The sequence below is a fragment of the Streptomyces geranii genome (assembly GCF_002954775.1).
Lineage (GTDB): Bacteria > Actinomycetota > Actinomycetes > Streptomycetales > Streptomycetaceae > Streptomyces > Streptomyces geranii.
This window is the reverse complement of sequence record NZ_PJME01000066.1, coordinates 1-45697: the sequence shown is the minus strand read 5'-3', so window position 1 is coordinate 45697 and position 45697 is coordinate 1. Positions and strand designations below refer to the sequence as shown.

Here is a 45697-nt window from a genome sequence, read left to right as displayed (position 1 = left end):
CCCCCCAGGATGGGTACGGGTAGGGGCGGCGGGGGCGAAGGAAGCTACGACGCGAACAGTCGTACCGCCCACCCCCCGTGCCCCTCCGCCCCCACCTCCAGCATCGGCGCCGAAGCCGCAGGCAGCCTCTCCACCTCACCCCACCCCGCGACCTCCACCGCCCGGTCCACCACCCGGTCCAACTCCGGCGCCAACCGAGCCAACACCCCCGTCGCATCGAACGGATCAAGGCTCAGCAACCGCACAGCCGCCGACGCGGGCCCGCTCACGCACTCGTACACGGAGCAGTACGCCGCCTCCTCCGCCCCCAGCCCCGCCGCCCGGGCCGTCAGCCCCAGCACCACCGGCTGGTGTGCCCCCTTGGGGAACTCCCTTGCCAGCGCGTCCAGTTCCGGCGACGGCCACGTCGCCCGGGCCGCCCGCATCAACTGCCGCCCCAGCTTTCGCGCGGCGACCCGCAGCACCGGTGACGGCGTGCGAGCGTCCGCCGCGCCGTCCAGGGCGACCGGGTCGACGCCCGCTGCCGCAGCCGCAGCCAGCGCCGCCGACACCAGCCCGGCCGTGTGCAGCCGACCCCGGCAGAACTCCTCCAGGCTCGCCGCACCCGTAATGCGCCCGGCCTTGACCGCGGCCTCCGCACCACCGGAGTGCGCGTGACCCCCGGCGGGGAAGCGGCCGTCCGCCAGTACCAGCAACGCCGCCCTGCTCATCGCGACCGCCTCCCCATCAGAAGAGGAAGTAACGCTGGGCCATGGGCAGTTCGGCGGCCGGAGTCGCCTCGACCAGCTCCCCGTCGATGTGCACGGCGAAGCTGTCGGGGTCGATCCGGACCTCCGGACGCGCGTCGTTCTCCCGCATGTCCGCCTTGGTCACCGCCCGCGTCGACTCGATCGCCACGAACCGCTTCCCGAGCTGCAACCGCTCCGGCAGCCCGTCCTCGATCGCCAACTGGGCCACGAAGTTGAAGGAGTTCGAAGCCGGTGCGCGGCCGATCGCGCCGAACATCGGCCTCGGCAGGATCGGCTGCGGGGTCGGGATCGAGGCGTTCGCGTCGCCCATCTGCGCGTACGCGATCTGGCCGCCCTTCATGACCAGGTGCGGCTTCACGCCGAAGAACGCCGGTGCCCACAGCACCAGGTCGGCGAGCTTGCCCGTCTCCACGGAGCCCACCTCCCCCGCGAGACCCTGCGCGAGCGCCGGGTTGATCGTGTACTTGGCGACATAGCGGCGTACCCGGTGGTTGTCCGCGCTGCCGTCGCCCGGCAGGGCTCCCCGGCGGCGCTTCATCACATGGGCCGTCTGCCACGTGCGCATGATGACCTCGCCGACCCGGCCCATCGCCTGCGCGTCCGACGAGATGATCGAGATCGCGCCCAGGTCGTGGAGGATGTCCTCCGCCCCGATCGTCGACGGCCGGATACGGGACTCGGCGAACGCCAGGTCCTCCGGTACCGCCGGGTTCAGGTGGTGGCAGACCATCAGCATGTCGAGGTGTTCCTCGGCCGTGTTGACGGTGTAGGGGCGTGTCGGGTTCGTCGAACTCGGGAGGACGTGCGGCTCGGAGACCACGGACATGATGTCCGGCGCGTGCCCGCCGCCCGCACCCTCGGTGTGGTAGGCGTGGATGCCCCGGCCCGCGATCGCGGCGAGCGTGTCGGCCACGAAACCGGCCTCGTTGAGGGTGTCCGTGTGGATCGCGACCTGGATGCCCGTGCGGTCGGCAACCGTCAGGGCCGCGTCGATCGCGGCCGGGGTCGAGCCCCAGTCCTCGTGGATCTTCAGGCCGAGGGCGCCGCCGCGGATCTGGGAGAGCATCGCGTCGTGCGAGACGGTGTTGCCCTTGCCGAGCAGGCCGAAGTTGAGTGGGTACTGCTCCATCGCCTCCAGCATCCGGGCCAGGTGCCAGGGACCCGGGGTGACCGTCGTCGCCTTCGAGCCCTCCGCCGGGCCCGTGCCGCCGCCGATGAGGGTCGTGACGCCCGACGCCAGCGCCTCGTCGGCGATCTGCGGGCAGATCAGGTGGACGTGCGCGTCGATGGCGCCCGCCGTCACGATCCGGCCGTTGCCCGCGATGATCTCGGTCTCCGGGCCGATGACCAGGTCGGGGTGGATGCCGTCCATCGTGTCGGGGTTGCCGGCCTTGCCGATGCCGGTGATCCGGCCGTCGCGGATGCCGATGTCGGCCTTGATGATCCCCCAGTGGTCGATGATCACCGCACCCGTGATGACCGTGTCCGGGGTGCCGTCTGCGCGCGTAGCGCGTGCCTGGCCCATGGACTCACGGATGACCTTGCCACCGCCGAACACCGCCTCGTCACCGGCGAGTCCGGGGCCGCCGCTGCGGTCCTCCTCGATCTCGACGAGGAGGTCGGTGTCGGCGAGCCGGATGCGGTCGCCGGTGGTGGGGCCGAACAGGTCGGCGTACGCGGCACGCGAGATCTCAGGCATCGAGGGCACCTCCGGTCTCCCCGCGCAGTCCGGGCACGATGCGCGCGCCGGCGAGCGGGACGAGTTCGACGTCGACGGGGATCCCGGGTTCGAAGCGCACGGCGGCGCCCGCGGCGATGTTGAGCCGCTTGCCGCGCGCTGCCGCGCGGTCGAACTCCAGGCCGGGGTTGGCCTCGGCGAAGTGGTAGTGGGAGCCGACCTGGACGGGCCGGTCGGCGGCGTTCAGCACGGTCATCGACGTCACCTCGCGGCCCTCGTTGTACACAACGGGTCCGTCGGCGAACAGGATCTCTCCGGGAATCACGGCGGGCCCCCTCAGACGATCGGGTCGTGGACGGTGACGAGCTTGGTGCCGTCCGGGAAGGTCGCCTCGACCTGGACGTCGTGGATCATCTCGGGGATGCCCTCCATGACGTCCGCCCTGGTCAGCAACTTGCGCCCGGAGGACATCAGTTCGGCGACCGTGCGGCCGTCACGGGCGCCTTCGAGGATGTGCGAGGTGATCAGCGCGACCGCCTCGGGATGGTTCAGCCTGAGCCCTCGGGCCCGGCGCTTCTCGGCCACGTCCGCCGCCACATGGATCAGCAGCCTCTCCTGCTCGTGCGGAGTCAGTTGCACGGCGTCACACCTCACATCCTCGCTCCGGACCGTGCGGGGTCCGGTTGCCGATGCCACCAAAACCGCAGGTGGCGCGAATGGGCACGCTAGTTGGCCGGAGTTTCAAGGACGTTAACCGCCCAGTGATCCATCCGGACCGACGACGTCGGGCCCGTCCCAGCTCATCAGACCGCGCAGACCTTCCTGAAGCACCTCCACCGGCGCGCTGCCGAAGAGGGCCATCTGCGCGATGAATCCCTGGGCCGCGGCGATCATGGTCCGGGCGACACTCGCTGCCGGTACGTCGGCCCGCATCATCCCGTTCTCCTGGTACCGCTCGACCAGCCCCACCCACACCGTGCTGACCTTGGCGAGCCCCTCGTTCAGCACCTTCGACAGCTCGTCGTCGCGCAGGGTCTCGGCCCAGACCTGGACGATCAACCGGGGGAAGACGGCCCTGCCCTCGTCTACCAGCCCCGGGCGCAGGCTCAGCATCCTGCCCATCACCTCGCCGACCATCACCTCCGGCGGCGGAGGTGGGCTCTGCCTGCCCGCGGCCTCGAAGGTGTCGCGGACCTCCGTCAGCACCTCGGTGACGATGGCGGAAATCAGCTCCTCCTTGCCGCTGAAGTAGCGGTAGACGGCCCCTGCGGAGAGGTCGACCTCCTTGAGCACGTCCTGCATGGACGTGGCATGGAAGCCGTTGCGGGCGAAGCAGCGGGCCGCGCCGTCGAGGATCTGACGGCGGCGGGCGTCGAGGTGTTCCTGGGATACGCGAGCCATGCCGTCAAAAGTAAAACGAACATTCCTTCTTGACAAGGGACGCCGATCGCAGGACTGTGGTGACGCACCTAAAACGAACGATCCTTCTTTTTAGATCCACCAGGGTCTAACCGATTCGAGGGGAAACCATGCCCACCACGTCCGCCGCGGCCACGCAGGAGCACCGCCGCCACATGATCGCCGTAATCGTCCTGGTGCCCGTCCTGGTCGCGCTGGCGCTCTGGGCCTTCGCCTGGCCCGCCGCCCGCACCGCACCCCGTGACCTGCCGCTCGGCGTGGCGGGCCCGGCGAGCGCGGTCACCCAGGTCGAGCAGCAGCTGTCGGCCCACGAGGGCGCCTTCGAGCTGCACCGGTACACAGACGAGGCCGCCGCCCGGGACGCCATCGAGGACCGGACCGTATACGGCGCGGTCGTCGTCACCGCCCAGGGCCCGAAGCTGCTCACCGCGTCCGCCGCGAGCCCCGTCGTCGCCCAGCTCCTTCAGCAGGCGGTGACCACGGAGGCGGCGCAATCCGGCGCCCAGGTCACCACCGTGGACGTCGTCCCAGCCGCCACGAACGACCCGCGCGGCGCCGCCTTCGGCGCGAGCGTGCTGCCGCTGGCCCTGGCCGGTGTGGCCGCAGGCGCGGTGGTCACCCTGCTCGGGCTGCGCGGGGTACGCGCGGTGGGCGCCCTGGTCGGCAGCGCCGCGCTGGTCGGTGTCGTCGCCGCCTCGATCGCGCACAGCTGGCTCGGCGTGCTCACCGGCGACTGGTGGGCCGAGGCCGGTGCGCTCGGGCTGACGGCGCTCGCGGTGAGCGGCGCGGTCGCCGGACTGGCGGCACTGCTCGGCAACGCCGGGATCGGCCTCGGCGGCCTGACCGTCGTCCTGATCGGCAACCCGTTCTCCGGAGCCGCCGGCGCCCCGCAGCTGCTGCCCGAGCCGGTGGGCGCGATCGGCCAGTGGCTGCCGCCGGGTGCGGGCGCCTCGCTGCTCCGCTCGGTGACGTTCTTCGACGGCGCGGCGGCGCTGGGTCCGGCCCTGACCCTGGCCTGGTGGGCGGCGCTGGGCCTCGGCGCGATCCTGCTGGGCGAGACGCTCAAGCGCCGTACGCGGGACGGGAACAGCGAGCCGGCACCGGCCGCCGAGCGGGAGCCCGCCCTGGCGAGCTGACCGCCCACCCAGAGAACCGACCGGGTGCCCCCGCCGTAGCGGACGGGGGCACCCGGTCCCGTTCGTTCACCGGGTCATCCCCGGCCGCCCGGACAGCCCACGGGCGTGATCAGTGGGCCCCCGGCCGCCGGTGCTCCGCCGCGATCCCGAACCGCTGCCGCTCGACGGGCGCCGCGGCGACCTCCCGGACGCTGGAGACGGCACTGACGACCTGCTCGTCCGCCGCGTCCAGCTCGTCGAGCCGTTCCAGATCGGCCGCGGAGACCAGGGCGACGAGGGGCTTGCCGTGCCGCGTCACGACGACGCGCTCACCGCCGTACACCACCTTGTTGATCAGCTCGGCGAGTTCAGCCCTGGCTTGCGTCACCGGAATCTCGTAGGCCATGTCTTCCAGCTTAGACCCGCCCTCCTTCCACCAGACTCTGTACGTCCTGTACATTTCTTACGGAAGCCATCGAGGAGGCGCACGCCATGAACGACATCGACGATCCGTCGGCCCGCCATGTCCTGCCCGAGTTCACCGAGCGCACGAGCAACGGGACCCGGACGATGGATCCGTACTCCCGGCTCCTGGAGGACCGGATCGTCTTTCTCGGGACGCCGGTCGACGACGTCTCGGCGAACGACGTGATGGCGCAGTTCATGCATCTCGAATACCTGGCGCCCGACCGGGACATCTCGCTGTACATCAACTCCCCCGGCGGCTCGTTCAGCGCGATGACGGCGATCTACGACACGATGCAGTACGTCACCTGCGACATCGAGACCGTCTGTCTGGGCCAGGCGGCCTCCGCTGCGGCCGTGCTGCTCGCCGCCGGTACGCCGGGCAAGCGCAGCGCGCTGCCGGGGGCCCGGATGCTGATCCACCAGCCCTCGCTGTCCGGCCCCGTCCAGGGGCAGGTGAGCGATCTCGCCATTCAGGCGCGGGAGTTGGGCCGGGTCCGTAGGCTGCTGGAGGAACTGCTCGTACGGCACACCGGACAGAGCCCGGAGCAGGTCACCGCGGACATCGAGCGGGACAAGATCCTCGACGCCCGGGCCGCCCTGGAGTACGGGCTGGTGGACCGGATCGTGCCCAGCCGCAAGTCGTCCTCGCACCCCTCCCCCGGCACGAGGTGAGCCGCCGATGCTTCCGCCCGAACTGCCTCCGCTGCCCGCACTGACCCGCGCAGAGGGCGAGTTGATCGACCGTTACCTCGAAGTGGCCGATCTGCTCGGCCGTATCAACCCCGCCTACCACGGCGACACCTACCGCGGACTGCGGGCCGCGCAGGCGCTCGTCGCCAAGGCGGTCGCGCTGCGGGACGCGCTCGAATTGATGCATCAGCGTGGCGAGGCGGAGGTGCATGCCCATACGCTGGCGCGTGCGCTGCGCGTTCTCGACGGGGAGCGCCGCACGGCGCGTGTCACGGTTCCGCGCGAGCCCGCCGGTTGACCCACCCGGTCGGCGGACCCGCATCGGCCGGGCCCGTCCGTCCCGGCGACGGCCTGTCCGGAACGAGCCGGGAAGTGACCGGACGAGATCCCCCGTTCGGCGTAGTCCCCGGTCCCCCGACCGGCCCGCCCGACTTGCGCGACGCGCGTGGTACACGGTCGCAATCGCGAGGTCTCCGCGCTGGTCCGGGGGTGCGCGACCGCCGTCAAATCGGCCCGGGGGTACGGGTGTCCACCCGAATGGGTCACGGGTGAGTAACGCCACAAAGCCCTGATTCCATTGGGATTTTCCTACTTCCATGAGCCAAGATCCCTTCCTGACGACAAGCCCCCGCCACAACGGTGGGGCGATCCGGGCGGACGCCGAGTCCTGCCGCCGCCCGGATGATTGGTCGACAGATGTGCATCGGCAGGAGTGGAGGACCCAAGCACGACGGGTCGCCGGAACGGTCACGCCATGACCGCGCCGAGCAGCCCTTGGGGTGAAGCCGCGTCAGCGGCCGGGCAACTTCGCCAGCCCGAATCCGACAGGTCATCCTTCACAGGCGGCTGACGAAGGGTTGCGCATGTCTGCGCTCAATCGTGTTCCGTCGATGATGACCCGGGCCGGTACGGCCTCGGCCCTCACGCTCGCCGCAGTGGGCGGCACCCTGGTGATCCCGGGAGTCGCGACCGAAGCCGCGGCGATCGCACCGTCGACGAAGGCACTTCAGATCGCGGCCTCCAAGAAGGGCTCCCCGTACAAGTACGGCGCCGCGGGACCGAACAGGTTCGACTGCTCCGGGCTCACGCTCTACTCGTACAAGAAGGCGGGCAAGTCCCTGCCTCGTACGGCGGCGGCCCAGTACAACAAGACCAAGCACATCTCCGCCAAGAACCGCCGCGGCGGGGACCTGGTCTTCTTCCACTCGGGCTCGAACGTCTACCACGTGGGCATCTACGCCGGGAAGGGCAAGATCTGGCACTCCCCCAAGACCGGGGATGTGGTGCGGCTCCAGAAGATCTGGACGAAGAGCGTCTGGTACGGCCGGGTCAGCTGACCCGCCCGGAGCGGTACGGCGGTTTCCGGAGCCGCCGTACCGCCCCGGGGCCCGCCGGCCCCTCACAGGCCCGGCAGCGGCTCCAGCAGGAGCAGCACCCCGAGGACCGTGAGCGCGGTGCCGGTGACCGTCTCGACGGCCCGGGCGGCCCGCGGCCGGCGCAGCCACCGGCCGAGCCGGTCCACCAGAAGCGCCACCGCCGGGAACCACACCAGGGCCAGCGCCACGATGATCAGCGCGAGCAGCAGCGTCCGGGGCAGGGCGGGAGCGCCCGCCGGCACGAACTGCGGCAGCAGGCTCAGGAACGTGATGGGTGCCTTGGGATTGAGCGCGTTGGTGACGAAGCCCTGACGCAGCGGACGTACGGCGACAGGCGCACCGCCCTCCACGACCTTCCGGGGCCCGCGCAGCGACCACAGCGTCCGCGCCCCCAGATACAGCACATAGGCCCCGCCCAGCAGTTGCAGCGCGCGGAAGAGCGCGGGCACCGCCGTGAGCACGGCGGCGACCCCGGCGACGGCCAGCGCGGTGTGCAGCAGCAGCCCGCCGGCGACGCCGAGCGCGCACGCGACCCCGGCCCGGCGGGAGACCAGGGAGTTGCGCACGACGACGGTGAAGTCGGCCCCCGGCATGGCGACCATGCCCGCGGCGACCCCGGTGAAGGCGATGAGCTGTGCGTCCATGACGTCCAGCGTGCATCGGCCGGGCCTTAAACAGGTATGTCGAATATCCTGGGTCTGCCTTAAGCAATCATTAAGCCTGGAGCGCCCGGATGTACGACCCCACCCGCCTCGCCGCTCTCGTGGCGGTCGCCGAGGCCGGGTCCATCACCCGGGCCGCCGAGCGCCTCGGCTACACCCCGCCCGCGCTCTCGCAGCAACTCGCCAAGCTGGAGCGGGAGACGGGCACGGCACTTCTCGTACGGCATCACCGGGGCGCCCGGCTCACACCCGCGGGCGAACTGCTGGTGGCGCGGGCCCGCCGGGTGCTGGACGAGCTGGAGCGGGCCCGGCACGAACTGGCCGGGCTCACCGGGCTGTCGGGCGGCAGGCTCCGGCTCGGCACCTTCCAGTCGGCCGGGATCCAGCTGCTGCCGCCGGTGCTGAGCGCGTTCCGCCGGGCGCATCCGGACGTGGAGCTGTCGGTCGCGGACTGCGAACCGCCGGCCGGGGTGGCCGCCGTAGCCGCCGGGGAGGTCGATCTCGCGCTCACGCACACCTATGAACCGGCGCCACCCGCGCCACTGCCCGCGTCGGTGACCGCCGAGCCGGTCCTCGTGGAGGAGCTGGTCCTGGTGACCGCGCCGGGCCATGTGCTGGCCGGGGAGGCGTCGAGGCTGCCGCTGGCCGAACTGGCGGGCCAGCCGCTGGTCAGCATGGCGCCGGACCATCCGCCCCGCCGGGGCGTGGAGGCGGCCCTGGCCCGGGCGGGCGCGACCCCGTCGGTGCTGGTGGCGACCCCTGGGTACGCCCTGGTGTGCGCGCTGGTCAGCGCGGGCCTCGGGGTGGCGGTCGTACCGGAGATGGTCGCGCGGACGGCGGTCACCCCGGTCGGCACGCGCCTGCTGGAACCGGGCGATCTGCGCCGCACGATCTCGGTCGTGCGCCGCACGGGCGAGACGGCACCGGCGGCGGACGCCTTCCGGGCCCTGCTGCGGGGCGCTTTCGGGCGGGCGCACGGCGGTGCTTCGCAGCCTTCGTAGGCCGAACCGCTACGGCTCCTGCTGGCCCGCCACCGGTACCGGGGGCCTGGCCGGGGCTGTCCACGGGAGTTCGATGGAGACCGTCTTGCCGCCCTCGCGCGTGGGGTGGACGCGCAGTCTGCCGCCCGACTCGGCGGTCAGACAGCGGATGATGACCATCCCCCGGCCGTTGTCCTGCTGCACGGCGGCGGGCAGGCGTTTCGGGAAGCGGGGGTGACTGTCCGTCACCCCGATGCGGAGCTGTTCGTCACGGTCGAGGGCGATGTCCACCGTGAAGGTGGGTGACAACCCGAAGGTGTGCTGTACGGCGTTGGTGGCGAGTTCCGAGACGATCAGACGGATGCTGTCGGCGGCTTCGCTGTCACTCGGCAGACCCCATTCCGCCAGTACGTCGGCCACATAGGCGCGGGCGGCGGAGACCGAGGCGGGATCGCTCGGCAGAGTGACGGATGCTTCCAGGTGGTCTGCCATGGCGAGGTCGTCCCTTTCCCACGGAACCGGATCCCGACACGGAGCGGCTGGTTCGAGTACGGTCCCGGACTGGTGCTTCGCGCCAGACTGCCATTCCCGCGCCGGTCACGGGGTGCGATCCACCAAGATATGCATATATCTGTCGCTCGAAGCGGTGAACTCTGCGACCCCAGAGCGTATTTGGGCGGCTCAATAGGAGTAAGGAGTGGCCCATGCAGTACGGACCCGCCGTGCGCCGTCGAAAGCTGGGTGCCGAACTGCGCGCGCTGCGTGCCAGGGCCGGCCTCACGAGCGGCCAGGCGGCCCGTCTGGTGGGCTGGCACCAGTCGAAGGTGAGCCGGATCGAGACCGGCGCCAGCGGGGTGAAGCCCGCGGACGTCCGGTTACTTCTGGACGCCTACCGGGTTCCGGACGACGAGTCGCGCGAGCTGCTGCTCGTCCTCGCGGGCGGTGACGAGGGCGGCCGGCACCACTGGTGGCACGCCTACCGCGGCGTACTGCCGCCCACCTACCGGGACTTCATCAGCCTGGAGTCGCAGGCCAGCACGATGCGCACGCTGGAGACCTCGGTGGTCCCGGGGCTGCTGCAGACCCCGGAGTACGCCCGCGCGGTGACCCGGGCCGCCGTGGACGGCCTGGAGGAGACCCGGCTCGACGCCCTGGTCGAGGTCCGGCTGGCCCGGCAGGACGTACTGCGTTCCGATCCGCCGCTGGCCCTGAGCGCGGTCCTCGACGAAGCGGTGTTGCGCCGTGAAGTGGGCGGCCCAGAGGTGATGACGCGTCAGCTGGAACGGCTCATGGACGCGGCACTCCTGCCCCAAGTGCGGCTTCAGATCCTGCCGTTCGCCGCAGGGGCATACATCGGCATCACCGGTCCTTTCGTTATCTTCTCTTTTCCGAGCACTTCTGACCTGGATGTGGTTGTTCTAGACCAGATGATGAGTAGCCTCTACCTCGAACGGAAAGAAGACCTCCAGGCCTACAGCGAGGCCTTCAACACCCTTCAGATCCACGCCCTTTCGCCCGAGGATTCGTTGGATTTCATCGCCGGTCTGCAACACGGCGTGTGAGGAGGCACCATGACCGCACTGCCTCGGAACATAACGTCCGTCGTCGAACCGCCCGGTGTGCAATGGCTGCGCAGCAGCTACAGCACCGGCGCGAACAACTGTGTGGAGACGGCCCGCCCGGACATGGCTGTCCGGTCCGGACCGCTCGCCGTACGCGACTCCAAGAACGCGTCAGGGCCCGTCCTGCTCTTCTCCCCCGAGAGCTGGACAGGCTTCCTCACCGCGTTCAGGTGATCGCCCCAGGACGCACGGCCGTGGTCCGCCGACTCATGGTCGCGTGTCACTGATCAACAGCGTTACCGAGACACCGCGTCACAGAGACACCGCTAGAGGCACCGCATCACGAAGACAAGGGACCGCGGATCTGCGGTCGGCTCTCGCCGATCACCTGTACCGCCCGTGCGATCTGTTCCTCGGACAGGTCCGCGCGGGCGGTCAGCCGCAGCCGGGAGATCCCGTCGGGCACGGACGGCGGTCTGAAGCAGCCCACGCCCACTCCGGCGGCCCGGCAGTCGGCCGCCCAGCGCACGGCTTCCTCCGGGGACGGCGCGCGCACGGAGACGACGGCCGCGTCCGGCCTCACCGCCGACAGCCCCAGATCCGTCAGCCGGGTGTGCAGTTCGCGCGCCACGGCACGCGCGCGTGCGGCCCGTTCGGGATCGCGGCGCAGCAGTGTGAGGGCCGCGAGGGCGGCGCCCGCAGCGGCCGGGGCGAGTCCGGTGTCGAAGATGAAGGTCCGGGCCGCGTTGACGAGGTGCTCGATCACCGGAGCGGGTCCCAGCACGGCACCCCCCTGACTCCCGAGCGACTTGGACAGCGTGACGGTCACTACGACGTCCGGCGCCCCCGCGAGCCCGGCCGCGTACGCCGACCCCTGCCCGCCCTCGCCGAGCACCCCCAGCCCGTGCGCGTCGTCGACGACCACCCCCGCGCCGAACTCCCGGCAGACGGCGGCGAGTCGAGTGAGCGGAGCGGCATCCCCGTCGACCGAGAAGACGGTGTCGGACACGGCCACGGCGGGCCCGGTGTGCGTGCCGAGCGCCTTGCGGACGGCGTCCGGGTCGGCGTGCGCGACGACCTGGGTGGTGCCCCGGGCCAGGCGGCAGCCGTCGATCAGGGAGGCGTGGTTGCCCGCGTCGGAGACGACGAGGGAGCCGTGCGGCGCGAGGGCGGTGACGGCGGCGAGGTTGGCCGCGTAGCCGGAGGAGAAGACGAGGGCGGCCTCGAAGCCGCAGAAATCGGCCAGTTCGCGTTCGAGTTCCGCGTGCAGTTCCGTACTGCCGGTGACGAGCCGCGATCCGGTGGCTCCGCCGCCCCACCGCCGGGCGGCCCGGGCGGCGCCCTCGGTGACCTCGGGGTGCCGGGCCAGGCCCAGATAGTCGTTGCTCGCGAGGTCGAGAAGCGGCGAGTCGGCGGGCCGCGGTCGCAGACTCCGTACGAGCCCGGCCCGCCGCCGCGCCTCGGCCTGCTCGTCGATCCAGCCGAACGCCATGGGTCCTCCGAGCAGCGACACGTTTGTAGGCAGTGGACAGACACTAGCGGGCGGTCCCGTCACCCATGATGTGGCAATACCCACACGTCGAAGCCCCTCTCTTGTACGAACTCGCCTTTCCCTCAGCCCGTCGAATACGTCAGGATCGGCTTCCATGGACCTGCTGACGACGCTGGTGGACAAGGGACTGCGGCGCGAGTTGCCGACCCGTGAAGAGGCGCTGGCCGTGCTGGCCACCTCCGACGACGATCTGCTCGATGTGGTGGCCGCGGCCGGGAAGGTGCGCCGGCACTGGTTCGGCCGCCGCGTGAAACTCAACTACCTGGTCAACCTCAAATCGGGCCTGTGCCCGGAGGACTGCTCCTACTGCTCCCAGCGCCTCGGCTCCACCACCGGCATCCTCAAATACACCTGGCTGAAGCCGGACGAGGCCTCGAAGGCCGCGGCGGCCGGGCTGGCGGGCGGTGCCAAGCGGGTGTGCCTCGTGGCGTCCGGGCGGGGTCCGACGGACCGGGACGTGGACCGGGTGGCCGGCACGATCAAGGCGATCAAGGACCAGAACGAGGGCGTGGAGGTGTGCGCCTGTCTCGGGCTCCTCTCCGACGGCCAGGCCGAACGCCTGCGCGAGGCCGGGGCGGACGCCTACAACCACAACCTGAACACGTCCGAGGCGACCTACGGCGAGATCACCACCACCCACACCTACGAGGACCGGGTCGACACCGTCCAGAAGGCGCACGCGGCCGGCCTGTCCGCCTGCTCGGGCCTGATCGCGGGCATGGGCGAGACCGACGAGGACCTGATCGACGTCGTCTTCTCGCTCCGCGCCCTGGACCCGGACTCGGTTCCGGTCAACTTCCTCATCCCGGTCGAGGGCACCCCGCTGGCCAAGGAGTGGAACCTCACCCCACAGCGCTGTCTGCGCATCCTGGCGATGGTCCGGTTCGTCTGCCCGGACGTGGAGGTCCGGATCGCGGGCGGCCGTGAGGTCCATCTGCGCACGATGCAGCCCCTCGCCCTCAACCTCGCCAACTCGATCTTCCTCGGCGACTACCTCACCACCGAGGGCCAGGCAGGCCAGGCCGACCTCGACATGATCGCCGACGCCGGTTTCGAGATCGAGGGCACCGGCCAGGTGACACTGCCGGAGCACCGGGCGACGGTGGGCGGCGGCTGCGGCTCCCACGAATCCGCCGGGTCCACGGGCGGCGGGTGCGGCTCGCACGAGGGTGGCGGCGGTGTCTGCGGTACGGCCGCCCCGGCCACGCCGACGCTGAGCGAACCCCGTACGGACCTGGTCACCGTACGCCGCCGAGGTGCCGGAACGGACCTCGCGCCCAATGCCTGACCTTCCCCTGTCGGAGCTGCTCGACCTGGACCGGCGGCACGTCTGGCATCCGTACGGGCCGATGCCGGGCCGGGTCGAACCGCTCGTCGTGGAGTCGGCGAGCGGGGTGCGGCTCCGGCTGGCGGACGGTTCGGGCGAGCTGGTCGACGGGATGTCGTCCTGGTGGTCGGCGATCCACGGCTACAACCACCCGGTGCTCAACGAGGCGGCGCGCGAGCAGCTCGGCCGGATGAGCCACGTCATGTTCGGCGGCCTCACCCACGAGCCCGCCGTACGCCTGGCGAAACTCCTTGTCGACCTGTCACCGGACGGCCTCGAACACGTCTTCCTCGCCGACTCGGGATCGGTGTCGGTAGAGGTGGCGGTCAAGATGTGCCTGCAGTACTGGCGCTCGACCGGCCGCCCGTCGAAGCAGCGCCTGCTGACCTGGCGCGGCGGCTACCACGGCGACACCTGGCACCCGATGTCCGTGTGCGACCCCGAGGGCGGCATGCACGAACTGTGGCAGGGCGTCCTGCCCCACCAGATCTTCGCGGACGCCCCACCGACGGACTTCGACGAGTCGTACGCCGACCACCTCCGCGCGACGATCGAGCGGCACGCCGACGAACTGGCCGCCGTGATCGTCGAGCCGGTGGTGCAGGGCGCGGGCGGCATGCGCTTCCACTCCCCCACCTATCTACGGGTGCTGCGCGAGGCCTGCGACGAGTACGGCGTGCTGCTCGTGTTCGACGAGATCGCGACCGGGTTCGGGCGCACGGGCGCGCTGTTCGCGGCGGAGCACGCGGCGGTGACCCCGGACGTGATGTGCGTGGGCAAGGCGCTGACCGGCGGCTATATGACGATGGCGGCGACCCTGTGCACACCCCGGGTGGCCGAGGGCATCTCGCGCGGCGAGGTCCCGGTGCTCGCCCACGGCCCGACGTTCATGGCCAACCCCCTGGCGGCTGCCGTCGCGTGCGCCTCGATCGGCCTGCTGCTCGACCAGGACTGGCGGGCGGAGATCAAACGGATCGAGGCAGGCCTGAGGGAGGGCCTGGCGGAGGCGGCGGACCTTCCCGGCGTCCGGGACGTACGCGTGCTGGGCGCGATCGGAGTGGTCCAGCTCGACCACGAGGTGGACATGGCGGCGGCCACGGCGGCGGCGGCGCGCGAGGGCGTGTGGCTGCGCCCGTTCCGCGACCTCGTCTACACGATGCCGCCGTATGTCACCGGCGACGAGGACCTGACCCGGATCACGCGCGCGGTGTGCGCGGCAGCGCAGGAGGGATGACCATGCCGATCCTGGTGATCACGGGCACGGGCACAGAGGTCGGCAAGACGATCACGACAGCCGCCGTGGCCGCGACAGCCCTCGCGGCGGGCCGAACGGTGGCCGTGCTCAAGCCGGCCCAGACAGGCCTACGCCCGGACGAGCGAGGCGACGCCGACGAGGTGGCCCGCCTGGCAGGCCAGGTACACACCCTCGAACTCGCCCGCTATCCCGACCCGTTGGCCCCCGCGACGGCGGCCCGCCGAGCCTCGATGCCCCCGGTACGCCCGGCGGAGGTGGCGGAGGCGGCGGCGAAACTGGCCGCCGAGTACGACCTGGTCCTGGTGGAGGGCGCGGGCGGCCTGCTGGTCCGCTTCGACGAGGAGGGCACGACCTTGGCGGACGCCGCCCAACTCATGAGCGCTCCGGTACTGGTTGTCGCCTCGGCGGGCCTGGGCACTCTCAACACAACAGAGCTGACGGCATGTGAACTCGCCCGCAGAGACATCCACTTGACGGGCGTGGTCATCGGCAGCTGGCCCAACTCCCCGGACCTGGCATCCCGTTGCAACCTGGCGGACCTGCCGGTGGTGGCGGGAGCACCCTTGCTAGGTGCGGTACCAGCGGGGTCCGGGACACTACCCCCGACCGACTTCCGCACACTGGCGCCAAGTTGGCTGGCCCCGACGCTGGGCGGAACATGGGGTGCCCTGGATTTCACGGCGCGGGAAGGCTGCTTTTAGGGGCGCGAGGAACTGCGCGCCCAGCCCCCACCGGCGGAAAGCCGACTCACAACCCCTCCTCCCCAAGCAACCGCACCAACTCGATCCGAGACCGAATCCCCAACCGCGAGAACACCCCCCGCAGATGGTGATCAATAGTCCGCGGACTCAACGCCAGCCGCACAGCGATCTCCCGATTCGTCGCCCCGTCCGCAGCCATCCGCGCCACCATCAACTGCTGCGCCGTAAGCCGCGCAGCGAAATCCACCACCCCCGCCACAACAGTCACCGGCGCCCCGAGCGCCCGCAACTCCGCCCGCGCCTGCGTCGCGCAGTGCGGCGCCCCGAACGTCTCGAACGCCTCCAGCGCGCTGTGCAGCCGGTCACGCGCCTCCGTCCGCTGCCGCAGCCGCCGCAACGCACTCCCGAACAGCAACTCCGTACGGGCCCGTTCGAAGTCACGCGTGCCGTGGGCGTGCAGGTCGAGAGCCGTGCGGTAGTGGTCGACCGCCTCCGCGCCAGGCGCGAGCAACGCACGGCAGCGGGCGCTCAGCGCCAGGTCGTCCGCGCTGCGCACGGCGACGGCCCAGCGGTCGTAGTCGGCGTGGGCGGCCCGCGCGACGCGGGTGTCGCCGGTGCGGACGGCGGCCTCGACGTAGTGCGGGGTGGCCAGGTGCCGGATGGCGCGGTGGCCGTGCCCGGGGCCGAAGCCGGCGAGGGCGCGCAGCCGGGCGGCGGCGCTCTCGAAGCGGCCGGTGGAGAGGTCCAGGAAGGCGAGCGCCCAGAGGGCGAGGGCGGCGGGCAGGCCCAGGCCGTGGGCGCGGGCGTAGGTGCGGGCCGCCGTGGCGCGTTCCCGGCAGACCTCGCCGTCGCCGGTCACCGCGGCGAACATGGCGAGGGCGGCCTGGAGATGGCAGGCGCCGTTGTCCTGGCCGGTGGCGTAGGCCTGCCAGAGGGCGTCGGCGGCTGCGGCCTCGGCGGCGTGCGAGCGTCCGGTCCAGAAGTCGGCGTAGGCCCGGAACTCCATGGCCTGCGGGACGGTGACCGTCTCGCCCCGGGCGCGGGCGGAGGCGGCGGCCCGGACGGTGGCGCGTTCGGCGCCGGAGTGGTCGCCGAGGAGCAGGGAGGCGATGCCGGAGTGGATGAGCAGGGTGGGGTCGCCACCGGGACCGCAGCGCCCGGCGGCGGCCTTGAGGAGGTTGCGGGCGTCCTCGTACCGGCCCTCGACGGCGGCGGCGAGTCCGGCGAGGGTGCCGGGCGGGATGATGCCGAGCCGGGCGGCGACGGTGGCCGCCTCGCGGCAGCGGCGGAGGTCGCCGGTGTAGACGGCGGCCTCGGTGGCACGTGCCAGTAGGTGCACGGCGACGTCCAGGGCGGGGTTCGGGACACCGCGCGGGGACTGTGAGTCCGAGGGCGAGTACCGGGAGGGGTACGGGTAGGGGTACGGGTCGTCCGGCGTGCCGAATCGTTCCGTCCGGCCATCGCCAGGCCCTTGATCCTCAGCGGAACGATTCGGCACGCGCCCGCTTCCGCGCCCGCCTCCGCTCCCCTGCTCCAACGCGGCCCGCGCATGCCGTACGGCGGCCGACAGCAGGGCGTCGAACGCCTCGGTCGCGTTGCCCGCGCGCAGGGCGAGCATGCCGTTCAGCGCGCTCTCGTCGGAGGCGGTCAGCAGGCCTCGGGCCCGGTCGCCTGCGCCCCGGTGCCAGGCGTCGGCGGCGGCCCGGGACAGGAGGCGGGAACGTTCGCGCGGGTCGAGTGCGAGGGCGGCGGCGCGTTCGCCGAGGGCGCCGGCCAGGGCGTGGTCGCCGAGCGCGCGGGCCTCGTTCGCGGCGGTGCCGAGTTCGGCGGCGAGGCGTGCGCTGGGGCCGAGGGCGCCGGCGCCCCGGTGCCAGGAGCGGCGGGGCATCTCGCCCTCGCCGTGCAGGACCCGGGCCAGCAGCCGGTGCGCGTCCCGTCGGTCCGCCGAGGACCCGGACTCGTACGCCGCGATGCGGGTCCACGCGTCGCGGAAGACGACACCGCTGACCCCCGCGTGCGCGATCCCGGCGGTCTCGGCGGCGTCCAGGGCACGGGTGTCGAGGCAGGCGGCGGTGACGGCGCGCAGGAAGGCGTGGGTCTGTACGGGGTGCTGGTCGGCGGCGGCGAGCAGGAGCAGCGCGCGGGTGTCGTCGGGAAGGGCGCGGATCTCCCGGCGGTGTGCGCGCAGGAGTTCGGGGGCGAGGGCGGCGGGTTCGGCGGGGAGCGGGTCGAGTCCGGCCGCCTGCCGTTCGGTGAGCAGCGGGACCAGTTCGGCGGCGGCGCGCGGATCGCCGTACGCGGCACAGAGGACGCGCACGCGGACGCCTTCGGGGAGCGGGGGGCCGAGCTGCTGCCACGCGTCCGTGAGCTGCGGTGGCGAAGTGTGCGGCAGAGGCGGGGGGTTCACCGAGGTCACCACACAACTCACGTTACTGGCGAGTTACAAGGTGCGTAAAGACCGGCGATTTCACCGATGCGGCGCGCGTAGACCCGGCCTGACACTCCAGCCAACCCCGCCCATACCAGGAGGCACCATGCAGCGCCGCATGCGACGCGTCACGGCAGCCGTCTCGGCTGTCGTGTCCTCGATGGTCCTGTCCCTCTCGCTCACCGCGACGCCCGCCCAGGCCGCAACCCACAATCCGGTCGTCTTCGTGCACGGTCTCAGCAGTTCGTCGAGCAGTTGGAACGACTGGGTCGCCGACTTCAAGGCCGACGGCTACACGGCCGCCGAGCTGGACGCCTGGTCGTACTCGTGGTCCCAGTCGAACGTCACGACGGCCCAGCAACTGGCCACGGAGGTCAAGAGAGTTCTGGCCGCGACGGGTGCCTCGAAGGTCGACCTCGTCGTCCACTCGATGGGCGCGCTCAGCGCTCGCTACTACCTCAAGAACCTCGGCGGGACGGCGTACGTCGACGACTTCGTCTCCACCGCGGGCACCAACCACGGGACGACGGTGGCCGGTTGGTGTTCCTGGCTGTACACCTCGTGTGCGGAAATGTACACGGGAAGTTCATTCCTGACCGCGCTGAACTCGGGCGACGAGACGCCGGGCAGTGTGTCGTACGCGAGTTACTGGTCGAACTGCGACGAGGCCCTCACCCCGGACACCACCGCGATCCTGAGCGGCGCCACGAACGTCGAGGTCGGCTGCATCTCGCACGACGAGATGAACAACGACCACGGCGTCTACGAGCAGGTCCGCGACTTCGTCGCCTGATCGCGGGCGCCGCAGGACGACAGCGGACGGTGCGCGGTCGCGCAGGGCGACACCGCGCACCGTCCGAGGCGGCTCACAGGCTCCACTGGCGCAGTTCGCGCGCGATGTCGTGCACCGAGGCGTCGCCGCTCTTCACCAGGCGGGCCAGGTCGCGCACCTGCTCGGGCGAGGTGACGACCTTGACCCCGCTGGCGATCAGGTAGGCGTAGGCGACCGCGGAGGCGAAGAGCGCGTTGGAGCGCTCCAACGCCGGTACGTGCAGCAGGAGTTGGAGGAGGGCGGCGGCCCGGGCGTGTGGGTTGTCGTAGACGGGGATGTCGAATATCTCGGCCTCGTGGCGGGCGACGGCGGCGACGAGAGCGCCCCAGTCGGATACCTGGGGGTCTCCGGGCGTCTTCCGCTCGGCGATCATCAGGAGCCAGGCGAGGTCGATCCGGAACTGGTCGTTGTTGTCCAAGGGGTCAGTGACGACCTTCGCGCTTGCCCTCACGGTTCGCGCCGAACTCCTCGGCGAAGACGTTCTCGTACTGCTTCATGAAGTCGGCGGCGGCCTCCACGAAGGTGTGGCCCGCCTCGCCGGTGTCCTGTTTGACCAGCTCTTCGATGTAGCGGTTGACACTCATCCCGCGGGCCAGCGCCTGTTCGCGCGCCGCCCTGGCGGTGCCCTCTTCGACCCGGACGTTCAGCTGAGTCTTCGCCATACCTAGACGCTAGCGCGCGAGTGCTAGCACCGGCAAGGGTACCCAAGACGGAAAAGGGATACCTGGTGTGCGCCTCGTCACACTACGCTCGGCCGGGACAAGGAACACGGGAGAGCCACCGAAGGAGGCAGCCTTGTCCACTTCCGCTGTGGAGCACGCCCCGGGTCACGCGCAGGCGGGCGGCACCGCGGCCCGCGCCCGTGCGCTGACCAAGGCCTACGGCTCGGGAGAGACGGCCGTGCTCGCCCTCGACTCGGTCGACGTGGACATCGCGCGCGGGCGTTTCACCGCCGTCATGGGGCCCTCCGGCTCGGGTAAGTCCACGTTGATGCACTGTCTGGCGGGGCTCGACACCGTGTCGGCGGGGCAGGTGTGGCTCGGCGACACGGAGATCACGGGACTCAAGGAGCGCGAGCTGACCCGGCTCAGGCGGGACCGGATCGGGTTCATGTTCCAGTCGTTCAATCTGATCCCGACACTGAACGCCGTCGAGAACATCACCCTGCCGATGGACATCGCGGGCCAGAAGCCCGACCAGAAGTGGCTGGACCAGGTCATCGACACCCTGGGCCTGCGGGACCGGCTGAAGCACCGGCCCGCCCAACTGTCCGGCGGTCAGCAGCAGCGCGTGGCCTGCGCCCGGGCGCTCGCCTCCCGGCCCGAGCTGATCTTCGCGGACGAGCCGACCGGCAACCTCGACTCGCGCGCCGGGCTCGAAGTCCTCGGCTTCCTGCGCGAGGCCGTCGACGACCTCGGGCAGACCGTCGTCATGGTGACCCACGACCCAGGCGCCGCCGCCCACTCCGACCTGGTGCTCTTCCTCGCCGACGGCCGGATCGTGGACGAGATGCCCGAGCCCACGGCGGAGGCGGTCCTGGAGCGCATGCGCCTGTTCTCCGGCGGACAGTCCCAGCCGCAGACCCCCGCGCCCGACGGGACGCCCGTCACCGAAGCCACCGACGAGCCCACCGACGAGGACTGACCGCCCGTGCTGAAGGCAACACTCAGAAGTTTCCTCGCGCACAAGGGCCGGCTGCTGCTCTCCGCGCTCGCCATCGTGCTGTCCGTGGCGTTCGTCGCGGGCAGCCTGATCTTCTCCGACACCGTCAGCCGGACCTTCGACCGGCTCTTCGCCTCCACCTCCGCCGATGTCACGGTGGGCCCGCGCGAGGACTTCACCTCGCAGGTGCCCTCCGGCGAGGCCCTGACCGTGCCCGCCTCGCTGGCCCAGGAGGTCGCGGGGGTCGACGGCGTCGAGGAGGCGCACGCGGACGCCTCCGTCCAGAACATCACCGTCGTCGACGACCGCAACGAGTCGGTCTCCCCGACCTCGGGCGCCCCCACCATCGCCACCGACTGGTACCTCACCGACCGCAGCCCGGTCGAACTCACCTCCGGGCACGCCCCCGAGGGCGACGGCGAGGCCCTGCTGGACGCGGACACCGCCGACAGCAAGGACGTCGGCATCGGCGACACGCTCACCGTCCAGGCGCAGCCCGGGTCCTTCGAGGTGAAGATCGTCGGCATCGCCACCTTCACCACCACCAACCCGGGCGCGGCCCTGGTCTTCCTGGACCCGAAGACCGCGCCCACCATGCTCCTCGGCGCACCGGACCGGGCCACGAGCATCTCGGTGACCGCCGCGAGCGGGGTGACCGACGAGCAGCTGAAGGCCCGTATCGCAAGCCGGATCGGCACCACCGACTACGAGTTGGAGACGGCCGCCGAGCAGGCCGAGTCCGCCGCCGAGCAACTCGGCGGCTTCCTCGACGTGATCAAGTACGTGATGCTGGGCTTCGCCGGGATCGCGGTGCTCGTCGGGGTCTTCCTGATCGTCAACACCTTCTCGATGCTGATCGCCCAACGCACCCGCGAACTGGGCCTGTTGCGGGCGCTCGGCGCCGACCGGAGGCAGGTGCGCCGGTCCGTGCTGACCGAGGCGGTGCTGCTCGGGCTGGTCGGCTCGACGCTCGGCCTGGCCGTCGGGATCGGGCTCGCGGCCGGGCTGATCCGGCTGATGAGCGCCTTCGGCATGAACCTCAAGTCGGCCGACATGGTGGTGAGTTGGCCAACTCCCGTGTCGGCGTACGCGGTCGGGCTCGGGGTCACCTTCGTGGCCGCCTATCTACCCGCCCGGCGGGCCGCCTCGGTATCCCCCATGGCCGCCCTCTCGGACGCCGAGATCGCGGGCGTGGGACGGCCGTTGCGGGTACGGGCGGTGGTCGGCACGATCGTCGGAGCCCTCGGCGTCGCCGCCCTCGCGGGCTGTGTCACGGCCACCGAGACATCGACCTCGGCTTCCCTCCTGGGACTCGGCGTCGTCCTCACCCTCGTCGCCACGGTCATCGCGGGCCCGCTGCTGGTCCGGCCGGTCATCCGGGTCCTCGGCGGCGCCTTCCCGGCGATCTACGGCCCGGTCGGCCTGCTGAGCCAGCGCAACGCCCTGCGCAATCCCCGCCGTACGGGGGCCACGGCCGCCGCGCTGATGGTGGGCCTCGCCCTGGTCGGCGGGATGTCGGTGGCCAGCGCCTCGATGACCGCGTCCTTCGACCAGCAGATCGACAAGACGCTCGGCGCGGACTTCGTCGTGCAGAACGACAGCTTCCTGCCGTTCCCGCTGGAGGTCGCCGAGAAGGTGCGGGCCACGGACGGGGTCGGGCTCGTCGTACGCCAGCGGTTCGTGCCGGTCGCGGTGCGGACACCGGACGGCAAGCGGCTGCAGACGACGGCCGCCGGGTACGACCCGCGGCTGGACGACGTCGCCAAGGTCGCGTACGAACAGGGCGACACGGCCGCCGCGCTCGCCGACGGCCACCTGGCGATGTCCGCCGACTACGCCGAGGACCACGGCGTCCGCGTCGGCACCGTCCTGCCGGTGGAGTTCCCGGACGGTGAACGGACCGAGCTGACGGTCGGCGCCCTCACCGACCAGGAGAACGCCGAGGGGTTCGGCACCCAGGGCGGGATCTACTTCGGGATCGCCGTCGCCGAGAAGTACGTGCCAGGCGGGCAGGATTCCGCGCTGTACATCAACGCGGCGGACGGCACGAGCGCGGACCGGCTGCGTCCCGCGCTGGAGCGGACCCTCGAACCGTATCCGCAGGTCAAGGTGCGTGACCAGGCCGACTACAAGGAACTGATCCGCAACCAGATCGCGGTCCTGCTCTACCTCGTGTACGCCCTGCTCGGGCTCGCGATCGTCATCGCGGTGCTCGGCGTGGTCAACACGCTCGCCCTGTCGGTCGTGGAGCGCACCCGTGAGATCGGACTGCTGCGGGCCATCGGACTGTCCCGGCGGCAGCTGCGCCGGATGATCCGGCTGGAGTCGGTGGTCATCGCCGTGTTCGGCGCGGTGCTGGGGCTCGGGCTCGGGCTGGTGTGGGGCGTGTGCATCCAGCGGGTGCTGGCGCTGCAGGGGATGGAGGTGCTGGCGATTCCCCTCAACACGATCGTCGCGGTGGTGGTGGGTTCGGCGTTCGTCGGTATCGCGGCGGCGTTGTTGCCCGCACTTCGCGCTTCGCGGATGAACGTGTTGGCGGCCATCTCCCACGAGTGAGCAGGCGTGCGGCGGTACCCGGAGGGGGCGGCTCGGGTTGTGTTGCCCGTGCGGGTTCGTCGTGGCTGGGCGCGCAGTTCCCCGCGCCCCTGGGGTGGGAGGGCGCCTGCGGCCCCTCCCACCCCAGGGGCGCATTCGTGGCGCCGCCGATCGGGTTGTGCGTACGGGGGCTGGCCCGGGCGGGAAGTGACTGCTGATCAGACGATCAAATGCCTGGTCAGCGGTGTGTCATCCGCTCCGCTGGCGGGGTCTGACGGTGGGTCGGGTGCCGCCGTGCGGGTCAGTCGGGTGGGTGGCTCGAGTGGTGCGTCGGGCGGGACTGGCTGACGGTGGATCACGTCGGGGTCGGGTTCCATCGGCTGACATCACGTCAGCGTCCTGGCCGCGGCGGAAGGACTAGACCATGCGCTCTGCCCGCTTGCTCCTCGCTACCGCGACGGCCACGGCCGCTCTCGCGATCGCAGCCCCCGGCGCCTTCGCCGCCGACGGCGGCGACTGGGACCACGGTGACTCTTCCTACAGCAAGGAGCACGACAAGGACGGCAAGCACGACAAGCCGAACGGTGGAATGCACACCGGCGGCGGCGCGCTCACCTCGGTGAACGCGGACGACTGGAGCAAGGGCGACACCGCCGCGGCGGACGACACCAAGAAGGACTGGGAGGCCGGCAAGGAGGACTCGGCCGCCAAGGGCTCCGGCGACTGGGACTCCAGCGCGAAGGAAGAGGGCAGCGGCAAGGGCGACTGGGGCTCCAAGCACGAGAAGCCCAGCGGTGGCATGCACACCGGTGGCGGCGCCCTCGCGAACCCGGGTGTCACGGCCGGCGGGCTGGCGGCCCTGGCGGTCGTCGGCGCGGGTGCCTTCGCGATGCGCCGCAGGAACGCGGCCGACGGGGTGTCGTAACCGATGCCTGTCATAGCAGCCGGGGCCGTCGCGTGCGCACATCCGCCTGTGCGCACTGCGGCGGCCCGGCCGGTTCGGCCCTCCCCCGCACAGCCCGTGTTCCAGTTAGGTGGTTCCCGATGGCAACCCGGTTGCCCTCCTCCGTCGAGTCCCCGTCGGTGCCGTCGAAGCGGCGCCTTCTCGTACGTCTGACCGCGTGGTCGGTCGTTCTGCTGATCCCGGCGGTCATCGCCTTCTCCGGCGACGACGAGCCGTCCGACGACGCCCGCGCACCCCGCGCCGCCGCGCACGCACCCACCGCGTCCGCCTCTGCCGCACCGAAGGCCTCGGCCGCGCCACGGCCCGTCGGGAAGCATCTGCCGCGCGCCAGGCCGCTGCGGCTGTTCATCCCGGCCATCGGCGTGAACGCCCCCTTCGTCGGCCTGGCCATCAACGGCAAGGGACAGCTCGAACCCCCGCCCGCCGACGACATCAACCTGGTGGGCTGGCAGGCCGACGGGGTGTCCCCCGGTGAGACGGGCACCGCGATCATCGCCGGGCATGTCGACACGGCGACCTCTCCTGCGGTGTTCGCCGAGCTGAGCGAGTTGGAGAGGGGCGACCGGTTCGCCGTCGAGCGGTCCGACGGGAGCAGGGCCGTCTTCCTCGTCGACAGCGCCGAGACGTTCGAGAAGGACGACTTCCCGGACCGGCGGGTCTACGCCGACACCCCGCGGGCCCAGGTCCGGCTGATCACCTGCGCCGGCGACTACGACCACAAGGCCAGGGACTACACCGAGAACCTGGTCGTCTTCGCCCATCTCGTCTGACCCCCCGGGGCCGGGCGGGGGCCCACCTGGGTGATCAGCGGTGGCGGGCCGGAACACCCGCTCCTAGCTTCGGCATATGACCAGACGACAGATCACCCACCTCGTGTGCGTCGCGGCAGTCGTGGTTTCGGGGCTGGGCGCCGCGGCGCCGGCGGATTCCCGTACGGCGCCGAAGGCACTCCGAATACACCGGGTACAGCCCGGCGAGTCGATCCAGAAGGCGGTGGACGCCGCCCGGCCGGGGGACACGGTCGTCCTCTCCCCCGGCACCTACCGGGAGAGCGTCCGCATCACCGTGTCGAACCTGACCCTGCGGGGCTCAGTCGCCGGACCCGCCGTCCTGGTGCCCGGCCCGGCCGCCGCCGACAACGCCTGTGCCACAGCCGGAAACGGCATCTGTGTCATCGGCACCAAGGACAGCCCCGTCAAGCGGATCACCCTGCGCTCGCTGACGATCCGGGGCTTCGCCAAGAACGGTCTGTGGGCGACCTGGACCGACCAGCTGAAGGTGCAGAACGTGACCGCCGAGCAGAACGGCCAGTGGGGCCTCGCCCAGGAGAGGTCCGTACGCGGTGTGTTCAGCCGTAACGTCGCCAGGGACAACGGCGACGCCGGGCTCTTCGTCGCCAACACCATCGACCGCGAGGACGGCGCCCAGGACTCCAAGGGCACCGTCGTCAGCAACAACCGGCTGACCGGCAACCGGATCGGCGTCACGGTGCGGCGGCTGCGGAACCTGACCGTCGAGCGGAACGAGGCGACCGGGAACTGCGCGGCCGTGTTCGTCGTCGGCGACGAGGGCACCCCGCGCGCCGGGGCGATGACCGTGCGCCGCAACCACATCCACGCCAACAACAAGCTGTGTCCGAAGACCCCCCGGCTGCCCTTCCTCCAGGGCTCGGGCATCGTCCTCACCGGCACCGAGAAGACGCTGGTGACGAAGAACCGGGTCGAGGACAACGTGGGCGACTCCCCGCTGTCGGGCGGCATCGTGCTGTTCAAGAGCTTCGTGGGCGCCTCGAACGAGAACAACGAGATCCGCGACAACGTTGTCCTGCGCAACGGCGCGGCGGATCTCGCCGACCATGACCCCGGCCGGAACAACACCTTCCGCGACAACACCTGCGGCGTCTCCGCACCCGCCGGACTGTGCTGACCGGTCCGCCCGCTCCCCCGAACCCCTGCACGGCACAACGACGAAGGCGAGGCAACACATGACAACCGTCGATCCGGCTCCCCCGGCTCCGCTGGCTTCCCCTGCTCCCCCGCCGCCCATGCGGCTGCGTGAACTCGTGTTCGGCGCGGCCTGCGCCGCCGCCGTCCGCGCCGCCGCCCGGCTGGGCCTCGCGGACGCCCTCGGCGACACGCCCGCCACCGTCGAGGACCTCGCGGCGGCGGTGAAGACCCAGCCGAAGACCCTGCGCCGGCTGCTGCGCGCGCTGTCCTGCCAGGGCGTCTTCGAGGAGCGCCCCGACGGCACCTTCGTCCACACCGAGATGTCCCGCCTGCTGCGCGAGGACGACCCGCACAGCCTGCGCTACATCGCCCTGTGGTGCACCGAGCCGTGGACGTGGAACGTCTGGCCGCAGCTCGACGAGGCCGTGCGCACCGGCCGGAACGTCTTCGAGGACATGTACGACCGGGAGTTCTTCTCGTACCTCAACGAGGAGGCCCCCGAGTCGGCGTACGTGTTCAACCGGGCGATGACGACGTCCAGCGAGCAGTCCGCACGGGACGTCGCCAACCTGCTCGACCTGACCGGGGTGTCCTCGGTCGCCGACATCGGCGGCGGTCAGGGCCAGGTCGTGGCCAGCCTGCTGGAGAAGCACCCCGGGATGCACGGCACGCTGCTCGACCTGCCCGGGGTCGTCGGCAACGCCGATCCTCGGCTGCGCGAGGGCGGTTCGCTCGCCGCTCGCGTGAGCATCGTGCCCGGGGACTGCCGGGAGGACATCCCCGTACAGGCGGACGTCTACATCATCAAGAACATCCTGGAGTGGGACGACGACAGCACCCGCAGGGCGCTCGCCAACGTCCGCAGGGCGGCGCGGCCCGGTGCGCGGGTCGTCGTGATCGAGAACCTCGTGGACGACACCCCGTCGATGAAGTTCACGACGGCCATGGACCTGCTGCTGCTCCTCAACGTCGGCGGTGCCAAGCACACCCGGCAGAGCATGGTCGACCGGCTGACGGACGCGGGCCTCGTCATCGGTGAGATCCGCCCGGTCAACGCGTATCTGCACGCCTTCGAGTGCACGATCCCCGGCTGATCAGCCCCCCTCCGGTACAAACCCCGAGGCCGGTACCGCGAATGTCGCGGTACCGGCCTCGGGGTTTGTGTCGCTCAGGAGCGGGCGTCGCGCTCCCACTGGTAGAAGCAGTGCGCCATGGCGTCCTTGGGGCCGCGCCAGGTCTGCGGGTCGTACGCGGAGACGTACGCCGACAGCTTGTCGCTGATGCCCCGGAACTCGGGGTGCCCGGCCACCTTCGCGATGGCCGGCGCCGGGTCCTGGTCGGCCTCGATGAAGTGCAGGTACACGTCGCCGTACTGGAAGAGGCTGCGGCGGGTGACCCCGACCAGGTGCGGGAGTTCACCGCTGTCGGAGCCGGCGAACAGGTCGGCGATGGCCGGCGCGGAGCCGGGTGCCATGCGGGCGACGATCAGGGCGTGGTGCATCGGGTGTCGTCCTTTCTGGCCGAGGGGGTCAGCGGGGCAGGGGCGCGTTCTGGCGGTCGCGGGCGGCCCGCTCGATCTTGTCCCGGATGAGCGCCAGCTGCGTACGGGAGTTGCGGTTGATGTTGTCCGTCATCCAGTCGTCGTCGACCGGGGCCTCGGGCTTCATCGCGAAGTCCTGTGTCCAGCGCATCTGGACGCCGCCGGGCAGCTCCGTGTACTCCCACCGGATGTTCATGTGGGCGAAGGGGCCGGTCTCGACGCGGCGGGCCCGGACGGTGCGGGCGGCGCGGTCCACGGTGCGTTCCGAGACCCAGCTCCAGACCTTGCCGTTGTCGTCCGGGAACATGGTCAGCCGGAAGGTCGTCGTGTCGCCCTCCCGGGAGAGCACTTCGAGGGAGGCGTACTCGGTGAAGAGGTTCGGCCAGTTCTCGATGTCGTTGGTCATGTCCCAGACCAGGTCGAGCGGGGCGTCGACGGTGATGCTGTTCTCGGTGTGTCCGGACACGGTCAGGCTCCAGCCTTCAGGGTGCTGTTGACGAGGTCGAGGAACTCCTGGGGCGTCCTGCACCGCTCGGTGTCGGGGGGCAGGGAGGTCCCGTACTGGTTCTCCAGCTCACCGACGATGCCGAGCATGCCCAGCGAGTCGAGGCCGAGGATGCCGAAGGGGGTGTCCGAGGCGCGCTCCAGTTCGCGGGGGTCGACGCTGACTCCGGCGCCCCTCTTGATGAGGTCGGCCAGCTCGTCGTAGGTCACTGCGGTGGTGATCATGCGGGTGTCTCCTTCGTCCCGTCCGGTGCTACCGGGCGGAGTCGTCTTCGCGGCGCACTACCAGCGCCGCGTTGGAACCCATCAGTCCCCGGCTGAGGACCAGGGCCGTGCGCGGCTCGGCGGGGCGAGCGCGGGACATCACCAGGTCGAGGTCGTGGCAGATGTCGTACACGTTGGGAGTGGGCGGGATCAGCCGGTGCTCCATGGCGAACACCGCCGCCGCGATGTCCAGCACGGGCGCCCCGCAGTAGGCCCGCCCGATGCCGGTCTTGGGCGCCGTGACGGGGACCCGGGAGCCGTGCGCCCCGAGGGCGTCGGCGATGGCCCCGGCCTCGGCGCGGTCGGCCTCCGGTACGCCCATCGCGTCGGCGAACACGACGTCGATCTCCTCGGGGGCGCATCCGGCCTCGTCGAGAGCGCCCCTGATGGCCTGCGCGAGCCCCTCCCGGGACCGGTCCCAGCGGGAGGCGCCGGTGAAGGTGGCGGCGTGTCCGGCGACGACGGCCCGGACGGGCGCCCCCCGGTCACGGGCGCGGTGCTCGTCCTCGACGACGAGCATGGCGCCGCCCTCGGCGGGTACGAAGCCGCAGGCGGCCTCGGTGAAGGGGCGGTAGGCGCGGGACGGGTCCTCGACGGTGCTGAGTTCGGCGTAGCCGAGCTGGCAGACCATCGAGTACGGGGCGAGCGGTGCCTCCGCTCCCCCGACGAGCACCGCGCCGGTGCCCCGCCGGACGGCCCGGGCGGCGTGCGCGACGGCGTCCAGACCGCCCGCCTCGTCGCTCGCGACCACCCCGCAGGGGCCCTTGAAGCCGCCCCGGATGGAGATCTGGCCGGTGCTGGCCGCGTAGAACCAGGCGATGGACTGGTACGGGCCCACGTACCGCGGTCCCTGGCCCCACAGCTTCTGCAGCTCGCGCTGCCCGAACTCACCGCCACCCGACCCGGCGGCGGTGACGACGCCGATGTCGAACGGCTCCTCCGGCGCGCCCCGGCCGATGCCGGCGTCGTCGAGGGCGAGGGCGGCGGCGGCCATGGCGAAGTGGCTGAACCGGTCGGTCTGGACGAGGAACCGCTCCTCGATGAGACCGGCCGCGTCGAAGCCCCGTACCTCGCCCGCGACCCGCAGCGGAAGATGGTCGCAGCCCTCGCGGGAGATCGTGTCCAGGACGACGAGGCCCTCGCCGACGGACTTCCAGTAGGAGTCGGCCCGCAGACCGTTGGGGGCGATCACCCCGATCCCGGTGATGGCCGCGCGTGAGCCGCGGGTCCTCCCCCTGCTGTTCACGCCCTTGCTGCTCATGCCCTTGGTGCTCATCGCTTCCTCCCGCCCACCCCGGTCAGCAGTACGGCCGACTGGAAACCGCCGAAGCCGCTGCCGACGGAGAGCACGTTCCTGAGCCTGCGTTCACGCGCGGTGCGCGGCACGTAGTCCAGGTCGCACTCGGGGTCCGGTGTCTCGTAGTTCGCCGTCGGCGGCACGACCTGGTGCTTGACGGCGAGGACGCAGGCGACGACCTCGATCGCGCCGATCGCGCCGAGGGAGTGCCCCACCATGGATTTGATGGAGCTCATGGGGGTGTCGTAGGCGTGCGCGCCCAGGGACCGCTTCACGGCGGCGGTCTCGTGCCGGTCGTTCTGCTTGGTGCCGGAGCCGTGCGCGTTGACGTAGTCGATCAGCGTGGGGTCGAGGCGGGCCTGGTCGAGCGTGGAGTCGATCGCCCGGGCCATCTCCAGTCCCTCGCAGGTCAGACCGGTCATGTGGTAGGCGTTGCCGAAGGTGGCGTAGCCGCCGATCTCGCAGTAGATGTGCGCGCCCCGGGCCCGGGCGTGTTCGTAGTCCTCCAGGACGAGGACCGCCGCGCCCTCGCCCATGACGAAGCCGTTGCGGCGGGCGTCGAAGGGCTTGGAGGCGTGCTCGGGGTCGTCGTTGTTGTCCGAGGTCGCCTTGATGGCGTCGAAGCACGCCATCGTGATCGGTGAGATCGGCGAGTCGGAGGCCCCGGCGATGCAGATGTCGGCGCGGCCCTCCTCGATGGTGTGGAAGGCGTAGCCGACCGCGTCGATCCCGGAGGTGCAGCCGGTGGAGACGGTCTGCACCGGGCCCTGGGCGCCGAACTGCTCGGCGACGGTGGCGGCGAGGGTGCTCGGGCAGAACGCCCGGTGCAGTTCCGGGTCGGCGGCGCGGTGGTCGACGTCCCACCGCTGTCCGCCCGAGCTGACCTGGACGTAGTCGTGTTCCAGGCGGGTGGTGCCGCCGACGGCGCTGCCCAGGGAGACCGCGACCCGCCAGGGGTCCTGGGCGCCGGTGGCGAACCCGGAGTCGCGGACCGCCTCGTCGGCGGCGACCATCGCGAACTGGATGTAGCGGTCCGCGTGCTGGCTGAGCGTCGGGTCGAGTCCGTGGGCGAGGGGGTCGAAGTCGCACTCGGCGGCGATGCGTGAGCGCAGGCCCGCCGGGTCGAACAGCGTGATGCCTCGGGTCGCGGTACGGCCACTGGAGAGGAGGTTCCAGAACGCCGTCGTCCCGGTACCGCCGGGAGCGACCACACCGATGCCGGTGACAGCCACCCGGCGGGTCACCGTATGGCCCCGCTTCGCTCGGACAGCTGTCCGTGGTCCGGCCCGCCGACGGCGAACTCCGTGCCGGGCGAGGCTGTCTCGGTCACCTCGGTGTCGACGTGCCCGAGGCTGGGGCGCGGGGCGAGCGGGCCGAGGTGGAAGACCATCCGGGCCTCGACGTCACCGACGTTGCGGAAGCGGTGGCGTACGTCGATGGGGATCAGGAGTCCCTGGTCGGGCCGCAGGGCGTGGGTCTCGCCGTCCAGGTCGACTTCGAGGGCCCCCGCGACGACGTACACGAACTCCTCGGAGTACGGGTGGTAGTGCTCGCCGATGCGCTCACCGGGCTGGACGATGGCCAGGCCCATGAAGCCGCTGGTGGAACCCACCGTGGCGGGCGTGAGCATGGCCCGCAGGTCGCCGCCGCGTCTGCGGTTCGGTTCGGTCTCGCTCAGGTCCACGATGCATGGGTGCTGCTTGTTCATGGTTGACACCTCCGGGGGTGGCAGGGACGTCGTCCGGGCGGGGAGGGCAGCGGTCCGTCAGGAACGGGCGGAGCTGCGGTCGGTGACGGGCATCATGTCGGCGTGCGACAGGAGGCGGTTGATGTTGCGGTCCGTCTCCAAGGAGCCCTCGACACCGATCGCGGGACCGTCGAGGAGCCGCTCAAGCTCGGCCGCCTTCCCGGGGCCCTTGAGGCCGAGGGAGGAGACGGGGTCGGCGTCGAGTTCGCCGGTGAGGTCGACGAGTCGGACAACGATGTCATCCCGCTGGAAGACGGTGCTTCCGTACACCGGGGAGGTGGGGTCGTCGGCGGCTTCCTCGTCCTGGTGGGCGAGCAGTTTGGCCAGGTCCATGCCCCGGCCTTCCTTCGCCGGGTAGTACAGCGCGTGCCGGCGCAGTCCGGCGGGGGGCTCGGCTCCGGAGACCACGTGGTGGACGGCGGGGAGCGCGGCCCGGGTGAAGAAGACCCGCGCGGAGTCGGGGTCGGACAGGTCCCGGTCCTGCTCCAGGTACGGGTTGATGGCCTCCTCGACCGCCCGCACCTCGGGCTGCCGGGCGACGTGGCGCAGGGCGGCGAGCAGATCGCCCTCGACCTCGACGGCCCGGACGACCCGGTTGCCGTGCATGAAGAGGGAGGTGCGGCGCAGCCGGGTCGTGTCGTCGACCTGGGCCTCGGGCGAGGTGTAGCCGGCAAGGATCTCGGCGACCTTGGACTCGGAGCCCGGCTTGACGGTGAAGGTGAGGGCGTGGCGGGCGACTCCGTCGCCGACGCGGGCCGTGACCTGCATGGCCGCGGAGGCCTGTTCCGGGGTGAGCGGGGCGTTGGGCGTGGTCTCGCGGAGGATGCTGTAGCGCATCGACCGGGTGTCCCGGACGCAGCTGTGCATCGGCCGTACGGTCTCGACGTGCTCCTCGCTGTTCACCCAGGCGAGGAAGGGCGGGGCGCTCTCCCACTCGCTGGTGATGAGCCACTGCGAGGGGTTCTCGATGGACTGGCAGAGCTGGTCACTGAGGTGACCGGGGACGGACGCGACCTGGTTGCGCATGAGTTCGTACGCGTCCAGGAACTGCTGCTGGGCTCCTTCGTACAGGTCGAGCAGCAGGATCACCCGCAGCCTGGAGCCGTCGAACGCTGACTGCGATATGCGTCCCGTGTTGGTCATCCGGCGCACCTCTCCTCTTCGTCGTGGAAGGCCATTCGTGGTGGAAGGCGGTCGTGCTCCGAGGGCGGTCGTGCTGCCTTCGTGGCCGTCGGGGACCGGCCGCCATGAGCCGATAGTTGACGGGAGTTGCGCTGTGCGCGACTTCCACGGGGTCGGGCGAGTGAACCGTGCGCCATCTGGGTGCCCCTGACGGGCGAAACGGTTTCCCGGCCCGCACTGTGCAGGTGCGTCCCCTCGCCGACCCACGTCCCGGCAGACACCGGCAGAAACTGGAGGCAGTCAATGAACCGCACGGAAACGGAAGAGGCCGACGGCGCAGTCGGCCACCGCACACCCGTCCTGATCGTCGGCGGCTCCCTGGTGGGCCTGTCCACCTCCCTGTTCCTCGGGCGTCTCGGCGTCCCGCACACCCTCGTCGAGCGCCACTCGGGCACCTCGATCCACCCCCGTGGGCGCGGCAACAACGTGCGCACCATGGAGCTGTTCCGGGTGGCCGGGGTGGAGCGGCGCATCGAGGAGGCCGCGTCGGTCCTGGCGGACAACCACGGCATCCTGCAGACGCCGGGCCTGGCGGGCGACGTCGGCGAGTGGCTGTTCAAGGAGATCGACCCGGGTGGCGGCCTTGCCCGGTTCAGCCCGAGCGGCTGGTGCCTGTGCAGCCAGAACGACCTGGAGCCGGTGCTGCTGGAGAGCGCGCGGGCGCTGGGCGGGGATCTGCGGTTCTCCACCGAGCTGATGTCGTTCGAGCAGGGCCCGGAGGGAGTGACGGCTCAGGTCAAGAGCCGGGAGACCGGTGAGCACACGACGATCCGGGCGGACTACCTGGTCGCGGCGGACGGTCCGCGCAGCCCCGTCCGCGAGCAGCTCGGCATCGGGCAGAGCGGTCCGGGCGACCTGTTCCACAACGTGAGCATCACCTTCACCTCGCGTCGGCTGGCCAACGTGGTCGGCGACCGGCGGTTCATCGTCTGCTACCTGACCAGCCCCGACGCCGACGGCGCGCTGCTGCCGGTCGACAACCGGGAGCGCTGGGTGTTCCACGCGCCCTGGCACCCCGAACACGGCGAAACCCTGGAGGAGTTCACCGACGAGCGGTGCCGCGAACACATCCGGCGGGCCGTCGGCGTACCGGACCTGGACGTCGAGATCACCGGCCGCGCGCCCTGGCACGCCGCCGAGCGGGTCGCCGAACGGTACGCGGACGGCAGGGTGTTCCTCGCGGGCGACTCGGCCCACGAGATGTCCCCGACCGGCGCGTTCGGCTCCAACACCGGTATCCAGGACGCCCACAACCTCGCCTGGAAGCTGGCCGCCGTGCTGGGCGGCTGGGCGGGTCCCGGGCTGCTGAGGTCGTACGACCTGGAGCGCCGCCCGGTCGCGGAGGCGACGAGCGCCCGGGCCTCGGCACGGTCGGTCGAGCACAGCCACCCCGGGTACACACCGGCGCCCGAAGCGACGGGCCGGCCGGGTGGACCCGGTGGACCCGGTGGAGCTGGCGGTCCCGGTGGACCCGGCGGTCGTCCAGGCGGTCCTGGCGGCAAGCGGGGCGGTGTCCTCAACGTGGCGCTGGGCTACCGCTATCCGGCGGGCGCGGTGGTGGGCGCGGACCCGGCGGTGCCGGTCGTGCCCGAGGGCGTACGGCTGACGGGTGAGCCGGGGAGCCGGGCGCCGCACATGTGGCTGAACCGCGCGGGCACCCGGATCTCGACGCTCGACCTGTACGAGGGCTCGCTGGTCCTGCTCAGCTCGGCGGGCGCCGGCGGCGACTGGCACGGCGCGGCGACGGACGTCGCGCGGGAGCTGGCGGTGCCGCTGGCCTCGTACCGGATCGGCAGTGGTTCCGACGCCGAGCTGTCCTCGGCGAGCGATCTGGAGTGGGCGGAGGTGCACGGCGTCGGCCTGGACGGGGCGGTGCTGGTGCGGCCCGACGGGTTCGTGGCCTGGCGTTCGGAGGGGGCGGCGGCGAATCCGGGGGCGGTGCTGCGGGAGGCCCTCTCGACACTCCTCGACCGAGGCTGACCGTTCGGTTCGTTTCCGTGCGCGAACCCTTCGCGTTCGTGCACGGAAACGGTCACCCGCCTGTGCGGGAGGGCTCTTGACCGTGCCGCCCGTCGTGTGGCGCGTTGCCGTCCATGGGCGGGAGGAAGGCGCACAACCCGGGCGTGCGGTTGCCTTACACTCCGGGAGCCATCCGCTCGGGTGGCCCGGAAACCGGCCGTCGAAGTCGGCTCCGGACGCGCGTTCCCCGAGGAGCAGTCCGGTGGAAGAGCGATTACGGTTCTCGTTGCTGGGGCCGGTGAGAGCGTGGCGCGGCGAGGACGAGATCGAACTCGGTCCGCCCCAGCAACGGGCGCTGCTGGCGGTGCTGCTGCTCGCGGAGGGGGCGCAGGTCCCGGCGGGCGGACTGGTCGACGCGGTGTGGGGGACGCGGGTGCCGGCCTCCGCGCTCGGCATCCTGCGGACGTACGTCCACCGGCTGCGGCAGGCGCTGGAACCCGCCGGGGACACCGCGTCGTCCATGATCCGCTCCACCGGGGACGGCTATCAGCTCCGTACGTCGGCGGCCGAACTGGACCTCCGTACCTTCCGTGAACTGCTCGGCCGGGGTGAGCGGGCGCGACGCGACCGGGACCTCAAGGGCTCGGCGGCCCGGCTGCGGGACGCGCTCGCTCTGTGGCAGGGGACGGCGCTGGCCGGGGTGCGGGGTGAGTACGCGCAGACCCAGCGGCAGCGGCTCGACGAGCTGCGGCTGTCCGCGGAGGCGGCCCGGCTCACCGCCGAACTCGGCCTCGGCGCCCACACGGAGACGGCCGCGGAGCTGACCGGGCTGGTCGCCGAACACCCGCTGGACGAACGGTTCCGGGAGCTGCTGATGCTCGCCCTCTACCGTTCGGGACGGCAGGCGGCGGCCCTCGACACCTACCGTGAGGCGCAGTCGCTGCTCGCGGACGAGCTGGGGGTCGATCCCGGCCCGGCGCTGCAGTCCTTGTACCAGCGCGTGCTGCGAGCCGACACCGGGCTCCTGTCCCCGTCCCCTGACCTCGCCCCGCCCGAGCACGCCCTTCGCGCCGCCCCCGTGCCCGTCCCCGCCCAACTGCCCGCCGATCTGCCGGTGTTCGTGGGCCGGGAAGCCGAGCTTGCCGAAGTGGCCCGACTGCCCTTCGGCGGTGCCGTGGTGATCAGCGCCATCGCGGGCACGGCGGGCGTCGGCAAGACGACCTTCGCGGTGCACTGGGCACGCGGGGCCGCCGACGGCTTCCCGGACGGCCAGCTCTACCTGAACCTGCGCGGCTTCGACCCGGTCGGCCAGCCGGTCCCGCCGGAGCACGCCCTGCGCACCCTGCTGGAGTCCCTGGGCGCCGACCCGCGCGGACTGCCGCAGGGCGTCGACGCGCTCGCGGCCCGCTACCGCACGCTGCTCACGGGCAAGCGCGTACTGGTGCTGCTGGACAACGCCCGCGACGCCGCGCAGGTACGGCCCCTGCTGCCCGGGGAACCCGGCTGCCTGGTCGTCGTCACCAGCCGCAACCGGCTCGCCGGACTGGTCGCCGTGGACGGCGCGCACCCCCTGCACCTCGACGTGCTCTCGGTCGCGGAGTCCCGCGCGCTGCTCGCCCGGCGCCTCGGGCCCGCCCGGATCGCCGCCGAACCCGACGCCGTGGACGAGATCATCGCCCGGTGCGCCCGGCTGCCGCTGGCCCTCGCGGTCACCGCGGCCCGCGTGGCGACCCGGTCCGTCATCCCCCTGGCGGTGATCGCGGCCGAGCTGCGCGAGAACGCCGGCGGCCTCGACGCGTTCCACGACAGCGACACCGCTGCCGATGTGCCCGCCGTCTTCTCCTGGTCCTACCACGCGCTCACCCCCGATGCCGCCCGCCTGTTCCGGCTGCTCGCCCTGCACCCCGGCCCCGACACCTCGCTGCCCGCTGCGGCGAGCCTGGCCGGTCTCCCCCGCCCGCACACCCGGCGGCTGCTGTCCGAACTCGTCCAGGCCCACCTCGTGGACGAGACCACCCCCGGCCGCTACGCCTCCCACGACCTGCTGCGCGCCTACGCCACCGAGCTGAGCGAGAGCGAAGATCCGCCCGAGCAGGTGCGGGCGGCCCGGCAGCGGATACTCGACCACTACCTCCACACCGCCCATGCGGCGGTCGCGCTGACCGACCGTGCGCGCGCGTTGATCTCCCTGCCCCGTCCGGCCGAGGGGGTGCGTGCCGAGGAGTTCGGCGAGGACGCAGGGCAGGCGGCGGCCTGGTTCACCGCGGAGCAGGCGGTGCTGCTCGCGACCGTCGAACAGGCAGCGGGCCGACGGTACGACGTCCACACCTGGCAGTTGGCCTGGGCCTTGGCCAAGCAGCTGCACCTCCAGGGCATGTGGCGGGAGGAAGAGGCCGTGCACCGCACCGCCATGGACGCGGCGCTCCGGCTGGACGACCGGACCGCCCTGGCATACGCCCACCTCGGTCTCGGCACCGCCACGACGGGGCTGGGCCGCTTCGACGAAGCCCGGGTCCATGTCGAGCGGGCCGTCGAGCTGCACGCCGGATCGGGGGACACGAGAGCCTGCGCCGAGAGCTGCCGCGTCCTGACCTGGGTGGCGGAGCAGCAGGGCGATCCGCACGCCGCGCTCGGCGCCGCCCAGCGGTCCCTCGCACTCCTGCGGGCCCATGACGGCCCCGGTGCCGACGACCGCCGCCTGCGGACGGCTACGGCATCCGCGCTCAACTCGGTCGGCTGGTGCCACGTACTGCTCGGACAGCACCGGGAGGGTCTCGACCACTGCGAACAGGCGCTTGCCCTGCACGAGCAACTCGGGGACGACATCCACGCGGCACACACCTGGGACAGCATCGGTCATGCCCACCATCACCTCGGACAGTACGACGAGGCAGTCACCGGCTTCGGCAACGCCCTTGCCCGCTACCGCAGACACGACGGCATGCACTGGTTCGTCTCCGGCACCCTCATGCGCCTCGGGGACACCCATCTGAGCGCCGGCCGCCCGGACGCGGCCCGCGCCGCGTGGGCCGAGGGGCTGGACATCCTGGAGCGGCTCGCCCATGTCGACGCCGAGCAGCTCCGCACCAGACTGCGCCGGCTCGACGATCCGACGTGAACCGACCGGAATCGACCTGAACCGACGGGCGAAACGGATGTCAATCGTCCGTGGAGCGGCCGTCAACAGGCCGTGGACGCCCGGGCGGTTGCGTTGGTGGGGCGGGAGCCGCCACGCGCTCTCCGCTTCACCGACCTCGCAGGAAGGCACACATGAGTGAGTCGACCGCGCCGCCCATCGGCGGGCTGCACCATTTCGCGTTCACCGTCCGGGACCTCGAAGCCAGTGTCGCCTGGTACCGGAAGGTCTTCCAGGCAACGCTCGTGGAAGGCGTCCTGCCGCACTACGGCCGGGAGTGGACCGGGTTCGCCCGACTGGTCATCGAGCCGCGCACCGGCCTTGCCATCGGCCTGCACCACAACGACGGCAACCGGGGCGAGGAGTTCGACGAGGTACGCACCGGCCTCGACCACGTCTCCCTGCGGGTCGAGGGGCGTGAAGGTCTGGAGGCGTGGGCGGACTGGCTGGACAGCATCGGGGTCGCGCACTCCGGCATCCAGAGCAACAAGGAGCCGTTCGTCTTCTCGACGGTCGTCTTCCGGGACATCGACAACATCCAGCTGGAAGTCATGGCCGTCGATGTCTGACGGATGCACGGCCGACGGGACGGAGGGAGCGGGCAGATGAGGATCCTGATCGTACTGACCTCGCACGACCGGCTCGGCGACACCGGACGCAGGACCGGGTTCTGGCTGGAGGAACTGGCCGCGCCCTACTACCACTTCGAGGACGCGGGGTGGGAGATCACCCTGGCGTCCCCGAAGGGCGGACGCCCGCCGCTGGACCCCAAGAGCAACGAGCCGCGCTTCCAGACCGACCAGACCCGCCGGTTCGGGGCCGACGCCCGGGCCGAGGCGCGGCTGGACACGACCGTACGGCTCGACTCGGTGTCCGCCGACGACTTCGGCACCGTCTTCTACCCGGGCGGACACGGCCCGTTGTGGGACCTCGCCGAGGACCCGACGTCGATCGGGCTGATCGAGCGGATCGTCGGGGCGGGCAAACCCCTGGCCCTGGTGTGCCACGCGCCGGGCGCGATGCGTCACTGCGTGAAACCGGACGGCTCTCCGCTGGTGGCGGGCCGACGGCTCACCGGTTTCACCGACGGTGAGGAGGAGGCGATGGGTCTGACGAAGGTCGTGCCCTTCCTCGTGGAGGACGAACTCATCGACAGGGGCGCCGACTTCACCAAGATCGGCGACTTCGAGCCGTACGTCGTGACCGACGGTCTCCTCGCCACCGGCCAGAACCCGGCGTCCTCCGGACCGGCCGCGCTCGAACTGATCCAACTGGCGGACAGGGCAGGCAAGTAGCCCGCCGGCCCACGCCCGCCCAACGACACCACTGCAGCACGACCCCAACACGTCCTCAACAAGGAGTAGTTCGCCATGCCCTTTTCCGCTCTCAGACAACTGCCCGCGAGGCACGGCCTGTTCGGCAGGTCCGCGGTGTTCACCGTGCTCGCCGCGCTGGTCATCGCCCTGTTCGTGACCGCTCCGACCGCCTCGGCGGCCGAGGGGCGGATCACCGGGCTGGCCGGCAAGTGCGTCGACATCGCCGGGGCGAGCAGCGCCAACGGAACCGCCGTACAGCTCTACGACTGCAACGGGACCAACGCCCAGCTCTGGTCGAACCCGGGCGACGGCACCCTCCGCGCGCTCGGCAAGTGCCTCGACGTCGTCGAACACGGCACGGCCGACGGCTCGTCCGTCCAGCTGTGGGACTGCACGGGCGGCGCCAACCAGCAGTGGGTGGTCACCGCGGCGCGCGACATCGTCAACCCCGCGGCCGACAAGTGCCTGGACGTGCGCGGGAACGACTCCACCAACGCCACCCGGCTGCAGATCTGGACCTGCTCCGGCAACCCCAACCAGAAGTGGACGGCGCCCGCGAGCGGCGGTACGACCCCTGCCGGATTCGTGGTCAGCGAGGCCCAGTTCAACCAGATGTTCCCGAACCGGAACAGCTTCTACACCTACAGCGGGCTGGTGCAGGCGCTGAGTTCCTACCCGGGGTTCGCGAAGACCGGCAGTGACACGGTCAGGAAGCAGGAGGCCGCGGCCTTCCTCGCCAACGTCGACCACGAGACCGGTCACCTGGTCTACGTGGTGGAGCAGAACACCGCCAACTACCCGCACTACTGCGACGCAAGCCAGTCGTACGGCTGCCCGGCCGGTCAGGCCGCCTACTACGGGCGCGGTCCCATCCAGCTCAGCTGGAACTTCAACTACAAGGCGGCGGGCGACGCGCTCGGCATCGACCTGCTGGGCAACCCCTGGCTGGTGCAGAACAACGCCGCCGTGGCCTGGCGTACCGGCCTGTGGTTCTGGAACACCTCGACCGGCGCCGGGACGATGACCCCGCACAACGCGATGGTGAACCAGGCGGGCTTCGGCCAGACCATCCGCGCCATCAACGGCGCTCTTGAGTGCGACGGCAGGAACCCCGCGCAGGTGCAGGCCCGGGTGAGCGCGTACCAGAAGTTCACCGGAATCCTCGGGGTCGCCCCGGGCGCCAACCTCTACTGCTGAGGCCCGACTTCCTCGCGCTTGCGCTCACCGTCCTTCGCTTCCTCTCGCCTACTCTCGCCCTCGACAGACGGGAACTCCCCCACATGAGCACGATGCTGAGACGCTGTGCCTTGGCGACGGTCTTGGGACTGCTGTCTCTCTCAGCCACTTCGACGACCACGACCACGGCCTCGGCGGCAGCGCCGAGTGCGCCGACGCCCGTGGCCGAACAGCGGTTCGCTCCGCAGACCTTCGCGCATCCCGGGGTCAACATCACTTCGACGCAACTGGAGTTCGTGCGGACCAAGGTCCAACAGGGCGCCGCTCCCTGGAAGGCCGCCTACGACGACATGGTCGGCGATCCGCTGGCCTCGCTCTCGCGGGTGCCCGCGCCCCGGCCGGTCGTCGACTGCGGAATGGGCAGCGATCCGAACAACGGCTGCACCGACGAACGGCAGGACGCCATCGCCGCGTACACCGACGCGCTGGCCTGGGCCATCAGCGGTGACGAGCGGTACGCCCGGAAGGCGATCCAGATCATGGACGCCTGGTCGGCCACGATCACCAACCACACGGGCCTCAACACCGGAATCCAGACGGCGTGGTCGGCCGCTTCGTGGGTCAAGGCCGCCGAACTCATCAGGTACCAGTACCAGAACTGGCCGAACGCCGGCCGCTTCGCGAACATGCTGCGTTCGGTCTACCTGCCCGTCGTGGTGAACGGCGACGACCGGACCAGCAACTGGGACCTCGTCGAGGCCGAGGCCTCGATCGGGATCGCCGTCTTCACCAATGACGGGGTCACCTTCGACAAGGCCGTCAGCCAGTATCTGGCGCGTGTTCCGGCCTTCGTCTACCTCGCGTCCGACGGGCCGACACCGCACCGGAGCCCGGACGGCGGCTTCAACTGGGAGTCCGCGACGCGGTACATCACCGGGATGGCGCAGGAGACCTGCCGGGACTTCGTGCACACCGGCTACAGCATCGCCTCGATGTCGCACATCGCCGAGACCGCGCTCATGCAGGGCACGGATCTCTATCCGCAGGTCGGTGAGCGGCTCCGGCAGGTTCTCGGGTGGCACGCCACCCAGGAGATCCGCGCGGCTCCGGAACCGGCGAACCTGTGCGGCGACGGACCGCTGGCGCGCGGGCTCGGCCCGGTCACCGAGACTGGGTTCAACGCCCTGCACACACGGCAGGGCATCGCCATGGCCAACACCCAGGCGCTGACCGAGCGCAGCCGCCCGGCCGGCACGAACTACCTGTTCGTGGCCTGGGAGACACTGACCAACGCGAACAACCCCATCGAGCCCGGCACCCAGTTGCCCACCGGGCCGATCACCGGCCTCGGGGGCAAGTGCGTGGACATCGACAGTGCCAACAGCGCGGACAACACCCCGGTTCAGATGTACGACTGCAACGGCACCAACGCCCAGCAGTGGACCGTGGGCGGCGACGGCACACTCCGCGCGCTCGGCAAGTGCCTCGACGTCGCCTCCGCGGGCACGGCGGACGGGACGAAGGTCCAGCTGTTCCAGTGCAACGGCACCGCCGCCCAGGTGTGGCGGCCCGGTAGCGGCGGCACCCTGGTGAACCCGGTGTCGGGCAAGTGCCTGGACGTCACCGACATGTCCACCGCGAACAACGCCCGTCTGCAGATCTGGTCCTGCACCGGCACCACCAACCAGCGGTTCCAGCTGCCGGCCTGACGGAAACGGTTCGCCAGACGGGCGAGCGCTCTGCTTGGCTCGTCGCATGAGCGATCTCCACATCCGCCACGCCACCCCCGCCGACATCGACACCGTGCTCCGGTTCTGGCGCGAGGCCGCCGAGGGAACCAGCATCAGCGACGACCGTGACGGCGTGGCCCGACTGGTCGACCGGGACCCCGAAGCGCTCCTCCTCGCGGAGCGCGACGGGGTCCTTTCGGGTACCGTGATCGCCGGTTTCGACGGCTGGCGCTGCCACCTCTACCGGCTCGCGGTGCATCCGGACCGGCGACGCCAGGGAATCGGCACGGCGCTGCTGGCCGCCGCGGAGGAACGCTTCGTACGACTGGGCGGGCGGCGCGCGGACGCGATGGTGCTGGAGCGCAACGAGAGCGGCCGGCAGGCGTGGCGGGCGGCGGGGTACGGGCGGGAGGAGCAGTGGCGGCGCTGGGTGAAGCCGCTGAGCAGCTGAGCTTCCGAGCCACTTTGCGCATCCTTTACTATTGTCGGAATCATTGCTTCCCCAGGTCCTCCGAAAGTCCTCCGAACTCTTCCAGGAAAGGTGTGAGCGTCCGCCCATGGGCGAGCCTCCCAGTAGCACCAGCAACCCTCGATATCGAGCGATCCTCCCGACCCTGCCCGACCATGGGACGGAGGTGACCCGATGACGGAAGTGCTGCTCCTCCTGGTGGCGGTCCTGCTCTCCCTGGCCTGTGGCGCCTTCGTCGCGGCGGAGTTCTCGCTGACCACGGTCGAGCGCAGCGAGCTGGAACGGGCGGTGGAGCGCGGCGAGCGGGGTGCCGCGAGCGCCCTGAAGGCCGTACGCAACCTCACCTTCCAGCTCTCCGGCGCCCAGCTCGGCATCACGGTCACCAACCTGGTGGTCGGCATGCTCTCCGAGCCGTCGATCGCCGTGCTGATCTCGGGCCCGCTGGAGTCGCTCGGCGTCTCCGCCTCGGCGTCCTCGTCGCTCGCACTGGTGATCGGTACGGCGCTGTCGACCGTGTTCCTGATGGTCGTGGGCGAGTTGGTGCCCAAGAACTGGGCGATCTCCTCACCGCTGGCCGTGGCCAAGCGGGTGGCGACACCGCAGCGCTGGTTCAGCGCGCTGTTCCGGCCGTTCATCACGCACCTGAACAACACGGCCAACCGCATGCTGCGCATGTTCGGCCTGGAGCCCGCCGAGGAGCTGGCCTCCGCGCGCGGTCCCCAGGAACTGGCGGCGCTGGCCCGCCACTCCGCCAAGGAGGGCGCTCTGGAGCCCGACACCGCGGAACTGTTCGTACGGACCCTGAACCTCGCCGACCTGACCGCGGAGAACGTGATGACGCCGCGCGTCCAGGTGGTCGCCCTGGACGCCCAGGCGACCTGCGAGGACGTGGCGAACGCGACCCGGGCGACCGGGCTGTCCCGGTTCCCCGTGTACCGCGGCAACCTCGACTCGGTCGTCGGCGTCGCGCACATCAAGGACTGTCTGGCGGTGCCCGCGGAGCGACGCACCCGGGTACCCGTCTCCGAGCTGATGCGCGAGCCGCTGCTGGTCCCCGAGTCGCTCACGGTCGACCGGCTCCTGGACCGGCTCTCCGGCAAGCGCACGATGGCCGTCGTCATCGACGAGTACGGCGGTACGGCGGGCGTGGCCACGCTGGAGGACATCGTCGAGGAGGTCGTGGGCGAGGTACGGGACGAGCACGACCCGCACGAGACGTCCGACCTGGACCCGGCGGGCGTGGACGACGACGGCCGCGCCCTCTACTCCGCGGACGGCGCCGCCCGCACCGACCAGCTCGCGCGCGTGGGCCTACGACTGCCGGAGGGCCCGTACGAGACGCTGGCGGGCCTCGTGGCGACCGAGCTGGGCCGGATTCCGCAGGCCGGTGACACGGTCGAGGTCGCCGACTGGCGCCTGGACGTGGTGGACGCGTCGGGCCGCAGGGCGGCACGCGTCCTGCTGCACGCACCGCTCCCGCAGAGCGACGAAGAGAACGAGGAGGCGAAGTGACGACCGTCCAGCTGCTGATCGGTCTGGCGACACTGGTCGTCAACGCCTTCTTCGTGGGCGCCGAGTTCGCGCTCATCTCCGTACGCCGCAGCCAGATCGAGCAATACGTAGAAGAAGGTGCTGAAGGCGCCGACGGGGACCGCGCGGACGGCGACCGGCGCGCGAAGAGCGTCCTGTGGGGCCTGGAACACGTGTCCGCGCTGATGGCGGCGGCCCAGCTCGGCATCACGCTGTGCACGCTGATCCTCGGTGTGGTCGCGGAACCGGCCATCGCGCACCTGCTGGAACCGGTGTTCCACGCGGTGGGCGTCCCCGAGAGCGCGGGCCACGCGGTGTCCTTCGTGATCGCCCTCGCCCTGGCCACCTATCTGCACATGCTGCTCGGCGAGATGGTGCCGAAGAACATCGCGCTCGCGGAGCCGGTGCGCAGCGCACTGCTGCTCGGCCCGCCCCTGGTGGCCCTGGCCCGGGCGCTGAAGCCGGTGATCTTCACGATCAACGCGTTCGCGAACACACTCCTGAAGCTGCTGCGCGTCGAGGTGAAGGACGAGGTCACGGCGACCTTCTCCGACGCCGAACTGGCCCGTCTGGTCCGCGACTCCGGCGAGGCGGGCCTGATCGACGCCCGCGCGCGGGAACGCCTCAACGACGCCCTGGAACTGGGCCGCAGGCCGGTACGTGACGTCGTGCTCCCGCTGGAAAGCGTCGTCTACGCGCGCGTGGGCGTCACTCCGGAGGAGCTGGAGCAGTTGTCGGCCGAGTCGGGCTTCTCGCGCTTCCCGGTGGTGGACGAGGAGCGCAGGATCGCCGGCTACCTGCACGTCAAGGACGCCCTGGACGCGACACCCCGGGACCTCGCCTTCCAGGTCCGGGACATGCGGACCATCGCGAGCGTACGGGCGGACACTCCCCTGGACGACGTCCTCACGGCGATGCGGCGCAGCCGTACGCACCTGGCGGCGGTGCAGGGCGAGGACGGGCTGCTCGCGGGGATGGTGACGATGGAGGACGTGCTGCGGGAGCTGTTCGGTCAGCGGGCGTAGCAGCCGGGGAAGGCTTGGGAGAGGCCCACAGGAGACCCTGAAGAGGCCGACCGACCGCCGGGTATGTGTACGGGCTACTATTTCTGTCGCCATGCAGAAGAACCCCTCATACACCAGCCTCGTCGCGGTCGGCGACTCCTTCACCGAGGGCATGTCGGACCGGCTGCCGGACGGTACGTACCGCGGCTGGGCCGACCTCCTCGCGGCCCGGATGGCCGCCCGTACGCCCGGTTTCCGGTACGCGAACCTCGCCGTGCGCGGCAAGCTGATCGGGCAGATCGCCGCCGAGCAGGTGCCGGTGGCGGCGGCCATGCAGCCGGACGTGATCACGCTGGTGGGCGGCCTGAACGACACGCTGCGCCCGAAGTGCGACATGGGAAGGGTGCGTGCCCTCCTGGAGGAGTCGGTGGAGCGCTTGGCCCCCGCCTGCAAGCAACTGGTGCTGATGCGCAGCCCCGGCCGCCAGGGCCCGGTCCTGAAGCGTTTCCAGCCCCGCATGGAGGAACTGTTCGCCTGCGTGGACGACCTCGCGGCCCGGCACGGTGCCGTGGTGGTCGACCTGTACGGTGCTCCGTCGCTCGGCGATCCCCGCATGTGGGACGTGGACCGGCTCCACCTGACCGGCGAGGGCCACCGGAGGGTCGCGGAAGCGGTCTGGCAGACCCTCGGCCACGAGCCCGAGGACCCGGAGTGGCGCACCCCGGCCCCGCCGACGGCGCCGCCCGGCTGGGGCGCGCGCCGGGTGGCGGACGCGAGGTTCGCCCGCCAGTACCTGCTGCCGTGGATCGGGCGGCGGCTGACGGGGCGGTCGTCGGGGGACGGGATGCCACCGAAGCGGGCGGAACTGTCGCGGTACGTCGACTGACGCTTGCTGAACGCGCTCGTCCTCAAACGCCGGACGGGCTGACTACCCAGCCCGTC

At 71.3% G+C, this 45697-nt stretch carries 46 protein-coding genes, 1 pseudogene and 1 riboswitch; of the genes and pseudogenes, 28 read left to right on the top strand and 19 right to left on the bottom strand.

What is annotated here, in order from left to right:
• Positions 1–44: 44 nt before the first annotated feature.
• The 5 genes from CW359_RS40960 to CW359_RS40940 all read right to left on the bottom strand — a co-directional run bounded on the left by CW359_RS40960 (position 45) and on the right by CW359_RS40940 (position 3828).
• The gene (locus tag CW359_RS40960; protein ID WP_105975336.1) at positions 45–710 is read right to left on the bottom strand and encodes an urease accessory protein UreF; all 666 of its coding nucleotides are present in this window, start codon (positions 708–710) and stop codon (positions 45–47) included.
• Between the two features lie 16 nt (positions 711–726).
• Positions 727–2448, bottom strand: coding sequence for an urease subunit alpha (locus CW359_RS40955; RefSeq protein ID WP_105975335.1), 1722 nt, complete (start codon positions 2446–2448; stop codon positions 727–729).
• Positions 2441–2752 (bottom strand): urease subunit beta, encoded by a 312-nt coding sequence (locus tag CW359_RS40950; RefSeq protein WP_105975334.1) that lies wholly within the window; start codon positions 2750–2752, stop codon positions 2441–2443. The genes CW359_RS40955 and CW359_RS40950 overlap by 8 nt, the downstream gene beginning before the upstream one ends.
• An 11-nt stretch (positions 2753–2763) precedes the next feature.
• On the bottom strand, positions 2764–3066 hold the full coding sequence (locus CW359_RS40945) for an urease subunit gamma (RefSeq protein WP_105975333.1): 303 nt from the start codon (positions 3064–3066) through the stop codon (positions 2764–2766).
• 111 nt (positions 3067–3177) lie between these two features.
• The gene (locus CW359_RS40940; RefSeq protein ID WP_105975332.1) at positions 3178–3828 is read right to left on the bottom strand and encodes a TetR/AcrR family transcriptional regulator; all 651 of its coding nucleotides are present in this window, start codon (positions 3826–3828) and stop codon (positions 3178–3180) included.
• 128 nt (positions 3829–3956) lie between these two features.
• On the opposite strand from CW359_RS40940, the gene CW359_RS40935 reads away from it, so the two are divergent.
• Positions 3957–4982 carry an ABC transporter permease gene (locus CW359_RS40935; RefSeq protein ID WP_105975331.1) on the top strand — a complete coding sequence of 342 codons (1026 nt, stop codon included), beginning with the start codon at positions 3957–3959 and terminating at the stop codon, positions 4980–4982.
• Positions 4983–5091: 109 nt separating this feature from the next.
• Here the strand turns inward: CW359_RS40935 and CW359_RS40930 are convergent, their stop codons facing one another.
• A complete protein-coding gene (locus tag CW359_RS40930; RefSeq protein WP_105975330.1) occupies positions 5092–5367 on the bottom strand; it encodes a type II toxin-antitoxin system Phd/YefM family antitoxin in 276 nt (91 codons plus the stop codon).
• A gap of 86 nt (positions 5368–5453) precedes the next feature.
• On the opposite strand from CW359_RS40930, the gene CW359_RS40925 reads away from it, so the two are divergent.
• From CW359_RS40925 to CW359_RS40915, 3 genes are all read left to right on the top strand, one after another.
• Positions 5454–6101, top strand: a complete 648-nt coding sequence (locus CW359_RS40925) for an ATP-dependent Clp protease proteolytic subunit (RefSeq protein WP_198655568.1) — start codon at positions 5454–5456, stop codon at positions 6099–6101.
• A 7-nt stretch (positions 6102–6108) separates the two neighbouring features.
• Positions 6109–6417: a hypothetical protein gene (locus CW359_RS40920; protein ID WP_105975329.1), complete on the top strand. Its 309-nt coding sequence runs from the start codon at positions 6109–6111 to the stop codon at positions 6415–6417.
• Between the two features lie 382 nt (positions 6418–6799).
• A riboswitch (cyclic di-AMP (ydaO/yuaA leader) is annotated at positions 6800–6979 on the top strand.
• 3 nt (positions 6980–6982) lie between these two features.
• Positions 6983–7456 (top strand): C40 family peptidase, encoded by a 474-nt coding sequence (locus CW359_RS40915; protein WP_105975328.1) that lies wholly within the window; start codon positions 6983–6985, stop codon positions 7454–7456.
• A 62-nt stretch (positions 7457–7518) separates the two neighbouring features.
• Here CW359_RS40915 and CW359_RS40910 read toward each other — a convergent pair whose 3' ends face one another.
• The gene (locus CW359_RS40910; protein ID WP_105975327.1) at positions 7519–8139 is read right to left on the bottom strand and encodes a LysE family translocator; all 621 of its coding nucleotides are present in this window, start codon (positions 8137–8139) and stop codon (positions 7519–7521) included.
• Positions 8140–8228: 89 nt separating this feature from the next.
• Here CW359_RS40910 and CW359_RS40905 point away from each other — a divergent pair, with 89 nt between their 5' ends.
• Complete coding sequence (locus tag CW359_RS40905) at positions 8229–9158, top strand: LysR family transcriptional regulator (protein WP_105975326.1); 930 nt, start codon at positions 8229–8231, stop codon at positions 9156–9158.
• A 9-nt stretch (positions 9159–9167) separates the two neighbouring features.
• Here the strand turns inward: CW359_RS40905 and CW359_RS40900 are convergent, their stop codons facing one another.
• Positions 9168–9629 carry an ATP-binding protein gene (locus CW359_RS40900; RefSeq protein ID WP_105975325.1) on the bottom strand — a complete coding sequence of 154 codons (462 nt, stop codon included), beginning with the start codon at positions 9627–9629 and terminating at the stop codon, positions 9168–9170.
• A 212-nt stretch (positions 9630–9841) separates the two neighbouring features.
• Between CW359_RS40900 and CW359_RS40895 the strand changes: the two genes are divergently transcribed.
• Together CW359_RS40895 and CW359_RS40890 are read left to right on the top strand one after the other, a co-directional pair.
• Positions 9842–10699 carry a helix-turn-helix domain-containing protein gene (locus CW359_RS40895; protein WP_105975324.1) on the top strand — a complete coding sequence of 286 codons (858 nt, stop codon included), beginning with the start codon at positions 9842–9844 and terminating at the stop codon, positions 10697–10699.
• Positions 10700–10708: 9 nt separating this feature from the next.
• A complete protein-coding gene (locus CW359_RS40890) occupies positions 10709–10933 on the top strand; it encodes a DUF397 domain-containing protein (RefSeq protein WP_105975323.1) in 225 nt (74 codons plus the stop codon).
• Between the two features lie 106 nt (positions 10934–11039).
• Here CW359_RS40890 and CW359_RS40885 read toward each other — a convergent pair whose 3' ends face one another.
• Positions 11040–12191 (bottom strand): 8-amino-7-oxononanoate synthase, encoded by a 1152-nt coding sequence (locus CW359_RS40885; RefSeq protein ID WP_105975322.1) that lies wholly within the window; start codon positions 12189–12191, stop codon positions 11040–11042.
• A gap of 154 nt (positions 12192–12345) precedes the next feature.
• On the opposite strand from CW359_RS40885, the gene bioB reads away from it, so the two are divergent.
• The 3 genes from bioB to bioD are packed head-to-tail and all read left to right on the top strand — an operon-like array spanning position 12346 to position 15534.
• Complete coding sequence (gene bioB, locus CW359_RS40880) at positions 12346–13539, top strand: biotin synthase BioB (RefSeq protein ID WP_105975321.1); 1194 nt, start codon at positions 12346–12348, stop codon at positions 13537–13539.
• Positions 13532–14812, top strand: a complete 1281-nt coding sequence (locus CW359_RS40875; RefSeq protein ID WP_105975320.1) for an adenosylmethionine--8-amino-7-oxononanoate transaminase — start codon at positions 13532–13534, stop codon at positions 14810–14812. Before bioB ends, CW359_RS40875 begins: the two co-directional genes overlap by 8 nt.
• Before the next feature lie 2 nt (positions 14813–14814).
• Entirely contained in the window at positions 14815–15534 is a 720-nt protein-coding gene (gene bioD, locus CW359_RS40870; RefSeq protein ID WP_105975319.1) for a dethiobiotin synthase, read from the top strand.
• Positions 15535–15580: 46 nt separating this feature from the next.
• On the opposite strand, the gene CW359_RS40865 is transcribed toward bioD, so the two are convergent.
• Positions 15581–17950 (bottom strand): helix-turn-helix transcriptional regulator, encoded by a 2370-nt coding sequence (locus CW359_RS40865; RefSeq protein ID WP_408647579.1) that lies wholly within the window; start codon positions 17948–17950, stop codon positions 15581–15583.
• Between the two features lie 118 nt (positions 17951–18068).
• On the opposite strand from CW359_RS40865, the gene CW359_RS40860 reads away from it, so the two are divergent.
• The gene (locus CW359_RS40860; protein WP_105975317.1) at positions 18069–18755 is read left to right on the top strand and encodes an esterase/lipase family protein; all 687 of its coding nucleotides are present in this window, start codon (positions 18069–18071) and stop codon (positions 18753–18755) included.
• Between the two features lie 73 nt (positions 18756–18828).
• Here CW359_RS40860 and CW359_RS40855 read toward each other — a convergent pair whose 3' ends face one another.
• Positions 18829–19167 carry a fic family toxin-antitoxin system, toxin component gene (locus CW359_RS40855; protein ID WP_105975338.1) on the bottom strand — a complete coding sequence of 113 codons (339 nt, stop codon included), beginning with the start codon at positions 19165–19167 and terminating at the stop codon, positions 18829–18831.
• Between the two features lie 49 nt (positions 19168–19216).
• The gene (locus CW359_RS40850) at positions 19217–19456 is read right to left on the bottom strand and encodes a toxin-antitoxin system HicB family antitoxin (RefSeq protein WP_105975316.1); all 240 of its coding nucleotides are present in this window, start codon (positions 19454–19456) and stop codon (positions 19217–19219) included.
• A gap of 133 nt (positions 19457–19589) precedes the next feature.
• Here CW359_RS40850 and CW359_RS40845 point away from each other — a divergent pair, with 133 nt between their 5' ends.
• From CW359_RS40845 to CW359_RS40820, 6 genes are all read left to right on the top strand, one after another.
• On the top strand, positions 19590–20438 hold the full coding sequence (locus CW359_RS40845) for an ABC transporter ATP-binding protein (protein WP_105975315.1): 849 nt from the start codon (positions 19590–19592) through the stop codon (positions 20436–20438).
• A 6-nt stretch (positions 20439–20444) separates the two neighbouring features.
• On the top strand, positions 20445–23012 hold the full coding sequence (locus CW359_RS40840; RefSeq protein WP_105975314.1) for an ABC transporter permease: 2568 nt from the start codon (positions 20445–20447) through the stop codon (positions 23010–23012).
• A 403-nt stretch (positions 23013–23415) separates the two neighbouring features.
• Positions 23416–23916 carry a hypothetical protein gene (locus CW359_RS40835; RefSeq protein WP_105975313.1) on the top strand — a complete coding sequence of 167 codons (501 nt, stop codon included), beginning with the start codon at positions 23416–23418 and terminating at the stop codon, positions 23914–23916.
• A gap of 119 nt (positions 23917–24035) precedes the next feature.
• Positions 24036–24725, top strand: coding sequence for a class F sortase (locus tag CW359_RS40830; RefSeq protein ID WP_105975312.1), 690 nt, complete (start codon positions 24036–24038; stop codon positions 24723–24725).
• Between the two features lie 76 nt (positions 24726–24801).
• Positions 24802–25881, top strand: coding sequence for a right-handed parallel beta-helix repeat-containing protein (locus tag CW359_RS40825; protein WP_105975311.1), 1080 nt, complete (start codon positions 24802–24804; stop codon positions 25879–25881).
• Between the two features lie 58 nt (positions 25882–25939).
• Positions 25940–26995, top strand: a complete 1056-nt coding sequence (locus CW359_RS40820; protein WP_105975310.1) for a methyltransferase — start codon at positions 25940–25942, stop codon at positions 26993–26995.
• A 74-nt stretch (positions 26996–27069) separates the two neighbouring features.
• Here CW359_RS40820 and CW359_RS40815 read toward each other — a convergent pair whose 3' ends face one another.
• The 7 genes from CW359_RS40815 to CW359_RS40785 are packed head-to-tail and all read right to left on the bottom strand — an operon-like array spanning position 27070 to position 32396.
• On the bottom strand, positions 27070–27402 hold the full coding sequence (locus CW359_RS40815; RefSeq protein ID WP_105975309.1) for a TcmI family type II polyketide cyclase: 333 nt from the start codon (positions 27400–27402) through the stop codon (positions 27070–27072).
• 28 nt (positions 27403–27430) lie between these two features.
• Complete coding sequence (locus CW359_RS40810) at positions 27431–27907, bottom strand: SRPBCC family protein (RefSeq protein WP_105975308.1); 477 nt, start codon at positions 27905–27907, stop codon at positions 27431–27433.
• A 2-nt stretch (positions 27908–27909) separates the two neighbouring features.
• Positions 27910–28170 (bottom strand): acyl carrier protein, encoded by a 261-nt coding sequence (locus tag CW359_RS40805; protein ID WP_105975307.1) that lies wholly within the window; start codon positions 28168–28170, stop codon positions 27910–27912.
• A gap of 28 nt (positions 28171–28198) precedes the next feature.
• Positions 28199–29485 (bottom strand): beta-ketoacyl synthase N-terminal-like domain-containing protein, encoded by a 1287-nt coding sequence (locus tag CW359_RS40800; protein WP_408647578.1) that lies wholly within the window; start codon positions 29483–29485, stop codon positions 28199–28201.
• Positions 29482–30750, bottom strand: coding sequence for a beta-ketoacyl-[acyl-carrier-protein] synthase family protein (locus tag CW359_RS40795; protein ID WP_105975306.1), 1269 nt, complete (start codon positions 30748–30750; stop codon positions 29482–29484). The genes CW359_RS40800 and CW359_RS40795 overlap by 4 nt, the downstream gene beginning before the upstream one ends.
• Complete coding sequence (locus CW359_RS40790) at positions 30747–31214, bottom strand: cupin domain-containing protein (RefSeq protein ID WP_105975305.1); 468 nt, start codon at positions 31212–31214, stop codon at positions 30747–30749. The genes CW359_RS40795 and CW359_RS40790 overlap by 4 nt, the downstream gene beginning before the upstream one ends.
• 57 nt (positions 31215–31271) lie before the next feature.
• A complete protein-coding gene (locus CW359_RS40785; RefSeq protein ID WP_105975304.1) occupies positions 31272–32396 on the bottom strand; it encodes a SchA/CurD-like domain-containing protein in 1125 nt (374 codons plus the stop codon).
• A 282-nt stretch (positions 32397–32678) separates the two neighbouring features.
• Here CW359_RS40785 and CW359_RS40780 point away from each other — a divergent pair, with 282 nt between their 5' ends.
• The 11 genes and pseudogenes from CW359_RS40780 to CW359_RS40735 all read left to right on the top strand — a co-directional run bounded on the left by CW359_RS40780 (position 32679) and on the right by CW359_RS40735 (position 45641).
• Complete coding sequence (locus CW359_RS40780) at positions 32679–34415, top strand: FAD-dependent oxidoreductase (RefSeq protein WP_105975303.1); 1737 nt, start codon at positions 32679–32681, stop codon at positions 34413–34415.
• 241 nt (positions 34416–34656) lie between these two features.
• Positions 34657–37512, top strand: coding sequence for an AfsR/SARP family transcriptional regulator (locus CW359_RS40775; RefSeq protein ID WP_232838820.1), 2856 nt, complete (start codon positions 34657–34659; stop codon positions 37510–37512).
• 152 nt (positions 37513–37664) lie between these two features.
• Positions 37665–38099: a VOC family protein gene (locus CW359_RS40770; RefSeq protein ID WP_105975301.1), complete on the top strand. Its 435-nt coding sequence runs from the start codon at positions 37665–37667 to the stop codon at positions 38097–38099.
• Positions 38100–38135: 36 nt separating this feature from the next.
• On the top strand, positions 38136–38825 hold the full coding sequence (locus CW359_RS40765) for a type 1 glutamine amidotransferase domain-containing protein (protein WP_105975300.1): 690 nt from the start codon (positions 38136–38138) through the stop codon (positions 38823–38825).
• Positions 38826–38900: 75 nt separating this feature from the next.
• Complete coding sequence (locus CW359_RS40760; protein WP_105975299.1) at positions 38901–40043, top strand: chitinase; 1143 nt, start codon at positions 38901–38903, stop codon at positions 40041–40043.
• Between the two features lie 95 nt (positions 40044–40138).
• Positions 40139–41326, top strand: a pseudogene (locus CW359_RS40755) (alginate lyase family protein); the annotation flags it as partial.
• Positions 41327–41344: 18 nt separating this feature from the next.
• A complete protein-coding gene (locus CW359_RS47740) occupies positions 41345–41731 on the top strand; it encodes a ricin-type beta-trefoil lectin domain protein (RefSeq protein WP_269805624.1) in 387 nt (128 codons plus the stop codon).
• Positions 41732–41777: 46 nt separating this feature from the next.
• Complete coding sequence (locus CW359_RS40750; protein WP_105975297.1) at positions 41778–42203, top strand: GNAT family N-acetyltransferase; 426 nt, start codon at positions 41778–41780, stop codon at positions 42201–42203.
• Between the two features lie 192 nt (positions 42204–42395).
• Positions 42396–43733, top strand: a complete 1338-nt coding sequence (locus CW359_RS40745; RefSeq protein WP_105975296.1) for a hemolysin family protein — start codon at positions 42396–42398, stop codon at positions 43731–43733.
• Positions 43730–44776 carry a hemolysin family protein gene (locus CW359_RS40740; RefSeq protein WP_105975295.1) on the top strand — a complete coding sequence of 349 codons (1047 nt, stop codon included), beginning with the start codon at positions 43730–43732 and terminating at the stop codon, positions 44774–44776. Before CW359_RS40745 ends, CW359_RS40740 begins: the two co-directional genes overlap by 4 nt.
• A 91-nt stretch (positions 44777–44867) precedes the next feature.
• Positions 44868–45641, top strand: a complete 774-nt coding sequence (locus CW359_RS40735; protein ID WP_105975294.1) for an SGNH/GDSL hydrolase family protein — start codon at positions 44868–44870, stop codon at positions 45639–45641.
• Positions 45642–45697: the final 56 nt, after the last annotated feature.

Coding starts and splice junctions, on each gene's coding strand:
- CW359_RS40960 (WP_105975336.1), bottom strand. CDS start 710: ATGAGCAGGGCGGCGTTGCTGGTACTGGCGGACGGCCGCTTCCCCGCC.
- CW359_RS40955 (WP_105975335.1), bottom strand. CDS start 2,448: ATGCCTGAGATCTCGCGTGCCGCGTACGCCGACCTGTTCGGCCCCACC.
- CW359_RS40940 (WP_105975332.1), bottom strand. CDS start 3,828: ATGGCTCGCGTATCCCAGGAACACCTCGACGCCCGCCGCCGTCAGATC.
- CW359_RS40935 (WP_105975331.1), top strand. CDS start 3,957: ATGCCCACCACGTCCGCCGCGGCCACGCAGGAGCACCGCCGCCACATG.
- CW359_RS40930 (WP_105975330.1), bottom strand. CDS start 5,367: ATGGCCTACGAGATTCCGGTGACGCAAGCCAGGGCTGAACTCGCCGAG.
- CW359_RS40925 (WP_198655568.1), top strand. CDS start 5,454: ATGAACGACATCGACGATCCGTCGGCCCGCCATGTCCTGCCCGAGTTC.
- CW359_RS40920 (WP_105975329.1), top strand. CDS start 6,109: ATGCTTCCGCCCGAACTGCCTCCGCTGCCCGCACTGACCCGCGCAGAG.
- CW359_RS40915 (WP_105975328.1), top strand. CDS start 6,983: ATGTCTGCGCTCAATCGTGTTCCGTCGATGATGACCCGGGCCGGTACG.
- CW359_RS40910 (WP_105975327.1), bottom strand. CDS start 8,139: ATGGACGCACAGCTCATCGCCTTCACCGGGGTCGCCGCGGGCATGGTC.
- CW359_RS40905 (WP_105975326.1), top strand. CDS start 8,229: ATGTACGACCCCACCCGCCTCGCCGCTCTCGTGGCGGTCGCCGAGGCC.
- CW359_RS40900 (WP_105975325.1), bottom strand. CDS start 9,629: ATGGCAGACCACCTGGAAGCATCCGTCACTCTGCCGAGCGATCCCGCC.
- CW359_RS40895 (WP_105975324.1), top strand. CDS start 9,842: ATGCAGTACGGACCCGCCGTGCGCCGTCGAAAGCTGGGTGCCGAACTG.
- CW359_RS40890 (WP_105975323.1), top strand. CDS start 10,709: ATGACCGCACTGCCTCGGAACATAACGTCCGTCGTCGAACCGCCCGGT.
- CW359_RS40885 (WP_105975322.1), bottom strand. CDS start 12,191: ATGGCGTTCGGCTGGATCGACGAGCAGGCCGAGGCGCGGCGGCGGGCC.
- bioB (WP_105975321.1), top strand. CDS start 12,346: ATGGACCTGCTGACGACGCTGGTGGACAAGGGACTGCGGCGCGAGTTG.
- CW359_RS40875 (WP_105975320.1), top strand. CDS start 13,532: ATGCCTGACCTTCCCCTGTCGGAGCTGCTCGACCTGGACCGGCGGCAC.
- bioD (WP_105975319.1), top strand. CDS start 14,815: ATGCCGATCCTGGTGATCACGGGCACGGGCACAGAGGTCGGCAAGACG.
- CW359_RS40860 (WP_105975317.1), top strand. CDS start 18,069: ATGCAGCGCCGCATGCGACGCGTCACGGCAGCCGTCTCGGCTGTCGTG.
- CW359_RS40855 (WP_105975338.1), bottom strand. CDS start 19,167: ATGATCGCCGAGCGGAAGACGCCCGGAGACCCCCAGGTATCCGACTGG.
- CW359_RS40850 (WP_105975316.1), bottom strand. CDS start 19,456: ATGGCGAAGACTCAGCTGAACGTCCGGGTCGAAGAGGGCACCGCCAGG.
- CW359_RS40835 (WP_105975313.1), top strand. CDS start 23,416: ATGCGCTCTGCCCGCTTGCTCCTCGCTACCGCGACGGCCACGGCCGCT.
- CW359_RS40830 (WP_105975312.1), top strand. CDS start 24,036: ATGGCAACCCGGTTGCCCTCCTCCGTCGAGTCCCCGTCGGTGCCGTCG.
- CW359_RS40825 (WP_105975311.1), top strand. CDS start 24,802: ATGACCAGACGACAGATCACCCACCTCGTGTGCGTCGCGGCAGTCGTG.
- CW359_RS40820 (WP_105975310.1), top strand. CDS start 25,940: ATGACAACCGTCGATCCGGCTCCCCCGGCTCCGCTGGCTTCCCCTGCT.
- CW359_RS40815 (WP_105975309.1), bottom strand. CDS start 27,402: ATGCACCACGCCCTGATCGTCGCCCGCATGGCACCCGGCTCCGCGCCG.
- CW359_RS40805 (WP_105975307.1), bottom strand. CDS start 28,170: ATGATCACCACCGCAGTGACCTACGACGAGCTGGCCGACCTCATCAAG.
- CW359_RS40800 (WP_408647578.1), bottom strand. CDS start 29,485: ATGAGCACCAAGGGCATGAGCAGCAAGGGCGTGAACAGCAGGGGGAGG.
- CW359_RS40790 (WP_105975305.1), bottom strand. CDS start 31,214: ATGAACAAGCAGCACCCATGCATCGTGGACCTGAGCGAGACCGAACCG.
- CW359_RS40785 (WP_105975304.1), bottom strand. CDS start 32,396: ATGACCAACACGGGACGCATATCGCAGTCAGCGTTCGACGGCTCCAGG.
- CW359_RS40780 (WP_105975303.1), top strand. CDS start 32,679: ATGAACCGCACGGAAACGGAAGAGGCCGACGGCGCAGTCGGCCACCGC.
- CW359_RS40770 (WP_105975301.1), top strand. CDS start 37,665: ATGAGTGAGTCGACCGCGCCGCCCATCGGCGGGCTGCACCATTTCGCG.
- CW359_RS40765 (WP_105975300.1), top strand. CDS start 38,136: ATGAGGATCCTGATCGTACTGACCTCGCACGACCGGCTCGGCGACACC.
- CW359_RS40760 (WP_105975299.1), top strand. CDS start 38,901: ATGCCCTTTTCCGCTCTCAGACAACTGCCCGCGAGGCACGGCCTGTTC.
- CW359_RS40750 (WP_105975297.1), top strand. CDS start 41,778: ATGAGCGATCTCCACATCCGCCACGCCACCCCCGCCGACATCGACACC.
- CW359_RS40745 (WP_105975296.1), top strand. CDS start 42,396: ATGACGGAAGTGCTGCTCCTCCTGGTGGCGGTCCTGCTCTCCCTGGCC.
- CW359_RS40735 (WP_105975294.1), top strand. CDS start 44,868: ATGCAGAAGAACCCCTCATACACCAGCCTCGTCGCGGTCGGCGACTCC.